We start from the raw sequence: 55952 nt of genomic DNA on the forward strand, positions 1-55952 counted from the left end.
GCGGGGGAGTTGGGCGAACTCGTCGTTTCCGGACCGACGGTGACGCCGGGCTATCTCGAGGCCGCACGGACGAACGGCGCCGTCGGCGAGTACGGCCTCCACACGGGAGACGTCGGCTACGCGGACGAAAATGGTCGACTCTGGGTGCTCAACCGACGGAGCGACCGGATCGTCACCGGCGGCGAGAACGTCGACCCCGGCGAGGTCCTCGAGACGATCCGCGCCCACCCGGCCGTCGAAGACGCCGCCGTCGTCGGACTCGACGATCCCGAATGGGGCGAACGCGTCGGTGCGCTCCTCGTCCCCGAGGACAGCCGCGATCGGATCGACCTCGAGTCAGTTCGCTCGCACTGCGAAACACGACTCGCCGGGTTCAAGCGGCCGAAGACGATCGGCATCGCCGACGCCTTGCCCCGAACCGCGTCGGGAACCGTCGATCGCGAGGCGGCTCGAGACCGGCTTCGTGAAACGGAAACCGACGTCTGAGCCGACAGTATAAGTCGACCGCGCCCTTTTCATCGGCTGTGTGTACACTGACCCTCGCCTGGCAGGTCTTCGATGACGCGCCGGTGGCGGTCGCCGCCAACCGTGACGAAGCCCTCGAGCGCGAGTCGATTTCACCCGGCATCTACCGTGAGGAGCCGCTGGCCGTTGCGCCAAAAGACACCGAAGCCGGCGGCACGTGGATCGGCTACAACGAACACGGCGTCTTCGCCGGTATCACGAACAAGTGGACCGACGCCGAACTCGTGGCCGAACGCTCTCGCGGGCTGCTCGTCGCCGACGTGCTCGCTGCCGACTCCGCGGCGACGGCGGCCGAAACGATCGAGGCGGCAACCGAGACGGACGAGTACGACGGCTTCAATCTGGTCGTCGCCGACGAGTCGGCTGCCTACTGCTACCAGTGGGACGGCGACCTCTCCCGTATCGAGTTCGAACCCGGCGTTCAGGTCATCGTCAACGCCGCGGTCAACGACACCGTCCACCTCCCGTCGGACCGCCTCGTCATCGCTCGCGAACAGGCCGACAACGCGAACGCGGTCCGAGCGGCGCTGACAGTCGACGGCGACGAGTCAGTTTCGCAGTGGCTCGAGCGCGCCGGCGATGTCCTCGGCGACCACGAGTACGGCGTCTGCCTCCATCGCGATGGATTCGGCACGAGGTCGTCGTCGCTGATCGCCCTCGGCCCCGAGACGACACAGTATTCGTTCGCGCCGGGCCCTCCCTGTGAGACGGCGTACGAACCGGTCTCGCTCGAGTCGAACGCACCATCCGAAGTCGAGGCAGAGTGCGACGTCGAAGGGCACATTTAAGCGCCTCGCTCTATCTCATACGTACATGGACGCACTCCTGCCTGTAGCGACGAGTACGGAGAGGTGGTCACCGTGAGCGTTTCTGCGGCTGAAGCCGAACTCTCCGAGGACGAACGGGCCGGACTCGGACTCGTCCGCCAGACTGGCGGCATTCATCAGAGCGATTTCTGGAAGGAACTGGATGTCTCCTCGCGAAAGGGGAGTCGAATCGTTGAGTCACTCGTCGAGAAGGAACTGGTCGACCGAGAGGAGACGGTGTACGACGGCCACAACACCTACTACATCACACCGACCGCTCGTGACCTCGATTTCAGACTGCTGATGGCCGGTGATATGCTCTCGCCGTTTATCGGTGAGGAAGAAGTCGATCCCAACAGCGACGCCTTCTCGCAGTGGATCATGAACCTCGCGTACGAACAGTAGTCGAACCGACGTCCCGACGCGTTTCGACGATTTTCTCGGCGAGTGCCTCGAGAATCGGAACAGCGCAGTGGCTCGGTTGTGGTTCGCGTACCTTACTCGAGGGCGCTTGCAGCCCGGATCAGGCGTGCTTCGCCGAACGCCGGCCCGACGAGTTGGAGACCGACGGGAAGGCCGTCGGTTTCGCCGGCAGGCACCGAGATCGCCGGCAGATCGGCGAGGTTGACGGGGACAGTGTTCGCGTCGGCGAGGTACATCTGGAGCGGATCGTCGAGACTCTCACCGAGTTCGAACGGCGGAACCGGCATCGTCGGCGACGCGAGCACGTCGACTTCGGCAAGCGCCTCGTCGAAATCCTGTTTGACCCACGCGCGAGCGTCCTGAGCCTTCTTGTAGTATTTGTCGTGGTAGCCAGCCGAGAGCGCGTAGGTGCCGAGTAAGATGCGGCGTTTGACCTCGTCGCCGAACCCGTCTTCGCGCGTCTGAGCGAACGCCTCGTTCCAGTTGCCATCAGCGTCGGCGTCGTGGCCGTAGCGAACGCCGTCGAACCGCGCGAGGTTCGAGGAGGCCTCCGACATCGCGATCACGTAGTAGGCTTCGACAGCGTGTTCGACAGCGGGCAGCGAGACGTCTTGCGTCTCAGCGCCCTGTGCCTCGAGGTCGGCGACGGCGTCCCAGAACGTCTCGACGACGCCTTCGTCGGCACCCTCGACCAGTTCCGTGGGGATGCCAATCTTGAGTCCGTCGACGTCACCGGTGGCGGCGTCAGCGTAACTCGAGTCGCCATCGGTCGGCGCCTCGCGGGCATCGCCCGCTCGACTATCCGAGGCGCGTGGCGCCTCGCGGGTCGTCGCATCGCGCTCGTCGCTGCCGGCGATGACGTCGAGCAGTTGGGCGGCGTCTTCGACGGTCTCGCCGAAGGGGCCGATCTGTTCTAAGCTGTTGCCGTAGGCGACGAGTCCGTAGCGCGAGACCAGCCCGTAGGTGGGCTTGATGCCGACGACGCCACAGAATGCGGCGGGACAGCGAATCGAACCACCCGTATCGGAGCCGAGTGCGACGTCAGCTTCACCTGCGGCGACGGCAGCGGCCGAGCCACCCGACGAGCCGCCAGGGACGTGCCCTGGTGCGGCCGGGTTGTCCGTCGAGCCGAAGTACGAGGTCTCGGTGGTCGTCCCCATCCCGAACTCGTCCATGTTCGCTTTCCCGACGATCGTCGCGCCGGCCTCTTTGAGCCGGGAGATGACCGTCGCGTCGTACGGCGGGACGTACTCCTCGAGCATCCGCGAGCCACAGGTCGTCCGGACGCCTTCGGTCGAAATATTGTCCTTGACGGCGACGGTCGTTCCCGCGAGCGGACCGTCGTCTGCGCCATCGATCGTCTCCTCGGTAATAAAAATATCGTCAGCCATGATTAGGATACGTTCGGTCCTTTGAAGTAGCCGTCTTCGGTTTCAGAGGCGTTCTCGAGGGCCGTCTCGCGCTCGATCGAGTCGCGGACCTCGTCGGGTCGCATCACGTTCGTCAGGTCGGCCTCACGGTCGACCTCGGGCACCTCGTCTAGTGTCTCGAAATACTCAAGGATATCCGCGAACTGTCGCGTGAACTGGTCAACCTCGTCGTCAGCGAGGCCGACACGAGCCAGCTCCGCGACGTGGCGGACCTCCTCGGGACTGACAGCGTCGTCGCTCATGCTTGCTCGCACTTGCCAGTAGGGAGTAAGGGTTTCGATAGCGAAATGTTCGACCGGCGGAAGTAGGTTGTTGCCCGTGTTCCTCTCGCGATACTATCGAAGAATTTAAGTGACGACAATCCTACAATCCTGTTCACGATAGAGCGTTTTCCAGCGATCGTTGTGACTATACACAATGACTGATACCACGATTCGAACGCGGAGCAGCGAGCGAAGTCGGCGCGAGTCGGAGGAGTCGCGTGAGCGAACGGCCGAACGAGAGCAATGTCCGGAGTGTGGCGGCCGCCTCGTCTCCGATACCGAACACGCCGAAACCGTCTGTGACGACTGTGGTCTCGTCGTCGAAGAAGGCGAGATCGACCATGGTCCTGAGTGGCGTGCGTTCAACGCCAGCGAGAAAGACGAAAAGTCCCGCGTCGGTGCCCCCACGACGAACATGATGCACGATCAGGGGCTGTCGACGAACATCGGCTGGCAGAACAAAGACGCCTACGGGAAGTCCCTCTCGAATCGCCAGCGCCAGAAGATGCAGCGCCTGCGGACATGGAACGAACGGTTCCGGACTCGAGACTCCAAAGAGCGAAATCTCAAGCAGGCCCTCGGCGAGATCGACCGCATGGCTAGTGCGCTGGGCCTCCCAAAAAGCGTCCGCGAGACTGCCTCCGTCATCTATCGACGCGCCCTCGAGGAAGATTTGCTTCCGGGCCGTTCGATTGAAGGTGTCGCGACGTCCTCGCTGTACGCCGCCGCCCGTCAGGCCGGCACACCACGCAGCCTCGACGAAATCACGGCCGTCAGCCGTGTCGAAAAAGACGAGATCGCCCGCACCTACCGCTATGTTATTCGAGAACTCGGCCTCGAAGTCCAGCCGGCCGATCCCGAAAACTACGTGCCACGCTTTGCCAGCGATCTCGATCTCTCGGATGAGACCGAACGACGCGCTCGAAGTCTCTTGTCGACAGCAAAGGAAAGCGGCATCCACAGCGGCAAGTCACCGGTTGGCCTCGCTGCTGCCGCCGTCTATGCTGCCGCGCTGTTGACCAACGAGAAGGTCACCCAAAACGACGTCAGCGACGTCGCCAGTATCTCCGAAGTCACTATCCGAAACCGGTATCACGAGTTACTCGAGGCCGAAGACAACGCTCCGGCCTGACCAGGACTGAGTTAGCGCCGACACGCGTTGGCAATACGTTCTTGACCCGTGGTATGACGTGATTACCATTCTCCGGACGATGATACTCACAGCATACTGAATATCACTGTTCGTGAACCGTCTCGTATGCGTTGTGACAACTGCGACTCAGCGGAGGTTGCGTACACGCTGACGGCCCACGTCTCGAACGAGCCCGGAGCGCAGGTCGATCTGCATTTCTGCTCGAACGACTGTCTCCGTGTCTGGACCTGACGTCGAGCCAAAACGGTATCACGCTCCTCGTCGCCACACAGTGTATGGAATCGCGCTCGGCCGAGCGCCTCGAGACGGATGCGAGGCTTTTGCCGACGAGCGGCCCAGCATCGACCGTGAGACGAGTCAACGGAGTTCGGCTCCATACTGTTGAAGCCGGTGCCGAAGATGCGCCGCTGGTCGTCTTGCTCCATGGCTTTCCCGAGTTCTGGTACAGTTGGCGACATCAGATCGATCCACTCGTCGAGGCCGGCTACCGTGTGCTCGTCCCCGACCAGCGCGGGTACAATCTAAGCGACAAACCAACGGGGGTGCGATCGTACCGAATCCGAAACTGCTCGCGAGATATCACCGCGCTCATCGCGAGTGCGGGCTATGAACAGGCACACGTTGTCGGCCACGACTGGGGAGGCATGGTCGCCTGGGACCTCGCCCGCCGGCAGCCGTCCGTGGTTGACCGGCTTGGAATCATCAACGCACCACATCCGGACGTGTATCGGCGTCATCTGCTCTCGAGCCCCGCCCAACTGCGCCGAAGCTGGTACGTGTTCTGTTTCCAGCTTCCATGGCTCCCCGAACGTCTCTGCCGGATGCGGGACTTTCGGCTGCTCGAGCGAGCACTCAGCGAGACTGCCGCGCCAGAGACGTTTCTGGACGACGAACTGGCGCGGTATCGCGAGGCGTGGCACAAAGCGGGCGCACTCACGGGAATGCTCAACTGGTATCGCGCGGCGGCTCGCTATCCACCGACACTGTCACGGGAACGAGTCGAGGCACCCACGATGATCGTCTGGGGGGAAGACGACGCTGCACTGACGACCGAACTGGCGGTCGACAGCGACCAGTGCTGTGCAACCAGCCGTCTCGAACTCCTGCCGGAGACGAGTCACTGGGTCCAACACGAACGACCGGAACAGCTGTCCGAACTACTGCTCGAGTGGCTTTCGGCCACCAACTAACAGCGCCTGCTGCAGGTCGTTGGGGCGTGCCCGTCGACGGCTCGCAGCCGTCTCTGTTTCTCAGGATACAACCCGTCTCAGTTACGGTGACCGGGACGTGTTCGACGACCAGCCGTGTGACGAACCTGGTCGACTGTGTCGTGTTGGCAAGCTTCCCAGCCTCTGGGAACCGGGGTTACTATATTCGGCAGCATGGGTATATACTGGCGAACGATAACACGCTCGTATGGCCCAGGCGACACTCACAATCACGATGCCTGAACAGGTCTGGATCCAGCAGCTGTCGACGACGTATCCGACAGCGACGTTTCGGGTTCTCGCGGCTGTCCCCGGCGCTGAAACCGGGTTTGCGCTCGTTCGAATCACCGGCACCGATGTCGACGACGTGATCGAAGCGACGCGTGACCATCCCCAAATCCTCGAACTCACGCTCGTCCATTCGAGTGAAAACGAGGCAACAGTTCATTTCGAGACGACGGCCCCGCTGTTGTTGTTCTCCGCACAGGAGTCCGGGATGCCGATCGAACTCCCGATCGAGGTCGTCGACGGCAAGACGACGATCGAGGTAACCGGCTCTCGAGACCGTCTCGCTGGACTCGCCGAACAGCTCGACCGATTCGGCCTCAGCTACCGGATCGAGCACGTCCGCGAACGACTCCACGAGAGTCAGCTACTCTCGGATCGACAGCTCGAGGTCGTCGCTGCTGCCGTCGAAGAGGGATACTACGATACGCCTCGACGCTGCTCGCTGACGGAACTAGCAGAGTATCTGGGAATTGCGAAATCGACGTGCAGCGAGACACTCCACCGGGCAGAAGAGGGGATTATCAAACGGTTCGTCGAGGATCTTCCCGAACTCGATACTGAGGAGCCACTCGAGGACCAACTCGCGAGCAGCTAACTGGGAACCTCGGTCTCATGTCGGCCCGAGTTGTGGGTGTGTCGAACCGAAGCTCGCTCGTTGCCTGGCCTCGCAGTCACGATACGCGCGTTTTCAAGCGTGTCGGAGACGCTCCGTGAGGTGAGTCCCCTCGAGTCGGTAACAAACGGCCCGGCAGTTGTCGGGGATGGTACCGACCCGGGCTGTCAGTCTTGTGCCGTGATAACAGCTGTTTATGTTGGCCTGAGCTGGGAGAATACCCTGAATAGTATTTATACTGGCGAATATGTTCGTGTCGATTCTCACGCGATGGAAATCGGGTCTATACTTCAACGTCATCTAGTTGTGAGTCCGGGGTAGAGGATCCACATATGACCGTATGCAATTACGTGTCGGCGTGTAACTACTTTGTATCGAACGGATTCTCGTCCGGAGGTGTTCGACCAGAATGAGCACGGACGACGAATCATTCCACCCACTCGGTCACGAGTGGGAAGGTGAACTCGAGGAGATGCTCGACGAGACCGAGTACGACAGCGAACTCGGGATGGAGATGGCCCAGGACGCGATGCGGGTCACCAAAGGCGAGCTCTCTGAAGCCGAATTCCACGAAATGTATCACGACGACGTGATGGAGGAGTTCGGCGTCGACGATCGCCCGACCGAAGCAGCCTACGAGCAGGCCCAGGAAGAGCAGAAGGGGACTGCGACGCGGATGCTCGAGGCTTTCGAGGGCGACGGCGAAGAGAGTCGCCGCGAGGCAATGAAAAAGATGGGGGTCGGCGCAGCGGCTGTCGGACTGGGTGCGTGGGGCACCGTCGACGACGGTCCTGAGGCGGACCTCGCCGCAGCCAACGACGGTGAAGACCACTCTCACGAGGGAACCCAGCTGGGGATGGTCATCGACCTCGAGCGCTGTGACGGCTGTCTTTCTTGTGTTACGGCCTGTCAAGAAGAGAACCAGACCGACCAGGGCGTCAACTGGATGTACGTCCTCGACTACCGGGAGCCAGGACAAGGAGCTGATCCAGACGAACGTGGTGGGAGTCGACAGCGACTCGTCCGACCGTGTCAGCACTGTACTGACGCCCCGTGTGAGAAAGTGTGTCCGACGACGGCTCGACACACCCGTGACAAGGACGGCCTCGTCCTGACTGACTACGACGTCTGTATCGGTTGTCGCTACTGTCAGGTCGCCTGTCCGTACGGTGTCAACTACTTCCAGTGGGACGAGCCTGACGTCTCGACGGACGAGATCGAAGAGATGTACAGCGACATGGACGGCGATCACATGGTCGACGACCGTGACCGCTGGGTCGACAGCCGCGCACCACGTGGCACGATGAGTAAGTGTACCATGTGTCCGACCCGACAGGACGGACACATGGGTGATGAGTACCGTGGAACGACGGCCTGTGAGGAAGCCTGTCCGCCCGAAGCGATCAACTTCGGCGACATGAACGACCCCGACAGCAAACCGCAGCGCTACCTTCAGAACGTCGTTCAGACCCGTGCAGAGCGGATGGTCGACGGTCAGAGTCCCAACCGCGAGAACGTCCAGGAGTCGTATGACTTCCTCGAGGGTGACATCGAGTTGCTCGACATGGAGTATCTCGAGGACGGCGACCACGACGAGATCGAGGCCGCACTGTTCATCCAGGGCGAACTCGACGAGGACGACCTGACACTCGAGGACGAGGAACTCCGCGATGTCATCATCGACATTCTCGAGGACGACGATGAACTCGGCGAACTCGAGGAAGATGAACTCGAATCGCTCGCCGATGCCCTGATCGACGGCGACGACAGCGTGGACAACTACGACACCGCACTGGACGCGATCGACGCTGTCATCACGACCGCCGAAGACGGGATTCAAGACGTTGTCGACCGCTACGAGTCCCGCGAGATTACCCCGGCCGAAGTCGAGGAATCGCTGCTGATTCTCGACGGCGAAGAGGAGCCGTGGGTGTCCGAGCAGGGTATTACCGACGAAGAAACCGCCCAGCAGGCCCTCGAGGCCTACGCTGGCGGCGAAGCGTCGACGTTCAAACTGCTCGAGGACATCGGAACGAGCCCGAACGTCACGTACGTCGGAAACGAGCCCGGTCCAGAAGCCGAACAGGTCGACGGACCAGTTGCGTACGACGACATCGGTCAGACGGACAACCGCAAGGACGTCCTCGACGAGTCCACTGTCGGTGACTTCGGGGTGTCGCTATGAGCACCAAGACACCATCCGAAGCGGACATTCTCCGTCCAGTTAACAACGTCTCGAAGAAGTTCTTCATGCTGTTTGGTGCCGCGGCACTGGCACTCGGCATCTTCCTCGTTGGCTGGATGTATCAGCTAGCCAACGGGATGGCCGTCACTGGCCTCTCCGACTGGGGCTCCGGTGGCGGTGTGACGTGGGGACTGTACATCGGTGCCTTCATCTGGTGGGTCGGGATCGCTCACGGGGGGATCATCCTCTCGGCTGCGGTTCGCCTACTCGGTATGGACCGGTATATGCCGGTCGCCCGACTCGCAGAGATGCTCACGCTCGCCGGCCTCTCCGCGGCTGGCTTCTACATTCTGGTGCACATGGGTCGCCCGGACCGGATGGTCACGAGCGTCCTCGGTCACTACCACATCACGGTCAACAACTCGCCGCTGGTGTGGGACGTGACTGTCATTACGGCCTACTTCGTGCTGACGGCGACGTACCTCGCACTGACGCTTCGGTACGACATCACCCGTCTGCGCGACCAGCTGCCTGACCACTTCGAGCCAGTCTACAAGTTCATGACCCTCGGATACACCGAGAAAGAGGACGAAGTCGTCGAGCGAATGGTCTGGTGGCTCGCACTCGCGATCATCATCATGGCCCCGCTCCTGCTCCACGGCGGTGTGATTCCGTGGCTGTTCGCCGTCTTGCCGACCTACCCCGGCTGGTTCGGCGCAGTCCAGGGACCACAGTTCCTCACGATCGCACTCACCTCTGCGATCAGTGGTGTCATCCTACTTTCGTATGCGTTCCGTCGCGCCTACGACTGGGATCACATCATCACTGACGACATCTTCCGCGGCCTGCTCCTGTGGCTCGGATTCTTCTCCCTGCTGTTCCTGTGGCTCCAGCTCCAGCAGCTCGCTACGGGTAGCTTCGCGGCATCGACCGATCTCGCGACAGCAACCGGTTCGAAGCTCTCGCACCCGATGTACGTCATCCCGATACTGATGGTGCTCGGCGTGCTCGCGTTCATCTTCGCGACGACGATTCGACCGGCACTGTTCAGTAAGTCGCGAGCACTCGCCGCTGCCTTCCTGGTCTTGATCGCGACGCTGGTCGAGAAGACCTACTTTGTCATCGCTGGCTTCTGGTACCCAACGTTCAGCATCTACGAGGCGACGCCGGGCGATTACTTCCCGAGCGTGATCGAACTGTCTTCGCTTCTCGGAACGGTCGGACTGGTTGTGCTGTTCTTCCTCGCCATCTCGAAGGTCGTCCCCGTGGTCGAACTCCACGCGATCGAACACCTGAACGGTGACCATGACCACGGCCACGACGACGCAGATGACGCTGCAACCGAACCGGAGGTGAAAGCATGAGTGTTGCACTTTCGATGGGACTCGAGACAGTCCTCTACCACGGCTACGAAGCCACTGGAGACGTAACCGGATTCCCCAACATCGGGACCTACCTGATCTTCGGCGTCATTCTGGTTCCGATCTACATCATGGTCATCTCCTGGTTCGCTGGCGAGCCACGAGACACCAAGACCGGACTGCTCGGTGTCTCTTATCTCGTCGGCATCGCCGCACAGATGTGGATTGGGATGTTCATCCTGACGGTGATCATCGGTCTCGTCTTCTACGGTGGGATGCCGGAGCCGCTCGGTGCGGCCGGCCCATCCAACGACTCACCGATCTTCGGCTTCCTGTAAGCCACGCGGTGTTCCTGGATCCGGTTTCCAGGATTCGTTTTTTATCGGCGACGCTATCTGCCCCACAGCGTTCGCTGTCGTTCACGGAACTGATACACGGATCGACTCTCAAACCATCACACGTATCCCGTTCGGTCGCCTTACGTTCGAGTAACGCACACCACACCCATGAGTCTCACAGAACACGAACTCAAGATCGAACTCGAAGGGATCGAAGACCCAGACATCGGCGAGGACATCGTCTCGCTTGGGCTGATCAACGACGTCACCATCGAGGACGAGACGGCCAAAATCTCGCTGGCGCTGAACGCCCCCTATGCGCCCTCGGAGATGGAACTGGGCAACCGGATCCGTGAGGTCGTCAGCGAGGCTGGACTCACGGCGGACCTGCGAGCACACGTCGGCTCGGAACACGGGTTCGACGACGAAGTGCTCCCACGGGTACGCAACGTCATCGCCGTTTCTTCCGGGAAAGGCGGTGTCGGGAAGACGACGGTCGCTGCAAACCTTGCGGCGGGTCTCGAGAAGCGTGGTGCCATGGTTGGCCTGCTCGATGCAGACATTCACGGCCCGAACATCCCACGTATCCTGCCGGTCGAGAGCGAGCCTGGTGTCACGCCAAGCGAGGACATCGTCCCGCCGCGCTCGGACGGTGTTCGGATTATCAGCATGGGCTTTATGATGGAAAACGAGGACGATCCTGCGATTCTTCGTGGCCCGATGGTCAACAAGTTCATGCTGAAGTTCTTGGAAGGCGTCGAGTGGGGTCGCCTCGACTACCTCATCGTCGACCTGCCACCGGGAACGGGTGACGCAACACTCAATCTGTTGCAGTCGATGCCCGTGACGGGCGCCGTCGTCGTCACGACACCCCAGGAGATGGCGCTCGACGACACCCGAAAAGGAATCCAGATGTTCAACAAACACGACACGCCAGTGCTGGGCGTCGTCGAGAACATGAGCTCGTTCATTGCGCCCGACACCGGCAAAGAGTACAATCTCTTCGGGACTGACGGAGCCCAACAGATCGTCGACAAGTACGACATCCCGCTGCTTGGTCAGATCCCGATCCACCCCGACTTCGGTGCTGAGGGCAGCGAAGGGGCACTCGTCAAAGACGACTCGAGTCCCGTCCAGGAGACCGTCGAGGAGTTCGTCGCAGAGGTCTCCGATCGTATCGGCGAGATCAACCGCCGCACGGTCGCCGAAAACGTCGGTGGCGGAGAACCTGACGACGCACTGCCGACCGAAACCGAAGACTAGTCACCGTCCACGCGTCGACGGCTGGGTCGAGCCGACAGCGACGATCAGATCGCGGGCTGTCGCTTCCGACTGGCTGAGCGGATCATCGACCGGACACAACGGCGTCGTGTTAGCTTTCTGTCTCGAGTTTCCACTCGAGTGTTACGGTCACTTTCTCTCGAGGGCCACCGAGCATTGGAGAGCGCTCTTTGACTTCGATTCCGTACTCGAGTTCTGGCGGCGGTGAGAGCGTCAACATCTTGTTTCCGACTCGAACCTCGGCACCGCCCTCGCTTCGAAGCTCCTGAGCGAGTTCCTGTACCAGGTCTGCAGCTTCGTCCCGTGACGCCTGCTGGCTGTGGTCGGTTGTCTCTGCCATAGGCATTCAACCACCGAGCGGACATAAATAGATTGGCGGCGAATCGGCAGGCAGAACGCTGATCAGCGCGGTCCAGTAGCGAAGCTATCAACCAGTATAGTAGCCACTGCATATCTGATCGCACGACGGCTGTGCGATCAGGTGTACATCGTTGCAGTTGGTACTATAACAACGGCGGCGAGTGCTCGCCACGAGAGCGACGAGAACGGTCGGCTCCAACGTTGCCGTCACTCTTTCGGCGGAACTGGCTCGGCCTCGAGTAGTGACCGGACGTACTTGGTGACGTGGTCGTCGATCCGGCGTTTGTAGCCGGCCTGTCGGGCGAGGCGATCGAGTTCGCGGGCGACGAGGCTCCCGTACTGGACGGCCTTTTTGTCTCGCGTGGCGACCTCGCCGGGAAGGACGTCGGCGGCAACGAGCCGAAGCGCGCGTTTGCGTTCGCGCTCGTCGGCCAGCAACGAATCGGGGAGTCGAAGCGCGGCGTCGACGACGGCGTCGTGGAGCAGCGGTGCAACTGGCTCGAGTCCCGTCGCCTCGATCGCGTGGACGTCCCGTGGAAGCTGGTTGGGCAGTGTTTCGATACTTTCACGGACGGCTCCGCGGGTCGTTTCGGCTTCGACGCGGTGGTCGAGATGGACGACTTTTTCGTAGCCGCCGAACAGCTCGTCGGCTCCCTGTCCCACTGCCAACGCGTCGAACCCCTCGGCGGCGACGTGTTCGCCGACGAGATACAGCGGCAGGGCAATCTGGACGTCCATCGCGTTCGTTCGGCCGATCGCACGGGCGACCGCGGGAACGGCTCGCTCGAGGGCTTCGGGCTCGAGTTCGACGACGGTCAGCTCCCGTCCCATCGCGTCGGCGGCTGTCCGGGCGGCCTCGACGTCGTGACTGTCCGGGAAGCCGACGACGAAAAGCGGTGCATCCAGTAGTTCGGCGACCAGCGCGGAGTCGACACCGCCGGAGAAGGCGACGGCAACGTCGCGGGCTGGCGTTCGCGCCTCGTCCACTGCCGTCTGAATCGCGTTCGAGAGCGTCTCGAGGGCGATGTCGTGATCCGCCTCGATGGGTGGGTCAGGAAGCGTCCAGCGACGCTCGGGGTCGGCCGCGGCTGTGGTCAGATCCACTGTCGTCCCTGGTGGGACGAGTTCGGGCGTCTCGAGGGCGGTCGGCTCGAACGCCCACTGGGTGGCTGCGGTGTCCGCCGGATTGCGCTCGGCGTCGACGTACAGCGGGACCCGACCGAGGACGTCACGGACGAGTATCCCGTCGAGTTCGCCGGCGAACCCGGCCGTCCCCGGCAACGCATCTCCGCTCTCAAGTGCGTCATAGACGGTGTCGGGATCAGCTCCACGGACTGGCTGGCTCATCGAAAGAGCCCCACGAACCCGTTTCTGACACGTCGCGAGACACCGCCAGCTGCCTGCCGGAAGCTGATCCGCCACGGCGTTCGTTTCCCTTCGACGGTGGTTCGACCCTGGCGAATCGCCTCGAGAATCGCGTCGGCGGAGCGCTCTTCGGCGTCGACGCGGGTGACTGCCTGGCCGACCATCTCGCTGATATGTGCGTCGCTGCCTGCAGTCACGGGGAGACCGCGGGAGGTCGCAAAGCGTTCGGCCTGCCGGTTTGCGCGGCCGGTCAACAGCCGGGAGTTGTAGATCTCGATCGCATCGCCCTTGGCAAGTTCCGCTCGAGAGATGCGAGCCATCACGCCGTGGCGCGACTCCTGGAACGGGTGTGGAATCACCGCGAGTCCACCTTGGTCGTGGATCGCTTCGAGTGTCGACTCGTAGGAAAGCCCCGGTGGAACGGCCTCCTCGAGTCCGAATCCCAGAATGTGGCCGGCCTTGCTCGATATTTCCATCGCTGGGATGCCGACGAGCCCGTACTCGGGGGCGCGTTCGACGGCAGTGAGGCTGGCATCGATTTCGTCGTGGTCGGTCACGGCGATCGCGTCCAGGCCGACGGCTTCGGCCTGTTCTAAGATCAGTTCGACCGGGTCACGACCGTCATAGGACAACGACGAGTGAGCGTGGAGTTCAACCGACAGCACGGGTATGTCTCACGGTTAGAGTGGATCAATCAAAAACACCCCGGTCCGTATCATCCATGCCTGAACGCGGCTTCGAACCACAGAGACGCCTACTCCTGGGTGTCTAGCTCGACTAACTCGAGGGAGCGATCGAGATGACAGACGTCGTGTGGCGGGTCGCCGAGGATGTCGCGAATACGATACTCCTCATCGAACTCGACAGCGTCGGGCTCGCAGTACTCGTGGCTCGGACAGTCGATGTACGGACAGGGGCCGGGGAGACTCGTTTTGCTGCCGGCGAACGCGCCCTTGGAGGTGATATTTGCGCGCACAGAGACGGGTTCGACTTCGACAGCGCGAACGCCGTCGTCGTGCATGGCACATTCGAGCGTCTGGGCGTTCTCCCGGATCGACGTGATGCGGTATTTGGTGTTCGCCTCGAGATTGAGACACTGGCTCCGGTAGGGACAGCCAGCACAGCCGTCGGCCTCGCCGTGGTAGACGAACTCGGTCCCCGGCTCGGCGAGCCGCGTCCCGATGAGTGTAACGGTCGACATAGGAACACGTAGTTTCCGGCCGCGGTTAAGACTCACGTCCGGGCCGGTGGGAACGAACAGCGTGTGGCAGGCGAGTCACGTCGTTCGGTGATCGGATCGATCGTCGCAGTCATCCGAGCCAGTCAGTTCGTCTAGTCGGTCAAAATACGTCTCACGGGGGACCTGATAGAGCTCGCGGTAGTCGATCTCACCGTCGTCGAACGCTTTGGCCAACTCAAGCGCTCGGGCAACGGCGTCACTCTGTGTCGGAAATCGCTCGTTCTCGGCGGAGACGTCGGGCTCGAGATAGAGTGTGACGTACCAGTCGGTATCGTCGGTTCGGCTGGTCGGATTGGTGCCGGGGCGGCGGGTTCGCTTGCCGTGGGTCAGATACAGCGTCGGCAGGCAGGCTGCCGGAAAGTCGTCGGCGTTGAAGACGTCCGGACGGTACGCGAGAACGAGTCGGCCGTCCTCACCGTGGTTCCAGACGGTCCACCCGTCTGCAAGCGATGAGAGTGCGCGTTCGATGTCGTCGTCGGCCGGCGTGTCGGGCATACTCTCGGCTACCGCTGGCATCCCTAAATCTTCGTCGCCAACGCGTGGTTCGGAACTGCTGTCCCGAGTTCCCAGCGCGACCGTCGCAGTCGTGCCGGAGCTGCTGGACAGCAGTCCGTCTGAGGATCGACTTGTTTCTCCGGCTGCCATGGGCCGTGCAGTATGACTTGTGTGGCGACCGCGCGCGAGCATTCCCAGCCATTGCAGGCCGCCGATTTATGTGACACTCGCTCGAAATAGCGGTATGGTACCAAATAACGGTCTACTGTTCTGGTAGTATTTGCCTGGAATAAGGTCCTGATAAATATCTTTTGGGGCTAAGGCTAAGTAGCTGGATTACTCACTCATTAAACACTATCGGTATCCGTCCGACAATCGATCCACTCCGCGTTCGTCCCCGACGCATCGTTGCCCGAGTCCCTGAGATGGGCACCGCGCAACGACGAGTGGCAACCGACCACACATGACACGACAGACTGCCGCCCGCTGCGGTTCGGAACGCACTGTGAGCCTGCCACTCACAGCGCGAACCAAACGTTGTCGTTCCGCGTGTCTGTCGCTGATGCGGTTCGACGGATTCCGACAGTTCGACCACGGTGCCGCGATTGGTCGAACGGCGTCCGCTCTAGAACCGCCCCATCTACTCAGGGGCGATGCAGACGGGGGAAACCGCAACTGGCAATGATACCATGACCGGTGACATCGAGACACTCGAGAAGCTCAGTACCGATTACAAAGAGTCGATGCCCGCAGACCTGCGGGAGACCAAATCGTTCGACTGGTACCTCGAAGCGGTGTACGAGGACCCAAAGATCACCCGCAACGCCCACCAGCGAGTTGCGGATATGTTCGACTACTACGGGACGTCCTACGACGAGACCGAAGGGCGGGTGGAGTACCACCTCGCCTCGGAGGACCCGTTAAACGACGGTGAGAACACCTTCTACGGGAAGGTGATCCATCAGTCGATTCACGAGTTCGTGAACAAAGTCAAGTCGGGTGCCCGCCGACTCGGTCCAGAGCGGCGGATCAAGCTCCTGCTCGGACCGGTTGGCTCCGGGAAGTCCCACTTCGACAAGCAGGTCCGGACCTACTTTGAGGATTACACGCTGCGAGAGGACGGGCGGATGTACACGTTCCGCTGGACCAACCTCTGTGACGTCATCAAAGATCAGGATCCGGCCGACGACACCGTCCGGTCGCCGATGAACCAGGACCCGCTCGTGCTCTTGCCCGTCGAGCAGCGCCAGCGCGTGATCGACGACCTCAACGAGCGACTCGATGCGCCGTACACCATCCAGAACGAGCAGGCGCTCGATCCGGAAAGCGAGTTCTACATGGACAAGTTGCTGGCGTACTACGATGACGACCTCCAGGCCGTCCTCGAGAACCACGTCGAGATCATCCGACTCATCGCCGACGAGAACAAGCGCCAGGGACTCGAGACGTTCGAGCCCAAGGACAAGAAAAATCAGGACGAGACCGAACTGACCGGCGACGTCAACTACTCGAAGATCGCCATCTACGGCGAGAGCGACCCGCGGGCGTTCGACTACTCCGGGGCGTTCTGTAACGCAAACCGCGGGATCTTCTCGGGTGAGGAGTTGCTCAAACTCCAGCGGGAGTTCCTCTATGACTTCCTGCATGCGACCCAGGAGCAGACGATCAAACCGAAGAACAACCCGCGGATCGACATCGACCAGGTGATCGTCGGCCGGACGAACATGCCCGAGTACAAGGACAAAAAGGGCGACGAGAAGATGGAGGCGTTCAACGACCGGACGAAACGCATCGACTTCCCGTACGTCCTCTCCTACGAGGACGAGTCCCAGATCTACAACAAGATGCTGAACAACGCCGACGTGCCCGACATCAACGTCGAGCCCCACACCCTGGAGATGGCGGGGCTGTTCGGCGTCCTCACCCGGATCGAAGAACCCGACACCGAAACGGTCGATCTGCTCTCGAAAGCGAAAGCGTACAACGACGAGATCGACGAGGGCGACGACATTGATGTCAAGAAGCTCCGCGAGGAAGCCGCTGCGAAAGCCGAGATCGGCGAAGGGATGGTCGGCATCTCGCCGCGGTTTATCGGCGACGAGATCGCCGAAGCGATCATGGACTCGAAACACCGCTCGCGGGGCTTCCTCTCGCCGCTGACGGTGTTCAACTTCTTCGAGGAGAATCTCGAGCACCACGGCTCGATCCCCGAAGACAACTTCGAGAAGTACTACCGCTACCTCGAGACGGTCCGCGAGGAGTACAAAGAACGGGCGATCGAGGACGTCCGCCACGCGCTGGCCTACGATATCGACGAGATCCAGCGCCAGGGCGAGAAGTACATGGATCACGTGATGGCCTACATCGACGACGACACGATCGAGGACGAACTCACGGGTCGCGAGCAAGAACCCGACGAGACGTTCCTCCGAAGCGTCGAGGAGAAACTCGACATTCCCGAAGACCGCAAAGAGGACTTCCGGCAGGAAGTGTCGAACTGGGTCTCCCGCCGTGCTCGCGAGGGTGAGGCGTTCAACCCGCAGGACAACGAGCGGCTGCGCCGCGCGCTCGAGCGAAAGCTCTGGGAGGACAAGAAACACAACATCAACTTCTCGGCGCTGGTCAGCGCCAACGAGTTCGATGACGACGAGCGTTCGTCGTGGATCGACGCGCTGATCGAACAGGGCTACTCCGAGGACGGAGCAAAAGAGGTACTCGAGTTCGCTGGCGCGGAGGTCGCCAAAGCAGAGATCGAAGAGTAATATGACTGGAAACGACTACGTCACCGAGGCTGACCGCACGCTAGAAGAGACCTACGAAGAGCCGATGAGCCTCGCGGCGTACGTCGATCGGATCTTCGAGAACCCGACGATTGCCTCCCACGCCTCGAAGTACTTACTCGAGGCGATCGAAGCCGCGGGCACCCGAACCGTAGTCGAAGAGGGCGAGGAGAAAGAGCGCTATCGCTTCTTCGACGATCCACACAACGACGGCGAACACGCGATCTTGGGCAACACCGAGGTGTTGAACGAGTTCGTTGACGATCTTCGGTCGATCGCTTCGGGCCGGGCGAAAGACGAGAAGATTATCTGGTTCGAGGGACCGACAGCGACGGGCAAATCGGAGCTCAAGCGCTGTCTGGTCAACGGACTGCGCGAGTACTCGAAAACGCCCGAAGGACGACGATATACGGTCGAGTGGAATATTACGACGGCCAGTCCGGACAACCGTGGGCTGAGCTACGGCGACGGCGATCCGACCGCGATGGACGACAAACACTGGTACGAAAGCCCGGTGCAGGCCCATCCGCTGTCGGTCTTCCCTGAAGACGTCCGCGAGACGCTCCTCGACGACCTCAACGACTCGCTTGAGGACCACGTTCCTGTCCGGGTCGATGCGGCGCTCGATCCGTTCTCGCGGGAGGCGTATGACTTCCTCGAGGAACAGTACCGTCGAGAGGGCAAAGAGGCGCTGTTCTCGGCGATTGCCGACGACGATCATCTCCGGGTAAAAAACTACGTCGTCGACGTCGGACAGGGTGTTGGCGTCCTCCACTCCGAAGACGATGGGTCGCCGAAGGAGCGACTCGTCGGCTCGTGGATGCACGGCATGTTGCAGGAACTGGACTCGCGGGGACGAAAGAACCCGCAGGCGTTCAGTTACGACGGCGTCCTCTCGCAGGGCAACAGCGTCCTGACGATCGTCGAGGACGCAGCCCAGCACGCCGACCTGCTCCAGAAGCTGTTGAACGTCCCCGACGAGCAGTCGGTCAAGCTGGACAAAGGAATCGGGATGGACGTCGACACGCAGATGCTGATCATCTCGAACCCCGATCTGGAGGCCCAACTGAACCAGCACTCCGACCGGAACGGGATGGACCCGTTGAAAGCGCTCAAGCGCCGGCTGGACAAACACCGGTTTGGCTACCTGACAAATCTGAGCCTCGAGTGTGAGCTCATTCGCCGCGAACTGACCAACGAGACGTCGGTTTGGGAGGCTGAGAGCTACGCCGAACTCGAAGAACGGATCCGCGAGCCGGTGACGGTGACGGTCAAAGATCAGGCCGGTGAGACGCGCGACCAGGAGTTTGCACCCCACGCGATCGAGGCGGCCGCGCTGTATGCGGTCGTCACCAGACTCGACGAGGAGAGCCTGCCAAACGGGCTCGATCTGGTCGACAAAGCGTTGATCTTCGATCAGGGATACCTCCAGGAGGGAGACTCCCGCCGGGAGAAAGACGAGTTCAACTTCGATAGCGAAACCCATGACGGCGAACACGGGATCCCGGTGACCTACACGCGGGATACACTCGCAGAACTCCTCCAGACCGATCGTGACCGCCACCACCCGGAGCTGTCGGTCGAAGACGTCGTGATGCCACGAGACGTGCTGAACACGATGGCAGAGGGGCTTGCGGCTGCACCCGTTTTCTCGATGGGCGAGCGCTCGGAGTTCGAAAACCGAATCGTCCCCGTGAAAAACTACATCTTCGATCGGCAGGAGTCGGACGTCATCGAGGCGATCATGCACGACAAACGCGTCGACGAGGAGACCGTCGCCGAGTACGTCGAAAACGTCTACGCGTGGGAGACCGACGAACCGCTGTACAACGACCGTGGCGAGCGCGTCGAGCCGGATCCGTTGAAGATGAAACTCTTCGAGGTCGAACATCTCGGTCGGTTCTCCGAAGCCGAATACGACGGCAACCGGCCACGAGAGAGCGTCCGGAACTTCCGCCGTGAGAAAGTGATCACGTCACTGAATCGCCACGCCTGGGAGCACCGCGACGAGGACTTCGCCGTCGAAGACGTCGATCTCACCGCGATTCCGGTGATCAAATCCGTCCTCGAGAGCCACGACTGGGACGACGTCGAGCGAACGTTCGAGGACTTCGACCCCCGGCAGTGGGATGACCCACCAAGCGGGACGGAGACGGCGACAGTCAAAGACCAAACGATCGACACGATGGTCGAACACTTCGATTACTCCGAAGCGTCGGCCGAACTGACCAGCAGACACATTATGGGACAGGTGAGCTACAGATGGGACTGAGAGACGACCTCGAGCGATTCCGTGAGGTGGGCGAACAGCGCCGCGAGGATCTGGCTGACTTCATCCAGTACGGCGACCTCGCTGGCGGCCGTGGATCGATCCAGATCCCGGTCAAGATCGTCTCGCTGCCGGAGTTCGAGTACGACCAGCGCGATCAGGGTGGCGTCGGTCAGGGTGACGGCGGCACGCCCGACACCGGCCAGCCGGTCGGCCAGCCCCAGCCACAGCCGGGCGACGACGACGGCGACGACGGCGAGCCCGGCGAGGAGGGCGGCGACCACGAGTACTACGAGATGGATCCCGAGGAGTTCGCCGAAGAACTCGACGAGGAACTCGGGCTGGACTTAGAGCCGAAAGGCAAGCGCGTGATCGAGGAGAAAGAAGGGCCGTTCACCGACCTCACCCGGTCGGGTCCCGACAGCACGCTCGATTTCGAGCGGATGTTCAAGGAGGGGCTCAAGCGCAAACTCGCGATGGACTTCGACGAGGAGTTCCTGCGCGAACTGTGTAAGGTCGAGGGCATCGAGCCACGCGAGGTCTTCGAGTGGGCCCGCGGCGAGAGCCTCCCGGTGTCGATGGCCTGGGTCGAAGAGGCCTACAGCGACATTCCCGACGAGGAGCGGGGCACGTGGGCTTCGATCGAAGACGTCGAGGCGAACGTCGAACGCGAGAGCGTCCAACAGCGGATTCGCCGGGAGGGGATCAAGCACGTCCCCTTCCGCCGTGAAGACGAACGCTACCGCTACCCCGAGATCATCGAGGAAAAAGAGAAGAACGTCGTCGTCGTCAATATCCGCGACGTCTCGGGCTCGATGCGCGAGAAGAAACGCGAACTCGTCGAGCGGACGTTTACGCCACTGGACTGGTATCTCCAGGGGAAATACGACAACGCCGAGTTCATCTACATCGCCCACGACGCCGACGCCTGGCAGGTCGAACGCGACGACTTCTTCGGCATCCGTAGCGGCGGTGGGACGAAGATCTCGAGTGCGTACGAACTCGCCGCCGAACTCTTAGAGGAGTATCCCTGGAGCGACTGGAACCGCTATGTCTTCGCCGCGGGTGACTCCGAGAACTCGAGCAACGACACCGAAGAACGCGTCGTTCCAAAAATGGAGGAGATCCCAGCGAATCTCCACGCCTACGTGGAAACCCAACCGAGCGGCAACGCCATCAACGCGACTCACGCCGAGGAACTCGAGCGACACTTCGGCACCGATTCCGACGACGTCGCGGTGGCGTACGTCAACAGCAAAGACGACGTGACCGATGCGATCTACGAGATCCTCTCGACGGAGGGTGAGACAAATGACTAAACGCAACTCCAACGCGGATCGATTCCGTAAACAGGCGATCGCCAGCGACCTCGAGGAACCGGTCACAGAGGCCAGAAACCTGGCCCAAAAGCTCGGTCTCGAGCCGTACGCGGTCAAGTACTGGATCATCGACTACGACGAGATGAACGAACTCATCGCCTACGGCGGGTTCCAGAGTCGGTACCCACACTGGCGATGGGGGATGCAGTACGACAAACAACAGAAACAGGGCCAGTACGGGGGCGGGAAAGCCTTCGAGATCGTCAACAATGATAATCCGGCTCACGCCTTCCTCCAGGAGTCGAACACGATCGCCGACCAGAAGGCGGTCATCACTCACGTCGAGGCTCACTCCGATTTCTTCGCGAACAACGAGTGGTTCGGCCTCTTTACCGGCGGCCGAGCCGACCAGGCGGCGGTCAACGCCGCGGCCATGTTAGAACGCCACGCCCGGGCGATCGACGAATACATGTCCGATCCGGAGATCGACCGTGCAGAGGTCGAAAAGTGGATCGACCACTGTCTCTCGCTGGAGGACAACATCAACCAGCATCAGGTGTTCGAACGTCGCCTCGATGTCGACGGTCCAGCCGAGGAGATCGACGAAGATCTCGCGGAAAAGCTGGACGAACTCGGCCTCTCCGAGGAGATCAAGGGCGAAGTGTTCGACGACGAGTGGCTCGAAAAACTCGAGGCCGAAGACGAAAGCGTCAGCTTCCCCGAGACGCCCCAGAAAGACGTCCTTGCGTTCGTCCGTGAACACGGCAAACAGTACGACGACGAGACTGGACGCGCAGTCGAGATGGAGGAGTGGCAACGCGACATCCTCGATATGATGCGCGCGGAGGCGTACTACTTCGCCGCCCAGAAGATGACGAAGGTGATGAACGAGGGCTGGGCGGCCTACTGGGAGTCGACGATGATGACCGACGAAACCTTCGCCGGCGACGACGAGTTCATGAACTACGCCGACCACATGGCGAAAGTCCTTGCGTCGGGCGGGCTCAACCCCTACAGCCTCGGGATGGAACTCTGGGAGTACGTCGAGAACCGGACGAACCGTCGGGACGTCTTAGAACACCTGCTGCGCGTCGAGGGCGTCTCCTGGCGGAATCTGATGGATGTCGTCGACTTCGAAGAGGTTCTCGAGACGCTCGAGCCGCCCGAAGCGATCGATGTGATCACGCCCGAGACGCTCGACGACCTCGAGGACGTCCCCGAGGAATGGGTCGACCACGAGGCGCTCGCGGCGGCCCGCGAGGGCGAGATCGATGTTGACCGGTATCCATGGAAGGTCCTGACGTACGAAGGGCTGGCTCGCCGCCATTACTCGCTCGTCAAACGCCAGCATCGTGGCTTCCTGGCTCGAGTGAGTCAACAGGAGATCGAACAGATCGGCCGCTACCTCTTCGACGACGCGCGTTATGAAACCGTCGAGGAAGCACTCGCAGACGTCGAGTTCACTGCGGGCTGGGATCGGATGTTCGACATTCGTGAGAGCCACAACGACGTCACCTTCCTCGATGAGTTCCTGACCCAGGAGTTCATCACGGAGAACAACTACTTCACCTACGAACACTCCCAGGCGACCGGCCAGTTCCATGTTGCCAGCGATGCGGCCGAAGATGTCAAAAAGAAGCTACTCTTGCAGTTTACCAACTTCGGGAAGCCGACGATCGCGGTCTACGACGGCAACTACAACAACGCGAACGAACTCCTGTTGGGCCACCAGTACAATGGTGTCATGCTCGATCTCGGCCAGGCTCGCGAGACACTCAAACGGATCTTCGAACTCTGGGGTCGACCGGTGAACCTGCTCACGATCGTCAAAGAGGTCGACGAACACGATATCGAAGTGGCAAAGCGTCGCAACCGCGAACCAGAACCCGAAGAGCGAGGCAAACTGATCAGATATGACGGTACCGACACAACAGTTCAGGACGTCCCATGGGAGGACGTCGACCATCTCGCGGCCGATGACGTCGATTACGATACGAAGCCGGACGAGTGGCTCGCCTGATCTGTTTTTTCTCCAGTAGCGTTCAGTTCAATTCCCGAAAGCTTTTGCCGTCGATCGCACATGCTGGGGATACTATGGATGGGGAAGGGGGCGACGCGATCCAACAGCGACGAACTGCGGTGTCTGCATTCGATCTTCCGTCAGTTCTCGCACAACTCGATACGCACGAACCGACCGAGCAACGGGCAGCCGTCGAGACGATCCACGACGCCGTAGCCGATCAGCCGAGCGCGTGTATTCCGACCGTCCCGAAGCTCCGAGGCCTCCTCGAGCAGCCTGCACTCGACTGTCACGAGGACGTTGCCTACTGTCTGGCAGAGCTTGCGGATGAGTCACCGACGGACGTCGCACCATCGGTCGACGGAATCGTCTCGTTTGCCACCGAGAACCCAGACCAGCCGGCAACACGTGAGCTCCTTCGCTGTCTCGAGACTATCGCAGCCGAGCAACCAGCCGCGGTCGTCGATCACGTTACGGCGATCGTTGAGGTAGCCGACCACCGACCGACAGACGACCGCTGGGGTGTTCGCGTCTTCACAGCGCTGTCGAGAGAACGGCCGGCGGCGATCGAGCCAGCCGTACCAGTGTTGACCGACGCGATTGCGACGAATCCGGAACGAAACGGCGGGCCTGCACTCTCTGCGCTGGGTCGGCTAGCGACATCCGAGGCGTCGTTGCCGACACTCGAGTTCGTCGAGCACGCGATTTCACTCACGGATCACGACGACGACACACTGCGAAACAACGCCATCGGCTGTCTCGCCGATGTGGCACACACTGTTCCCGGCGCTGTCGAACCGGCCCGGCCCGAGCTGACGTCCGCACTCGAGAACGACGAGCCGACGACACGCGCCAACGCTGCGGTGGCGCTGGCTCGTCTCGCCGTGGAGACACCGACAGCTGTCGACCCTGCACGGGAACAGCTCCTTGCGTTGCTCGAAGATGATCACGAGCGCGTGCGCGCGAACGCATGTGTTGCACTCGCCCACGGCGGCCTCGAGATGGCGACGGATCGGCTTGCAAAGCTCGCAAGCGAGGATCCCGAACCGACTGTCCGTGAGCGGGCCGACTGGGCGCTGGATCGACTTTCGGAGACGCCACAGTAACCGACCTCCGACACCCACACGGGCCGTCGTATGCTGTGATGTGACAGTCGGGAGTGGGTCTCTTCGACCCCAAACTAGTGGTCGCTGGCCCGCGTCAGCGCTCGTATGCCCCAATCGACGTTTCCCGTCGAGACAGACGCCTGGCTGACGACCGTCGACGTAACCGACCGCATCGCCGACGCCGTTCCAGACGACCTCGAGTCGGGGACTGTGACCGCCTTTGTTCGACATACGACCGCTGGACTCCTCGTTCAGGAGAACGAGTCGCGACTGCGTGGCGATCTCGAGTCGTTTTTCCGGGAACTCGTTCCCGACGAAGGGCACGCTCACGACCAGCTGGACGGAAACGCTGATTCCCATCTCCGAGCGGCACTTATTGGGCCGGACGTGACGATTCCGGTCGAAGACGGCGAGCTCGCACTTGGGACGTGGCAGTCGGTGCTGTTCGTCGAGTGTGATGGCCCGCGAACGCGGACCGTCTCAGTGATGACCGTCGGCGAGTAGCCAAGGCTTATCAGACCCGGAGCGGTCGATCCGCCGACACACAGTCGACGCCTCGCAACTCGAGTAGCTTTGCTACCGCACGGCGTTCGAGCGACCACGCGTGGATCTCGAGACCGACGGCCTTCGCACGGGGGACGAGCCACGTCGACAGACATCGCCAGTAGTTCGCGCCAATAACGTCACAGTCGAGTTCGACGGCGGTCGTGACGGGTGTCTCGAGGTGGCGGTTGACGAGGAGACCCGTCGGCTGGCCCGGATCGAGGTCGCGGATCGCCCGCAGTTCGGACAGGAGAAACGACGTCGTGACGACGCGGTTCTCGACATCGGCGATGGCCTTGAGGACGTCCGCTGCGATCTCGGATGCCTTCATTTCGAGATTGACCTCGACCCCCCGTGGGAGGGCATCGAGCACTGCTTCGAGTGTCGGTACTCGTTCCCCGGTGTCGAGGACAGTGTAGGCTTGCAACTCCTCGAGTGTCATATCAGCTACAGTGCCGGCGCCGCTGGTCACGCGGTCGATTGTTTCGTCGTGGATGACGACGAGTTCGCCCGAGCCACACCGGCGAACGTCGAACTCGACGGCGTCTGCGTACTCGGCTGCGGATTGGACTGCTGTGATCGTGTTCTCGGGTGCCGTGGCAGCAAACCCACGGTGGGCGATCAAGCGCATTCGGTGGTACAAGGGTGGCAAGTGGCTTTAGTGACTCGCTGGGTCCGGCGTTCTTGCGCCGATATGAAACCCTGCCAGTCGGCACTCGCACACTGGTCAGTAGTGGATCCACGATTCGGTGGCCGGACTGCTCGCAGCCGCCTGGTTTCCAGCTGGAACGCGGTGTGAGTACCAAAGTACTTAGTACATATCGTTAATGGGGTCCCGTCGCTATGAGCGAGTGATTACAGTTCTTGATCGTTCCGACGCATCCCCAACGTTGTGTCGGTGTCTGGTGACTGATTGATGACCACTCCACTCGAGAACCCAACCGAACTACTGCTGGTCGCGGACGATACTGGCGAGATCCAACTGATTCGGGACGCCTTCGAGCAGCTTTCGATCGAGACGCGGATTCACGTGACGACCGGTGGGGACGATGCACTCGAGTTACTCTCGAGGCGACACGACCGAGAGTCGGCCTCCCTTCCCGACCTCATCCTCCTCTATCTGGATCTGCCTCGAATGGATGGGTTCGAGTTTCTCGAGACGATCCAAGATGATTTGAAACTCAGGCTGGTGCCCGTTCTCGTGGTAACGAGTTCGGACGCCACTACGGATATCCTCGAGAGTTACGAACTCGCGGCGAACGCCTGTCTCACTAGGCCGACGGCTCCCGACGAGTACGCTGCACTGGCCGAAGCCATTGTGGGGTTTTGGTTCGAACAGGCTGCGTTACCGCCGATCACTCCCTGACCGTCGTCGGTGCCATCGGTCGACCGACTCGTCCCGTCCGTAGGTGGTCACCCCGTCATTAATCTGCGAGGGCGTCGAAGAGTGTCGTATGTCACCAAGAACCGAATTCGATGTCGACTTCGATGACACTGTTGCTGTCGTGACCGGCGCAAGCGGCGCGCTTGGGAGTGCTGTCGTCGACCGATTCCGAACGGCCGGCGCGACCGTCTGTGCCGTCGACATCGTCGCTCCCGACGACGAGGACAGCCTGCTCGACCCCGATTCGGGGGTCCAGTTCTACGAGGCCGATCTGACCGACGAGGACGACGTCGAGCGTCTCGTCTCGACCATTGTCGACGACCATGACCGAATCGACCATCTCTGTAACATCGCCGGCACGTGGCGCGGCGGCGACCCGATCGAGGACACCGACCTCGAGGCGTTCGAGTTGCTGATGAACATCAACCTGAAGACGGCGTTTCTGGCCTCGAAACACGCCTTGCCTCATCTTCAGGAGACGTCGGGGTCGATCGTCAGCGTGAGTGCGCGGTCATCACTCGAGGGCGGTGAAGGCGACGGCCCCTACCGGATCACGAAAGCCGGCATTCGCCTGCTGACGGAGACGCTTGCCGCGGAAAATCGCGGGACGGTCAGAGCGAACTGCGTGATGCCAAGCGTGATCGATACGCCGATGAACCGCGAGATGATGCCCGACGCGGATCACGACTCGTGGGTCAAGCCGGCCGAGATCGCGGATATGTTTGCCGTCCTCTGTAGTGACGGGGCAGCGGTGACAAGCGGTGCTTCCGTCCCGGTCTACGGCGAAGCCTAAAAATTGCGAAAACGCGTTGGCGTGAGTTACAGGTTCGCGCTGATCCAGTCGGCGAAGTCGCCAGTGAGGAATCCGACGTAGCCTTCGACACCGAGATACAGCGTGATGACCAGCACGAGGAGGATCGGCACGCGAATCGCCCAGATCCAGGCCTGACCGAGTCCGCCGAGATTACCGATACCTTTCTCGAGTTCTTCGACGGCGACTTTCGGTGCGATCCAGCCAACGAGGATCACCAGCATGAGTGCGCCGAACACCAGCAGGATACCGTCTGCGAAGCCATCGAGCAGGTCGAGGAAAATCAGATCGTAGGTGACTGGCACACCCAGCAGGTAGATGATTCCACCCATGCCGAGTGCCGCTTTCCATCGATCAACGCCTTTCTCGTCGATGACGTAGGCCGTCACGACCTCGAGCAGCGAGATCGCACTCGAGAGCGCGGCAATTGAAACCGTGCCGAAAAAGAGTAGACCGAGAACGTGGCCGCCGCCGATGGTCGCAAACGCCTCGGTCATCGAGACGAAGATCGCACCGGGCCCACCATCGCCAGGTTCGGTCATGCCTGCCGAGAAGAAGACGGGGAAGACGACCAGTCCGGTCAGGAACGCGATTCCGGTGTCGAAGCCGATGATCGCAGTGCCGTCTCTGGTCAGATTGCGGTCTTCACCGAGATAGGACGCGTACGTGATCATCACACCCATCCCGAGCGAGAGCGTAAAAAAGGCCTGTCCGGCGGCCGCTGGCAGCAGCGTCGCCCAGTTGTCGGCGATGACGCCGAACTCCGGCGAGAGATAGTACGAGTAGCCGGCACTGGCCTCGGGCAGCGTCGCCACCCAGATGGCCATTCCGACGAGCAACACGATAATGGCTGGCACCATCACCTTCACCGCGAGTTCGATGCCGCGACGGATGCCGAGTGCGACGACGCCGATCGTCACCGCCATAAACAGCGTATGGAAGACGAACGCATCGAGACCGGTCGACACGTCACCGAACATGACTGCCGCTTCCGGGAGTTCCGCTTCGGCTGCAGCACCCTCGTATCCCGCGAGCAGACTTCCGTAGCTTCCACGAAAGCCCTCGAGGAAGTAGCGGATGAACCAGCCTGCGACGACGCTGTAGAACGAAAGGATGACGAAGCCAGTGAGAACAAAGACGCCACCGACGTATTTCCACGCACTCCCACCCAGTTCCATCAGTGCGCCGACCGGGTTTCGTTCGGTTTTCCGGCCGACGACGAACTCGGCCAGAATCGCTGGGAAGCCGATCAATGCGACAAACAGGAGATAGACCAGCAAGAACGCTGCACCACCTCCCTCACCCGTAACGAACGGAAATCTCCAGATGTTCCCCAATCCGACTGCACTCCCGACTGCAGCCAGGATGAAGCCTGTTCTCGTTGCCCACGTTTCTCGTTGCACCATATCCACCTCATTAAAAAGGCGGTCATATATAACTTTTTGTGACCCCCCTATCAGTTCCCCCTCGTCCGGTTATTAATCGTGAAAGAGTTACGGAATCCTTTTCCTGTTGGTCCTCGCAGAAACCCGTATGAATCCGACAGGGGTGCTTCGAGCATGACGATGGAAGAGCGCATCGACGAACTCGAGGATCTTCGCGAGGAGGCTCGCCTTGGTGGCGGCGAAGAGCGAATCGAGAAACAACACGACAAGGGGAAGATGACCGCCCGCGAGCGGATCGATTACTTCCTCGACGACGGAACCTTCACGGAGTTCGACCAGCTTCGAACCCACCAGACGAGCCAGTTCGGCATGGAAGAGAAGAAAGTGCCGGGCGACGGTGTCGTCACGGGCTACGGTGAGGTCAACGGCCGGACCGTGTTCGTCTTCGCACACGACTTTACCGTCTTTGGCGGCTCGCTCGGTGAGGTGTTCGCCGAGAAAATCTGTAAGGTCATGGATATGGCGATGGAGGTCGGCGCGCCGATTATCGGCCTGAACGACTCCGCTGGCGCCCGTATCCAGGAAGGTGTCAAGAGTCTCGCCGGCTTCACGGAGATTTTCCGCCGGAACCAGGAAGCAAGCGGCGTCGTCCCGCAGATCTCGGGTATTATGGGTCCCTGCGCGGGCGGTGCGGTCTACTCGCCGTCGATCACTGACTTCATCTTCATGGTGAAAGACACGAGCCACATGTACATCACCGGCCCCGGCGTCACCAAGACCGTCACCGGTGAAGAGGTCACCCACGAGGAACTCGGTGGGGCGATGACCCACGCCGGCAAGACCGGTGTGGCCCAGTTCGCCGTCGAGGACGAAGAGCAGGCGCTCGACGACATCAAGCGACTACTCTCGTATCTCCCCCAGAACAACGTCGAGGACCCACCACGTGTCGAGCCGTGGGACGACCCAGATCGGCGTGACGAGGATCTCAAGACCATCGTCCCACCGAGCCCACAGAAGCCCTACGACATGACTGACGTCATCGACTCGGTCGTCGACGAGGGCTCGTTCTTCGAAGTCGCGGACAACTTCGCACAGAACATCGTCGTCGGCTTCGGTCGACTCGATGGCCGCTCGGTCGGTGTCGTTGCCAACCAGCCTCGAGTCAACGCCGGTACGCTCACCGTCGACGCCTCGATGAAGGGCTCGCGGTTCGTCCGCTTCTGTGACTCGTTCAATATCCCGATCGTCACATTCGTCGACGTTCCCGGCTACATGCCCGGCACGGATCAGGAACACCGTGGGATCATCCGCCACGGCGCAAAGCTGCTGTACGCTTTCTCCGAGGCGACCGTGCCGCTGCTGACGGTCATCACTCGGAAAGCCTACGGCGGGGCCTACTGTGTCATGGCCTCGAAGAACCTCGGCGCAGACGTCAACTACGCCTGGCCGACTGCCGAAATCGCCGTCATGGGGCCACAGGGTGCCGTCAACATCCTCTACCGGAACGAACTCAAAGAGTCCGACAACCCGGACGAACTGCGAGACGAACTCATCGAAGAGTACCGCGAGGAGTTCGCCAACCCATACACAGCGACGGACAAAGGCTTCCTCGACGACGTCATCGTCCCAACCGAGACCCGACCACGCCTGATCGCCGACCTCGAGATGCTCGAGACGAAACGCGAGGAGCAACCGGACAAGAAACACGGGAACATCCCGCTCTAAGGATGACATCACAACAGTCGAACGTCGAAGTCGACGACGGACACGCCGCCGAGTCAGGCCCACAGCCATCGGCAGGCGACGCCGCACTCGAGGACGGCGTCCTGTCGAATATCGAACTCGACATTCCCGACGATGCCACCGAGGAAGAGGCGGCGGCAATCGCCGCTGCAGTTGGGGCGCATCTTCATGATCACGCGCTCGCAGTCGCCGCGGCAGCGGCGGCAAGCGGCGAGGAGACGTGGGATGGCAGACGTTGGTCGTTTGCTGGCCGTGTCCGGTCCCACCAGAGTCGGACCGTTCGCGTCCCACGCGATGCGCCGACCGATCCGTGGTCTGCTGCCGGGCGGACAAGTCGGTTCTGAGTCGGGTTTCGAACCCGGCCGTCGTTCCTGCGTGTGGTTTCAGGTGGGTGTGAGTCTGACGCGTAATGGATGCTATTAAGACACATCACTCACAATCCCCGGGTATGGCCACGGAATCCGAATCATCGACGGATATGAATGTTGGACTGGCGCTTGCGCTTGGTGCGGCCGCAACCATTGGTGCGCTGTTGATGTTTGCCGGTGCACCGGATATGACCGCAGCATGGGGCTTTGCAGCAGCGATGATCTTTAGCGCGCTGGCAATCGTCGGCATTCACCTCTATTAGAACCGTCGCCCAATCCCGGTTCTGTCCGGCGATTGGCCACTGCACATCCGCCAACAGTTAAGAGCGACGGCGCCGTATGGGCGGGTACGGACGATGACCGACTACTCCGACGAAGAGCAGCGAATTCTCTCGTATCTCAGAGAGAGTGCCGCCCGAGGTGAACAGTACTTCCGGGCGAAAAACATCGCCGACGCGATCGGACTTTCATCAAAGCAGGTCGGCGTTCGGCTCCCCCACCTTGCGGAAAAATCGGACGATGTCGATATCGAAAAGTGGGGCCGTGCTCGCTCAACCACCTGGAAAGTAACACTTAGCTGAACCTTCAGCTCGAAGCATTGGGTTCGATGTTCGACCTCGGGCCGCGGTCTTTTTATTACAGACGGCCTCAGTTAGTAGCATGACTGTACGGGTCGACCGTTCGTTCGAGCTGTCGGCAGCTCCCGAGCACGTCTGGGAATTTATTGCCGATCCGAAAAACCGTGCGCGGGCAATCAGCGTCGTTCAGGAGTACACCGTCAACGATCCGGACGGTCGACACGTCACCTGGCACGTCGAGTTGCCGATTCCACTCGTTCGCAAAACGGTCTCCGTCGAAACCGAAGACGTCACACGAGAGCCGCCGGCGTACGTCAAGTTCGTCGGCAAATCGAAGGTGATGACCGTCACTGGCGAACACGAGATCGTCGAGACCGACACCGGCACGCGCCTCGAGAACCACTTTGTCGTCGACGGCAAACTCCCCGGCGTCGAGAAGTTCTTCAAACGCAACCTAGACGGCGAACTCGAGAACCTTCGGCGTGCGCTCGAGCGTGACCTGCAGACGACCCGTTCCGAGGATCGATAACGATGGCTGATGAGACACTTCGAGTTGCACTCGCCCAGATTCACGTCGAGGCAACCGAAATCGAGGCGAACGTCGAGCGCGCACTCGAGGCGGTGTCGCGTGCCGCCGACCGGGGTGCGAACCTCGTGGCGTTGCCCGAACTGTTCAATGTGGGTTACTTCGCGTTCGATAGCTACGAGCGCCACGCCGAACCGCTCGAAGGGGAGACGGTTACGCGGTTGCGGGAGGCTGCTGCCGACCACGAGATTGCCGTCCTCGCGGGGAGTATCGTCGAGGATCTAGCGGCGACCGAGGCCGTCGAAACGCCTGCCGACGAGGGGCTTGCAAACACCGCTGTGCTGTTCGATTCGACCGGCGAACGGCAGCTTGTCTACCGGAAACACCACCTCTTTGGCTACCAGTCGGCGGAGTCGGAGCTGCTCGTCCCTGGCGAGCGAATCGAGACGGCGACGATCCGTGGCGTCACCGTCGGCGCGACGACCTGCTATGACCTTCGGTTTCCGGAACTGTACCGGCAACTGATCGACGCCGGCGCAGAGCTCGTCCTCGTCCCGAGTGCGTGGCCCTATCCACGCGTCGAACACTGGCAGACGCTCTCTCGAGCGCGTGCGATCGAAAACCAGGCGTTCGTCGCAACGATAAACGGCTCCGGCCACTTCGAGCGCGCGGACGCGACGCTGCTTGGCCGGTCGACCGCATACGACCCGTGGGGAACCACGCTCGCCTCGAGCGGCGACCAGTCGGCGCTGGTGATGGCCGACCTCGACCTCGGGGCGCTGACTCGCGTCCGGGAGGAGTTCCCGGCGCTTCGCGACCGACGACTGTAGCCGCGGTGGGTGATTCGACCGCTGTCTTTTTATTCTATGCCCCGATAGTACGGATGCCGGTTTACGGCGCTTTTCACGTCACGACCGGCACTGCGCGTCGCTCCGGCCCGTCGCACGCTCGTTTCCCGGGAACGAGCGGACTCCACACCCGCCTCCTCATCTTCGTCTTCACCCTCGCACCGTCTTTCAGACGGTCTGTTGTTCTAGTGTCCCAGCACCGACAGATAGCACCCCGTCTCAGCCGGGAAGACTGTCACAGACGTGCAAATGACGCTACACACTCTGTTCGGGTCTGCCCCGGCTCTCGGTATCGGCTGTGACATCCATCCTCGACAGACCCGTTGCGAAAAAGTAACGTAGGGGCTTCGCGTTGGTTCTCACAGGAATGTTCAGGAAGGTTCTGGTAGCGAACCGTGGGGAAATCGCCGTCCGAGTAATGCGTGCGTGCGAGGAGCTAAACATCGGGACTGTTGCAATCTACTCCGAAGCCGACAAAGATTCGGGCCACGTCCGCTACGCCGACGAGGCGTACAATGTCGGCCCCGCGCGTGCGGCCGACTCGTATCTCGACCACGAGGCCGTCATCGATGCCGCACGCCGAGCGGATGCCGACGCCATCCACCCTGGCTACGGCTTCCTCGCGGAGAACGCCGAGTTCGCCCGTAAAGTCGAAGAAACCGAGGGCATCACCTGGGTTGGCCCATCCGGCGACTCGATGGAAGCCCTCGGCGAGAAGACCAAGGCCCGATCGATCATGGACGAAGCAGACGTCCCGATCGTACCCGGGACGACCGATCCCGTTACCGACCCTGAGGAAGTCAAGGCGTTCGGTGAGAAACACGGCTATCCCATCGCCATCAAGGCCGAAGGCGGCGGTGGCGGCCGCGGGATGAAAGTCGTTCGAGACGAAAGCGACGTCGAAGACCAACTCGAGAGCGCCCAGCGAGAGGGTGAGGCCTACTTCGACAACGACTCGGTCTATCTCGAGCGCTTCCTCGAGAAATCACGCCACATCGAGGTCCAGATCGTCGCCGACCAGCACGGCAACGTCTGCCATCTCGGCGAGCGTGACTGTTCGCTCCAGCGCCGCCACCAGAAGGTCATCGAGGAAGGCCCATCGGCAGCGCTGTCGGATGCACTGCGCGAGAAGATCAGCGAAGCAGCCCGTCGTGGTGTCTCCGCAGCCGACTACACCAACGCCGGCACCGTCGAGTTCCTCGTCGAAGAAGAGCCCGGCCGCGAGGGCCCGCTCGGCCCGGAGACGAACTTCTACTTCCTCGAGGTCAACACCCGGATTCAGGTCGAACACACCGTCTCCGAGGAGATCACGGGAATCGACATCGTCAAACGTCAGCTCAAGATCGCCGCCGGCGAGGAACTCGACTTCGAGCAGGACGATGTCTCGATCGACGGCCACGCGATGGAGTTCCGGATCAACGCCGAGAACGCAGCCAACGACTTCGCGCCCGCAACCGGTGGTACCCTCGAGACGTACGACCCACCGGGCGGCGTCGGCGTCCGCATGGACGACGCGCTGCGCCAGGGTGACGAACTCGTCACCGACTACGACTCGATGATCGCCAAACTCGTTGTCTGGGGCGAGGACCGTGACGAGTGTATCGAGCGCTCGCTGCGTGCCCTGCGGGAGTACGAGATCGAAGGCATTCCGACGATCATCCCGTTCCACCGCTTGATGCTCACCGACGAGCGCTTCGTCGAGAGCACACACACGACGAAGTATCTCGACGATGAACTCGATCCGAGCCGAATCGAAGACGCCCAACAGCAGTGGGGCGGCGACACCGGTGACGGCGCAGGCGACGACGAAGAGAGCGTCGAACGCGAGTTCACCGTCGAAGTCAACGGCAAACGCTTCGAGGTCGAACTCGAGGAACACGGTGCGCCCGCGATCCCAGCCGGCGACATCGACGCTGGTGGTAATGCACAGGCCAGCCGACCGGAGCCTGCCGGTGGCTCGAGCGACGAGGTCGAGATCGAGGGTGACGGCGAGACCGTCGACGCCGAGATGCAGGGGACGATCCTCGACATCGAGGTCGAAGTCGGCGACGAGGTCGCTGCTGGCGACGTGTTGGTCGTCCTCGAAGCGATGAAGATGGAAAATGACATCGTCGCCTCGAACGGCGGCACGGTCACCGAAATCGCCGTCGAAGAAGACCAGAGCGTCGATATGGGCGACGTGCTGGTCGTCCTCGAGTAACCCGTCTCGCTGGCGACACTGCCGCCCACTTCGATTTTTGACGCCGTCTACGGACGCGATCCTTAGCAACAGAACATGAACGGATAGATCAGCGCAACCCGGTCACCGTCCTCGAGTGTCGTCTCAAACCCCTCGTAGTGTTCGTTGAACCGGCCATTGATACAGACGCGAGCGTATGTCCGGGTCTGCTCACCTTCGGGATTTTTGCGCCAGGTACCCGGCAAATCGTCGGGCGCTGGTGCCCAGCCGTGGGCAGTCGCATCAGCCTCCGTTTCGGCGATGAGCAACTCTTCGACGCCGTGAACCTCGAAAAACGCCTCGAGAAAGTCTCGCAACCGGTCGCCCGCAAACGTGAACTCGAGTTCGTGGTTCCCGACGGCATCGCGGATATGCCCGGTACAACGGACGGTGACGGTCGTTTGTGGCTGAGTTTGTGCTCGTCGTTCCTCGTGGGCCGTTTCGGGTGCCATACGAGGAAGACGAGCGCAACTGGTGAAACTCCAGTTGCGAACATGTTCGACATCGCGTCGGTCACCGAACGGTGGCGGACGAATTTGCACGGAGTGAGAACGGGATGTCTGTCTACAATGAGTGCCTGTAAATTGAATATTCCTTCTCAAATATATTCAACGGGGAAGACGATACTAATATCAGTACTATCCAGGAACAAATTATATACATTAACAACCAGGTGTATACATTACAGCTCAGATCGGTCCATAAACAGTGGGTTGACGCCAGAGGGTTTATATTCGATGACCGTAAGAGTCCGCCCAATGCTACTCTCAGTCGATCGTTCAGACACTGCCGATGTGCACTCAGTAAGTTTCGACGTTATTGCTGCCGTTGCCGAGCAAGAGGGTGTGGATCCGATGGATATCGAACCGCCGGAGTACGACGCGTTGTACGATGTAATCAATCCGGAAGCGCTCGATTCACTCTTTACACAGCGAGAAGACGGTTCAAAACGCGCGGACGGCCGCGTTGAGTTCCCGTTCTGTGGCTATCAGATCGTTGTCGACAGTGACGGCGAGGTCAGCGCCGTCAAGCAAGATCGTATCTGATAAGACAGCTGTCAGTGTCTCAGTCTCCAACCGTTACTCACCAGCCGCGTCGATCCGTGTTCGCCAGTCGTCCGGAATCGGCTCCGAGTTGCCCGTCTCCCGGTCGACGAGCACCTGGACCGTTCGTGCTGTCGCAGCCCGCTTCCCATCCGCCCGAATCTCGTACTCTATCGGGAGACTCGAGGTGCCGATCTCAGTCGCGCGAAGTGCAACGGTGACATCCGCGTCGGCCTCGATCGGGCTGCTGTAGTCGATTTCCATGTTTGCGAGGACGGTGCCAACGTCGACCAGTGAGACGCCAACGACGTCGCTGAAGTACGCTTGCCGGGCTTCCTCGAGATACGTCGCGTACGTTGCGTTGTTGACGTGGCCCATGAAGTCGATATCGCGGAGCCGAACGTCGATCTCCACCACATAGTCGTCGCTGTCGTCGCTGTCGCTCATTATCGCCTGCAGACGGTATCAATCGCCGTATAGGTACCTATCGACGCACAGATGGTCCGTTACTCCTCAGCACAGGCGGCTTCGAAGACGGTCTCGTGGAGGCGATCCGTGACGATCTCCATCAGCGGCTCCATGTTCTGCGTGTCCGCGCGATTGTATCTGATGAGTGTCTCGAGTGCGCCGTCGTCGCCGCGTTCGTACTCGTGCCAGAGGCGCACGGCATCGCGGCCGCTGAGGTCGGGTCGGTCGCGGTCGATCCCGAGGTCCCGTTCGATCGCTTTCAGGCCGCCGTCGAGGCCGATTTTCTTGCAGGGATACATGAGGTCGACGTGGGGAGTCTGCACGTCGAGGTCATAACACGTCTCGAGGAAGGGGACGTCGAAGCGCTGGCCGTTGAACGTTACCAGCAGCGATGACGCCTCGAGTTCGGCCTCGAGCCGTCGGGCAGTCAGATCCCGGCCGTTGACGAACGTTTTCGTCTCGCCGCCGCGGTGGACACTGACTGTCGTCACGTCGTTGCTTGCCGCGTCGAGTCCGGTCGTCTCGATGTCCAGAAAGCAGGTCTGCTCGCTGACGTTCTCGTAACACCGCCAGCGGCTGGCTGCCGGCAGTGCCTCAGTGAACGGGGCGACATCGCCGCGCTCGAGGTGGGTCCGGCCTTCCTCGATGAACGTCTCGATCCGGTCTGCAATCGTGTCGCCGACGACGCTGCCGTCGAACTCGTCCCAGTGGGTGATCCCCCGTTGCCAGAGGCGCCGTTCGGTGGTTTCCCCGACGCCGTGGACGGGAATGAAGCTGTTCTCGATTCGCACACCAGTTTCAGGGTGGCGAGTGAACTAAAAGCGATTGAATCGAGCGCCAGATCGGTGGTCGTTCTCACCGTCCGGCTTTTCATACCGGGCGCCGTAGACTGCGTATGGTCGACCACGACGACGAACTCCTCGCGGCCGTCCGTGAACTCACGCGGACGATCGACGACCTCCAGCAGGAACTCGAGTCCACCCAGCGCCGACCGTTTCAGCCGCCACCACTGCGGCCGCCGACGCCGCGAGAGCTCCTCGCCTTTACTGATGAGGTGGCGGTACCCGCGACGATCGCCGTCCTTAAGACGAGTGTGCGGGCGCTCGAGGGATTCCAGCGGGCGCTTGCACTCGCACGGACCGAGCGAGACGTTCGCGATCGAACGACCGAGGCGACGAGCGCCACGAGCAAGCGGGCCAGCGAGCTCCGGCAGACGACCCTCTCACAGCTCGACGGCGTCTTAGCCCGCTTACAGCAGGCCGCAAGCGATGGGACACTGCCTGCTGACGACGGCGCACGCGAGTTGCTTACCGAGGCCCGCGAGTTACGCGACGACGTCGACAGCCGACTGCGAGACGTCGGGGCCGACGTCGAACGGCGACAGACGGAGGCGACGGACGCCGTTCGGATCGATATTCAGGAGGGCCATCCCGACACACTACAGGACGGCGACACCACCGCCAACCGCGACTCTCGAGTCGACGTCGACGCCGAACTCGAGACGTTGAAAGACCAGTATGGGGACGAGAGCGAGGCTGACAGCGCTGAGCCCGATGTAAACGGCGAAAACGAGGTCACCGACGACGAGACGTCCGCATCCGCAGACGACGATGACGACGATCCTGACGGATCCAGCTCTGCTATTTAAACCGGGTCGAACCGGTAGCCGTCCCAGTCTTGACTCTCAGGTTCGCGAATGCCGGCGCCAGGTTCGCGGAGTTCCTCGACGTAGACTGGCTCGACTTCGTCACCAGTCTCAACGTCGTCGGTCGTGAGTTGAACGATCGCCCGCACCGACTCACTATCATCACCGGACTGCGTCCGGCTGCTCGAGGCGTCGTCAGACGCCTCGCTGACGTCGAACTCGACGATGGCGAGCGTGTTCGGCTCGCGGACGCCGGGCGGTGTGGCTGTGCTCTTTGTCCAGGTTATCACTTCGGCGGTGTACTCGCTCAGGTCGATCGTCTCGACCGGTTCCGAGCCGCCGGGACCACGCGGGTGCCCGGGGTAGCTGATCGAACCGTCCTCGTACTTGTAGGCGTCCATCGTCATTGTGCTGCCTCCATAATCGTCGTAATCACGCAGTTTCCAAAGCCGCCGACGTTACAGGCAAGGCCGATGTCGGCGTCGACCTGTCGTGGGCCAGCTTCACCCATGAGCTGCTCGTAGATTTCGACACCCTGTGCGACGCCGCTTGCTCCCAGTGGATGCCCCTTCGATTTGAGCCCACCGGAGGTGTTGATCGGTAACTCGCCGGTGTCGCGTTCGGTGTAGCCCTCCTCGATCAGTTTCCAGGCCTCGCCTTGCTCGGCGAAGCCAAGCCCCTCCATCTGGAGGAACTCGAGGATGGTGAACATGTCGTGGAGTTCGGCGACGTCGATGTCGTCGGGGCCGTAGCCACTCATCTCGTAGGCACCCTTACCGCTCTCGACGACGCCACCCATGATCGTCGGGTCCTCACGTTCGTGGACGACGTGAGTGTCCGTTGCGCCGTCGATGCCCGCAATAACGACGTACTCGTCGGTGTACTCTTTCGCGACCGACTCGGGACAGAGCATGAGTGCGGCCGAACCGTCCGTGATCGGACAGAAGTCATACAGTCGCAGCGGATCGGCGACGGTCGGTGACTCGAGGATCGTCTCTAAGTCGACTTCCTTCTGGAACTGGGCGTGAGGGTTGTCGACGCCGTTTTTGTGGTTCTTGACGGCGACTTTCCCGAGGCTCTCGCGGGGGGCATCGAACCGTTCCAGATAGTGTCGAGCCGTGAGTCCGGCAAACGACGGCAGTGTGACGCCCGTTTTGTACTCGACGGGATGGGTCAGTGATGCGATGACGTCGGTCGCTTCGCCGGTCGTCCGGTGGGTCATCTTCTCGCCGCCGACGAGCAGCGTCATCTCGCTTGCGCCGCTTGCCACCGACTGCCAGGCTGCGTAGATTCCGGCGCCGCCGCTGGAACTCGTCTGGTCGACACGCTGGGTGTACGCTGGCATCGCATCGAGGTCGTGTGCCAGCGCGTTCGGCACACCCGTTTGACCTTCGAACTCGCCGCTGGCCATGTTCGAGACGTACAGATGCTCGACGGCTTCGGCGTCGACACCCGCATCCTCGAGACACTCGATTCCAGCTTCCGAAAGGAGATCCAGAATCCAGCTCTCGCGTTGCCCGAACTGGGTCATTGAGGCTCCGATTACTGCAACACGTTCCATAGCTTACCAAATAATAGTCACCAATTTATATGTAAGGGTCAATGGATGGTGGCACATCTCATGATAGGAGTCCCAACCAAGGGCGACGGCCTACGCGGACTCTGCCGCGGCGGTTCGCAACTCGGTTGCACGCGAACGCGCCTGTGAAATCACTGCAGGGCGTGCTTCGAACTCGACGATGACGTCTTCGTCGCCGTAGGTAACGTCGTCGACGTTTGCGTTGTCATGAATCCACGACACCACGCTCATCGTCTCGTCGGTCATCGGCAAGAGGAGTCGTTCTTCTTGCCACTCAGGAAGCTCTGCGTCGATTCGCTCGAGCAGCACGTCGATGTTCGTTCCCGATTTTGCACTGACCATGACCGGGTTCGGGGCGAGCGCCGACAGCGCCGCTCGTTTCTCCTCGAGGTCTTCCGCATCGACTTTGTCGATCTTGTTCAACACGGTCACGATCGGCGCTTCGTTGCGCTCATAGAGGGTGTCGTGACAGGTGACGAGTTTTTCGTGGATCTCGTCGACGTCTTCGCTGACGTCGACGACGAGCAAGACCAGATCCGCCCGGTAAACCGAATCCAGCGTCGACTTGAACGATTCGACCAGCCAGTGGGGCAGATCGCTGATGAAGCCGACGGTGTCGGTCACCAGCACGTCTCGTGGCTCGATGTCTGCCCGGCGGGTCGTCGTTCCCAGCGTCGTGAACAGCTTGTCCTGTGATTCGGCGGTCGGATCGAGGTCCGGATGGAGCCCCACGTTTTCTTCGACCGCTAAATCGTCGGCGAGTTGGCGCAACAGGGTCGATTTCCCGGCGTTCGTATAGCCCGCAAGTGCGACCAGATCGAATCCCGAATCGCGTCTGCGCTCCCGGCGCTGCTCTTCGGTCTGTTCGATCTGCTCGAGTTCGTCCCTGATCCGGCTGATCTGGTTTTTGATGTCCTGTTCGCGACTCTCGTCGTACTCCCCGAGCCCCATGAAGCCGGGGTGTTCCTCGCGTTTGGCCAGACTGGTCTTGGCCTCGGCACGGGGCAGTTCGTATCGGAGTTCGGCCAGCTCGACCTGGAGCTGTGCTTTCCGTGTCTGAGCGCGCTGGCCGAAGATTTCGAGGATCAGGGTAAACCGATCGATGACCTCGACACCGTCGGGCAGGAGCTGGCCGAGATTGTACGTCTGGTAGGGGCCGAGCCGGTTGTCAAAGATGACGGTCGTTGCGTCGGTCGCGACGACCTCCTCGGCGAGTGCTTCGGCTTTCCCCTCGCCAAGCTGGAGGGCGGCATCGGCTCGCCGTGATTGGGTGATCTCGCCGACGACGGTGTACCCCGCCGCTTCGGCAAGCTCACGGATTTCGCTCGTATCGGGCGTTCCGGAATCGACGCGTTTTGCAATGATTGCTCTCATATGGGTTCCAAGCTGTCTGTGTCACTCGGGCGGGGGTGGTCGTGGCGACTCGAGGCGGAACGCTCATCGATCCGGCGAGCCAGCAGTTGCACGCGTTGCTCGCGCCGGGACTGCAATCGGCGCGGTGGGTGCCCGATAACGCTACGGATGCCGATCACACACCTCTGTTGGACGGTCGTTAATCATGTCCAACCATACGCACCCGACCGTCTTGAATCCCGTGCCCGATGCCGCCTGCTCGTACGGGATATCATAACAGTCATTGTCGCCGGCTCGAATACGCATCCGTGATGATAGACGTCGATCCAGCGACGCTCGTTCTCGAGTTCGTCGGCAGTGCGGTTCTCGGTGGGGTGTTGGGGTTCGCGACGAAACAAGTCGCAAAACTCGTTGCAGTTCTCATCGGTGTCCAGCTGATGGCGTTTCGGTATCTCGAATCACAGGAGATCGTCATCGTCGACTGGAACCGCCTCTCGGCGGGGTTCATCGAGACACAGGCACAGACACAGACACAGGCCACCCATTGGTTCGAATCAGTGCTCTCGATGCTGTCAGTCGGTGCTGGATTCACCAGTGGTTTCCTGATTGGTTTTCACAGAGGATAGCGGCGTGAACCGACCGCTGATCGCGCGTCTTATCGGGTCGCCAGGTCGTCTTTGTCTTTGATGATCTCCGTTTCTGCCTCGCCGCTCGTGTGCTCGTTGACGACGTCGTAGAACTCGTTTTGCATCCCTGCAGGGAACGTCAACACACCCACCCAGGAGCCGTCAGGTTGCCACTCTTCACGCTCGAGTTCGCCAAAGCCGCGGATCTGTGCCTGTGCGCTGCCGGCGTATTCGGCAGGGATCTGCACCGCGATCGTTACCTCTTCGAACCGAATCGGGATCACTGGTCGAAGTGCCTCGAGCGCCTCATCGACCTGTGTCTCGACCGGCTCCATCGGATCGACGGTAAAGCCGGCCTCCTCGAGCGCGTTCTCGATACGCTCCGGCGGATGGGGGGCGTCGTCCATTTGGGGGTTGATCGCGTTACGTGTGATGGTGTCGATCAACTGTTTGCGCTTCTGTTCTTGCATCTCCCGGCGCTGGTCGGCCGTAATCTGGATCTCTCCGCGTTTGATTACCTCCGGGATGATCTCGAGTGGCTCCGTCGTTTCGAAGACCGTCTCCAGATCGTTCTCGGCTGGCCGGTCGCCGCGCGAGGCGTCTTCGAAGACGTCCTCTGCGGCGATGACGTCCTCTAGCTCGCCGTCGAACTCGTCGCGTTTGATCGCCAGCGCCGCGTCCGGATCGACCAAGACTTCAAATCGTGCACCGTGTGACTCGAGTCGCGCCGTCACTGCCTCGTCGAGTGATATCATACCGAAGCATACCCCCGGCCCGTTAAAAGAGCTTTTCCTGCCGGTCGCTTTCACATGAAACGCATGATGGGTTCGAAAAAACCCAAAACGAACGCGCGGTGTCTCGATTACTCGTCCGTCTCGTCGTCCTCACCAGTGTCGAGGAGATCGTTCTCCTCGAGGTGGGACTCGATCTTGTCGTGATCGAACTGCTCGAAGGACTCGGTCTCGACGTCGACCGTTGCGAGGCCGACTTCGCTCGGGAGGAGTGAGCCGTCGTTGACAGATGCGAGTGCGTCGAGTGCAAGCGCGATCCCGCCATCGAGGTCCGATTCCTCGTCGTAGTTATCCTCTAAGTACTCCTGGAGTTCGCCGCGGTCGGCACCGACGGCGAGTGCCTTCCACTCGTAGGGCGTCCCCGAGGGGTCGGTCTCAAACAGCCGTGGTTCGCCGTTCTCGACGCCACCGACGATCAGCGCGACACCGAACGGGCGTGCGCCGCCGACTTGGGTGTACTGCTGAATGTGGTCGGTGACTTCTTTCGTCAGCGTCTCGACACCGATCGGTTCGCCGTATCGCAGCTGGTTGACCTGCGTCTGGCGACGGGCGAAGTCGATCAGCTGGCGAGCGTCAGCCACGTGGCCGGCGCTTGCGATGCCGATGTGGTTGTCGGCTTTGTGAATCTTTTCGACACTCGAGTCCTCGAGCAGCTCGGATGGGACTCGCTTGTCGACGGCCAGCACGACACCGTCTGCCGTTCGAACACCGATACTTGCTGTTCCTCGTTTGACCGCCTCGCGAGCGTACTCGACCTGGTAAAGTCGGCCGTCGGGCGAGAAGATCGTGATGCCTCGGTCGTACGCCTGCTGTTGGGCTTGTCCCTGCATAGTATCACGCTAAATCGCAATCGAGGTCTGTCGCACCCGTGAACGCCTCATCGAGTCGTACGTCTGCAACGCATTCCCGCAGGACGGCGACTCGCTCTTCGTTCCCGAACACGACGTTTCTCTCTTCGGAATCTTGCCCGCGGCGTCCTAAATAGTTTTCTTCAGCGGCACGTATCGTACCACTGATACCGCAGACGAAGATTCCGACGGGAGCGCCGGCTATCTCGTCGATACAGGACAGCGCTGCGCGGGCCGGCTCCGTCTCGCCACGACGGACTCGGACGATCGCTTCGCCGGTCTTGCCGGTAAACTGGAACCTGATAACCGTCATATCGACTCGGGCGCTCCCTGGATCGCCCAGTAAGTTCTGGGCCGCATACCAACACTCGCGCTGGAAGTCCCGGCGGCTGATCGACGTATCGGGCCAGCCCTCGAGTTCGACGGCGAGATACCGCCAGCGCGGCTGGAGGTGTTTCGGGAGGTGTTTCATCTGTCCGCAGGCTCACCTGTGTCTTCGAGTTCAGTCGGCGGCCGCTCTGCGACCAGCACGCCGACCTGATCGTGGACGCGTTCGACGGCGGTCAGGGAAAAGCCCGCGTCGGTAAGGGCGTCGGCGAGGGTACCGACGGTCGCCGGATCGTCGACCTCCGGGGAGTAAAACGGCTCGTCGGGATCTGGCTCGCCGAAGAACATCACGTCCCCGAGGACGAATCGTCGTGGCTCGAGGGCGGCGATCACGTCGATCGCCTCGCGTTTTTCCTCGTCCGAGAGGTGATGCAGCGCGAAGTTCGAGGTCACCACGTCGACTGGGCCGTCGTAGTTGGGTTCGCGGAACGTCCCGTAGTCGAACTCGAGGTTCTCGAGTCCCTCCTCGTCGGCTTTCCGCTTGGCTTCCTCGAGCATTCCCTCGCTGATGTCGCGGCCGACGACGCGCGTTGTGTCGGGTGCGAGTGCGAGGGCGATCGCTCCCGTCCCCGTCGCGAGGTCGAGAACGACGTCCGTGCGAGCGGAGCGAGTGCGGGCTCGAGGCGACCCGGTGTCGTCGGCCTCGGGTGCGGCGTGTTCGACGACCAGACTCGCACAGGCGCGGTACTCGTCGGATTTGTTCTCGTCGTACTCGCCGGCGAGCTCGTCGAACCGGGCGGCGTGTTCGTCAAGACTCTTCTTCATATCTTCCTCGTTCGACGCCTGGCTCAATGAACGACTCGGACTGAACGTAGCGATTGCGCTCGGCGAGTCGTTTCCACTCGGTCATCCCTTCCGTGATAAACTCACTCGAGAAACCGAGTTGCTCGCCCAGCGCACACAGCTCTCGCGGCCCACGCAACTCGAGATGGGAGGTTGGATCCGCGCTGACGACGTATGAGGCGTCGTAGTAGTCGACGATCTCTTCGAGTTTGCGAAGCGACTGGATGACGCGCACTCGCTGGCCACCGCTCTTGCGAAGCACGCCCGAGAGATTAAACTCGAGCCGGACGCCGTTTGTGACGGCAGCTTTCACGAGCACGTGGTTGATGTCGCCGCTGTCGGTCATCGGATGTGCGAGCACGTCGATTTTCTCGTTTTCGACGGCAAAGCGGTTCAACGCGTTCGTCCCGCCGTGAATCGCTAGAATCGTCTGCGAGCCACGATAGTTCCCCACGGAGCCGCCGGCTTCCTGTGGATCGGCTGCTCTGATCTCGAGACCGGGGACGACGTCGATTCCGTACTCCTCGCTGATTCGCTCGGCATCGTACGTCGCTCGCGAATCTGTGTGGTTGCGCACGACCACGCCCTCGAAGCCGTAGTCGGCCGCCGTCTTTGCGTATCTGGCGACCGTGCTCTCTCCGTCGGGGTGGGCGTGGACCGCTTCGTACATACTCGAGCCGTCTCACGGCGGCGACTTGGGGTTTGCGCCATGCGGTAGCCGAAGACGCCCATTCAGAATCAGATCGGAGAACGCGAGCCGAGACGCGATATCCCAACCGAGAAAACGTGACTAGAGCGAGAGATCGTCAGTTGAGAATCGACTGGGCAACCGTCGCGAGCTGGCCGTTGTCGGCCTCGCGGAGTCGGTCGTCGCCGATCTTCAGTCGCAGGCGTGGCCGGCCGACATCGATCGGCACCTTTTCGGTGTCGATCAGACCCATATCCTCGAGTTTGGTCTTCGTTCGACTGAACGTCGCCTTGGAGGCGATCCCGACGTCTTCGCCCCACTTGCTGATATCGTACAGCAGCGCCTCGTTTTTGGCGGCAACCAGCAGTGAAATCGTCACTTCGTCGAGGCCGTTGCCGTCGCCGCGAGCGGTCTCGAGCGAGTTGAGAATCGCCGTGAAGTCGGCTTCGGCATCGGGGCTAATCTCTTCGGAGAGCGTCTCGCGGACGGCCGTGATTGGCGGCGTTCGGAGGTTGAACTGGGAGGCATCCGCCCAGCGAGCCGCGTAGGTGTCGTAGGTATCCTCGACGAAACTCTCGTCGTCGGTGAGGAGCCCGCCAACGCGGTCGCCAGCGTGGACGATCGCGATAACGCGCTTGTCGGTGATGAGCAGCGAATTCTCGGGAGCCTCCTCGAGCGTTCGAAGTTCAAGTGCGTCTTCACTGATAAGATCTGCAGCGTTCGAGGCGACGATGAAGTCATCCATGACATCTTTGAGTGTCCGCTCGTCAGCAAGCATCTTTACCGACGGCCGTTCGCCGTCGAATGCGGCTGCAACGGACACGAACTCTTCGATGGCATCTGCCGATGGATTGACCATGTAGACGTCCCCGGACGCCTCCTCGAGAATGGATTCGAGGATATCGTCAATCTGATGGTTGAGTAAATTCGAGGTCATCTCTGTACAGAAGTAAACGATTGCGAACCACTTAATTTTGTTGGCCGTTTTCGCGCTACAAGTTGAACTCTGGCGATGTTACCGGTAGTTTTTGACAAGTCACCCATCGATTCTTCCATATCGGTTCAGAATCATTTGCTGTTTAGCAGACAATAGTATCGATAGCGATGACTGAATAAAACGTTCACAGTGGTGTGGGCGACAGTAGCCACTGACGGTCAGTGTACATCCGAACACAACTGTCGTGCGATCGGTGTGGGACCCGCTCCGGTTGTTGCTGTTGGAACGGTGTCGCTAAAGTAGCATGTAAGAACGCAGAATCGAGGTTGCCTGTCGATTCAGTTCCCCTGCTCCGTTGGGCGGTCGATCGCCGCGTTAGGCGAGGAACTCTTCGATGTGGTCGGCGACCTCCTCAGGCGTGTCGCCGACGGGGACGCCCGCGTCGTTCAGGGCGTTGATCTTGCTCTCTGCGGTCCCGGTTCCGGAGCCGGAGACGATCGCACCGGCGTGGCCCATTCGTTTGCCTGGCGGTGCGGTACGGCCGGCGATGAAGCCAGCGACCGGCGTGTCGACGTGTTCGTCGATGAACGCGGCGGCTTCCTCTTCGTCCTCGCCACCGATCTCACCGCACATGACGATCGCGTCGGTGTCGTCGTCGTTCTCGAACAGTTCGAGGGCGTCGACGAAGTCGGTGCCGATGATCGGGTCGCCACCGATACCGATGGCGGTGGTCTGGCCGATACCACGGTTGGTCAGGTTGTCGACGACCTGGTAGGTCAGCGTCCCCGAGCGGGAGACGAGACCGACGTTGCCTTCCGAGAAGATGTTCCCGGGGAGAATGCCGAGTTTGGCCTCGCCGGGCGTGATGAGGCCGGGACAGTTCGGACCGATGAGACGGGTGTCGGTCTCAGAGAGTCGCTTGTTGACTCGAGCCATGTCCTGGGTAGGAATGCCCTCCGTAATCGCGACTGCGAGGTCGAGATCCGAGTCGAGCGACTCGAAGACGGCGTCACCAGCGAACGCTGGCGGGACGAAGATCACGGACGTGTCGGCGTTCTCCTCTTCGACGGCCTGGTGGACCGTATCGTACACTGGCACACCGTTGACCTCTTGGCCGCCTTTCCCGGGGACCGCACCGGCAACGACGTTGGTGCCGTACTCCATCATCTGTTCGGCGTGGAACTTGCCTTCCCCGCCGGTGATGCCCTGTACCACGACGCGCGTGTCGTCGTCGACTAGAACGCTCATTATTCGTTCACCTCTCCAGCGTACTCGACGGCACGCTGTACCGCATCCTCGAGGGTCTGTTCGACCGTCACGAGGTCTTCGTTCAGAATCTCCATGCCTTCCTCCCAGTTGGTGCCAGCGAGACGGACGACGACTGGCTTGGGAATCTCGTCGAACTGCTCGAGTGCTTCGTTGATCCCCTTGGCGACCTCGTCACCGCGGGTGATGCCGCCGAAGATGTTGAAGACGACGCTGTCGACGTTGTCGTCCGAGAACACCATATCGAGTGCGTTCGCGATTCGGTCGGCTTTCGCACCGCCACCGACGTCGAGGAAGTTCGCTGGCTCGCCGCCGTAGTAGTCGACGAGGTCGAGCGTCGTCATCACGAGGCCGGCACCGTTGCCGATGATCCCCGTGTTGCCCTCGAGACGGACGTAGTCGAAGCCGTACTCGTCCGCCTTCTGCTCAAGTTCGTCGCCAGTGCTGGCGGCTTCGGCTTCCATCTCGGCGAGTTCGGGCTGTCGGAACAGCGCGTCTTCGTCGATGTTCATCACGGCGTCGGCCGCGATGACCTCGTCGTCTGCCGTGACCATCAGTGGGTTGATCTCGGCGTCAGCGCCGTCTCGGTCGTCCCAGAGCTGATAGAGCGTCGTGAGAACGCTCGAGACGTCACGTGCAACCGACTTGTCGACACCCGCGTCGTAGACGGCCTTGCGAGCCTGGTAGGGGTGCATGCCGAAGGAGGGGTCGATGTGCTCTTTCGCGATGGCATCGGGGTCTTCCTCGGCGACCTCTTCGATGTTGACGCCACCTTTGGTCGAGACCATCGCGACGGGTTTGCCCTCGCCACGGTCCATCGTGATCCCGACGTAGAGCTCGTCGGTGAAGTCGACTGCGCCCTCGACGAGCACGCTGTCGACGTGGTAGCCTTTGAGATCCATCCCCAGAATCTCGTCGGCTGCCTCGCGCGCTTCGTCCTCGTCGTCGACGAGTTTGATCCCGCCGGCCTTGCCGCGGCCACCGACCTGTACCTGTGCTTTGATCGCGACTGGATACCCGATCTCCTCGGCCGCGGCGACGACGCCGTCGACGTCAGAGGCGAGTTGAGAGGCCGGCGTTGGGATGCCGGCGTCGGCGAAGACTTGCTTCGCCTGATACTCGTGTAGTTTCATAACCATTCGAACGGCCGTTCCCGCGTTGCTTAAATCCTGTTAGTTTCACTCGCGGTGATGACTCTCTTGATAGCCGACTCTCACACCCACGGCGGTGCTTGCTGCCGGTTTTTCACACTCGAGGTGCGAATGTTTAACTCATCTTCGGATGAATCCGTAGCGTCCGTTCGGCCTCGAAAACTTCGGCATCGGACACGTTCGATCACGTGTCGGATCCGTTCAGTGTCGGCTGCAGTGTTGAATGGATCGTTCCTCCGTGGGTCGCCATAGAGAGGGTGGAACCACGTGGTGTGAACACTACGCTACCGCAACAGTTGACACCGCTCGGCCGTAATCGAACACCGAGGGCACGGTCACCGCAAGTGCCCGGCGCTAAACACATGTTCGTCACCGCCATCACTGGCAGGAGGCCAAACTGACGTGACCACCCCTGCTGCAACCCACAGCAAACGGCGGTGGATCTCGTCGCTGAAGCGCATACTCCGTCTGTTGGTTCACAGTAACCTGTTTATTTCGCTGGCGACGATGAGCGTCCTCGTCACCACGGTTTTCCTTGCTGACTTACCGCTCGAGTTCCTGCCGGTGTTTATCGTTTTCGCGGCCACGCTGTTCGTCTACACCGTCAACCGATTCACTGACCTCGAGGAAGACGAAACGAACGTGCCAGAACGGGCGGCGTTTACCAGACGGTACGGCTGGGTCCTGTTGGTGCTCGGTGTTGGGCTCTACATCGCTGCGATCGTCGTCGCGATCATGCTCGGCCTCGAGGGCGCGATCTACCTGTTGTTACCGCTCGTCGTTGCCCTGCTGTACTCTGTCGGCGGCGTCAAACAGCTCTTTCTCGTCAAAAATCTCGTCGTGGGGTTCGCCTGGGGAGCGATCCCACTGGGTGCCGGCTACTACTACAGCCAGCACTGGACACTCGAAATCCTCGTGATCACGGCCTACGTGACCGCGATGATCACCATCGCGGCGGTGATCTTCGACATCAAGGACATCAAAGGCGACCGCGAAGAGGGGATCGCCACCGTGCCGAACAAACTCGGGCCGGCAGCAACGCGTTACTACTCACAGGTCGCTAACGTCGTTGTCGCCGTCGCCATGGTTGCACTCGTCGTCGCCACACCGCTGTCGACGTCGTTTTACTCCCTGCTTGCGATGAACGCCTACGTCGCGTGTTATATCCCGTTTGCGACACCTGAGCGCGGGCCGCTGTACTACGGCTTCGTCGTTGACGGCGAACACGTGTTCCTCGCCGCAGTCATCGTCACCCTCGAGTGGCTGGTCTGGTGACTGAAAACGGTCGCGACACCGGTCGCAGCCCGGGTGGATCATACGGATCTTGTCCGTCAGCGCCGGCGCGAGCGCGCCCCATCCTGCGGTCGCGCCGGGACATCGGGACAGCACTCGGTATCAGTCCCGGTCCGTCTCGCTCCAGTCGCAGTCTTGGCACTTCCAGCCAGTGACGAACTCGGTGACGGAGGGCATGTAACCCACCTCGAGCACATTGCCCCCGCAGTCGGGACAGTCCCTATCAGCGTCCTGGATCGCTTCGGTCTCCATGACCGAATCGTCCTCGATAAGCTCCGCGAGTTTTCTGCCCGTGACCATTCGGCCCTGCACAACGCGATTATCACTCATACCCGAGTCGTTGGCTCGGCGTTCCTAAGCGCTTCCGGTCACCGCAGTGGCCTGCCGGCTCGAGTCCACCGATTTCGGCCGTTCTCGTTCGCTCCGGATCGATCTCGAGGCGCTGAACGACGGAATCGAAAATCGGACGATTTAACCTCACGAGGGAGCAAACACAAAGTGCGTGCGAGGGTAGCCAAGCGGCCAACGGCGGCGGACTCAAGATCCGCTCGTGTAGACGTTCGTGGGTTCGATTCCCTCCCCTCGCACTGACCAACAGTGCGGCAAGAGCAGTATCTTGCCCTCGCAAACTTCTAAGACGACCCATAACGCAGAGCGACAGGGTTGCTGGCCCGAGATCGTAACCGTCATATTGCAACTGCGTATCAAACATTTACTCACTAGCCTGTCGAAGGAACACTCGCATGTCTCACGAATCAGATGACGATGAGGAGGAATCGGAACGCGAACTCGAGTACGAACACCATATTGCCCGCGAAGACGTGATCACGCACCTCGAGTCATTGGTAGACGGCTTTCGTGATGGCGGGACCGTCACGATCGCGTTCGGTGATGAGACGGTCGAGTTCGAGCCCCCAGAGCACATGGCGTTCGAAATGGAGTACGAGGAACACGGCGACGAACGCGAACTCGAGTTCGAACTCGAATGGCGTGTCCAAAACGAGGACCTCGAGATCGGGACCACCGAGTGAGCCGGCCGGCTGCAACAGCGGCCTGCTCGATGCACCCTGAGCCGTAACGAAGTCCGATTCCTTTTGACAGCGGCCAGCCGAGGAAGACCAATGAGCGAACGCGAAGGCGAATCTCGGCGGACGAGCGTCGCGCTCCGTGCGGCGACCGCGGGAGCCGACGTCGCGGCGTCGTCGTTTCGAACCGATCTCGAGGTCGAACGAAAGGGCGCAAAGACGGACGTCGTCACACAGATCGACCGGAACGCCCAGACGCGGGTAATCGAGGTCCTCGAGGACGCGTATCCGACAGAGCCAGTCGTCGGCGAGGAAGCCGACGCGTTGAAACGGGTTCCCGAGACGGGGCCGGCCTGGATCGTCGACCCGATCGACGGGACGAACAACTACGTCAGCGGGAATCGCGCATTTGGGACGGCCGTCGCCGCAGTCTGTGACGGCGAACCCGTCGGTGCAGCGACGGTCTGTCCCGCGCTGGGGGATACGTACCGTGTCGGCCCCGACGGCGCGGTTTGCAACGACGAGCCGCTCTCGGTCAGCGACTGTAGCGACCCCGAGGCTGCGACCGTCTGCCCGACGTTCTGGTGGGATTTCGACCATCGCGAGGAGTACGCCGCGGCGACGCGGGCGATCGTCGAACGCTTCGGCGACATGCGACGGTTCGGCTGTGCCCAACTCGAGTTGGCGATGGTCGCATCGGGCGCACTCGAGGGGACGATGACGAACCTGCGGACGAACCCGTGGGACACCGTCGCTGGCGTCCAGTTGGTGCGAGAGGCTGGTGGAACCGTAACCGATCTCGAGGGGAATCGCTGGCGACACGACAGCGAGGGGCTGGTGGCCTCGAACGGGGCGATCCACGACGAGCTGTGTGCTGCTACACGAGAGATTTCCCAGACACTGTAATCGCCGCCCGCTCGCTGTCACGACCTGCAGGAAACCGGAAACGGTAAGCGCCCACCCCAACGGATATCGGTCATGGACGAGTTTATCGAACGGTACGGCCCCGAACGGGTCTGGGCTGCGACCGTTGTCCTCCTCGTTGCCGGTGTCACACTCGCTGCTTGGGTGTTTCCACAGCGTGTGTACGTCGACATCATCTGGCAGTACTTCTGGGGGCCAGTGGTCGCCGACGCACATGGCTGGGGTTGTATCGCGTGGGCGGGCGGTGAACAGATACACTGCAATGAGGCGACTGGTGACTTCGGGCCAACCGCTGCGCCGGGGTACACCGCCATCTCCTATGCCGGCTACATCCCGACGCTCATTCTGATGGCGATCGGGGTCCTGTTCGTGCTTCGCCGCCTCGAGATCGGTAGCTTCCGCGGGGGCTTTTTCGCGCTGTTCCCGTTCATGTTGTTCGGTGGCGCGCTCCGAACGGTCGAGGACGCAAACGTCGCTGCTTACCGCGAAACGGGCGAACTCGCCATTCAGCTACCGTGGTCTGGCTTCCTGATCAGTCCGTTGATCTACTTCACAGTGACGCTCATCGCGCTTGTCGCACTCGTTGGCGCAGTCTTCCTCGAGCGAAACGACTCCGTCTCGAGGTACGAGTATCCGCTCTTTGGCATCGGGGCCGTCGTGCTCGCCGCGACGCTCGGGTGGCTCGGCTATCTCGCCGTAACGACGGAGTACGCCTCGTTTTACCCGTCGATTCCGACGATCGTCCTGACGGCTGCGACCGTCTCGACAGCGATCGTCTGGATGGGCATTCAGCGGTTCGCACCCGAGCTGAACCGCGGCACCGGCTACATGGGGATCGTCGTCATCTGGGCCCACGCAGTCGATGGCTTTGCAAACCAGCTCATGCTGGATTGGTCGCAGGTCTGGGGGCTTAGCTACGCCCCGAAACATCCGGTCAACGACGCGATCGTCACCGTCACCGGTTCGGTGCTTCCAGCCAGCGTCACCGAGATCACCGGCGCTGCCTGGCCGTTTGCACTCCTGAAACTCGCTGCGCCCGTCTTCATCATCTGGATCTTCAACGAGGAGATATTCGACGAGAACCCGCGCTTTGCGATCTTGATGATGATCACGGTCGTCGCCGTCGGACTCGGGCCCGGAACCCGTGACATGCTCCGGGCGACGTTCGGTATCTGAGCCGGAACAGACACGCAGGAGATTCTTTTAATTACGTGTTCGTGACGTGCTTTTATTTCGGCTGCTCGAGTGTCGTTTCGACACTCGTTGTCGCAGACGCCACAGTTCGGTCGCCTCGAGACGATTATGGTCCCCGTGATCGCCGTCTGGGCCGTCGATCGAATACGTACCGTGTCCGTCCAGCGTGAGACACACAGTCCGAGTTGTGAAACGGTGACGGACTGTTCGTTCGTGTGCCACAGATAACAAACGAGCCGGGTAACAGAGCGCCAGATATCGGCAATTATGTATGAAAATCGCGTGACGGTGTTCGACCTGTCTGGTCGAGACTGGCGACATTGGACGAACTGATAATGTCGAATAATCATCGGACTTTTCAGGATCCGCTAACTAGCTGCTCAATCTATTTCGGATACACTACCCATTCCAAGATATAATCCGGGAAGCGAATATATTAAGAGCCAACGATCCATCGGCCACGATATCGAAAGAGCAGCGCACGCGCACCACTTAACTATGTCACTCGTACTGATATTCGGCAATTATTCGAGACGGAGGAACCGACAATGACCAGCGGAGACGAAGAACTCGCCAAGGACCTCGGACTCGTCTCCGCGCTCGCGATCGGTATCGGGACGATGGTCGGTGCGGGGATCTTCGTTCTGCCCGGCATCGCCGCACAGCAAGCAGGTCCGGCGGTCGTCATCTCGTTTATTATTGGTGGGATGATCGCCATGATAAACGCGGTCACGGTGAGCGAACTCGGCACCGCGATGCCGAAAGCCGGCGGCGCGTACTACTACATCAATCGCGCGCTCGGCCCACTGTTCGGCTCGATCTCGGGGATGGGCGACTGGATCGGCCTCGCCTTCGCGAGTGCGTTTTATGCCATCGGCTTCGGTGGGTATCTCGCCGACTTACTCGATGGCATCGTCGTTCCGATCCCCGGACTCGGGGAACTCGCGTTGCTCCCGACGATTGCGCTTGGCCCGATCGTTCTCACTGAAATTCAGATCGGAGCCATACTTGCTGGGCTCGTGTTCGTCGGAGTCAACTACATGGGTGCAAAAGAGACCGGCGGCATCCAGACCGCTATCGTCACGCTCTTGCTTGGCATCCTCACGATCTTCGCCATCGTCGGCTTCTTCTCCTTCGACTGGGGCACCGTCGCCGTCGACGGCAGCTACACACCCGAGGGAACGGCGGCGATCCTCCCCGGTGCAGCGCTCGTGTTCGTCTCCTATCTCGGCTACGCCAAGATTGCGACGATCGGCGAGGAACTCAAAAATCCCGGCCGAAACCTCCCCATTGCGATCATCGGCAGCGTCGGCATCGTGATGGTCATCTACACGATCCTCGTCGGCCTCCTGATGGGGCTGATTCCACACGAGGAGTTCTTCCTCGAGGACGTCGAGAACGCGCCAATGACCTACGCCGCCCAGATCGTCTTCGACTACCAGTTCGCGGTTGCTGGGCTGGAGCTTTCGATTCTTGGCGTTGGGGTAACCTCGATCACGCTTGCCGCATTGCTCGCGACCGCCTCGAGTGCAAACGCCTCGATTCTCGCGTCGGCCCGCATCAATTTCGCGATGGGGCGTGACAAAATCGTCACGCCGAAACTCAACGAGATTCATCCCAGGTTTGCGACACCGTACCGATCGATTGCCCTCACCGGGCTCATGATTATTGTCTTCATCATCGGCTTAGGGGAAACTGTCGCAATCCTCTCGAGTGCAGCGAGTGTGCTCCATCTCGTTGTCTACGCGCTGATCAACGTCTCGCTGATCGTCTTTCGCGAGACGAACCCGCCGGAGTACGACCCGGACTTCGAGGTTCCCCTCTACCCGTTCACGCCGATCGCCGGGTTCGTCCTCTCGCTCGCGTTGATCTACTACATGGACAATCTCGCGACCGCGATTGCCGGTGCGTTCGTCGTCTTCGCGATCGTCTGGTACTTCGCGTACGCACGAACGGAGACCGACCGTGAGGGGATCCTGAGCGACTACATCCTCTCGCGATCCGAGGAGATGCCTGACGCCGCCGTCTCGGCTGCAAACGTCGCCAAACCGACCGAGGAGAGTGAACACACCGTCGTCGTGCCGGTCTCGAACCCACGAACGGAGTCGCAACTGCTGTCGCTGGCGAGCGTGGTCGCAAAGGCCAACGGCGGCAGGGTCAAAGCTGTCCACATCGTCGAGGTTCCCGACCAGACGCCGCTGCGGGAAGGCTCCGAGCACATTCGGCGGATCGACGAAGAGTCGCAGACACTCATGAATCAGGTCCGGTCGAGTACCGAAACGCTCGACGTCCCCGTCGATGTCCAAACCGTCGTCTCACACCGCTCGTTCGAAGAGGTGTTCAACGTGGCCCGCCGCGAGAACGCCGACACCGTCGTCATGGGCTGGGGTCCCGGCCGACCGTGGAGTGCGGGTCGCGCAGAACGACCACTCGACGAGTTGACCCACGACCTGCCGTGTGACTTCCTCGTCCTGAACGACCGAGGTCTCGAGACCGACCGCGTGCTGGTTCCGACCGCCGGCGGTCCGGACTCCGAACTCAGCGCCGAGATGGCCCGCTACATGCGCGACCAACTCGGCTCCGAGATTACTCTCCAGTACGTCGTCGACGAAGGAGAGATAGCCGAGGGCGAGGCGTTCCTGTCCGAGTGGGCGGCCGACAACGGTCTCGAGGACGCCGAAATCCGTGTCGACGCATCGAGCGACGTCGAAGAGGCGAT

At 61.1% G+C, this 55952-nt stretch carries 57 protein-coding genes and 1 tRNA gene (2 of these 58 cut by a window edge); 34 read left to right on the forward strand and 24 right to left on the reverse strand.

Going from position 1 to position 55952, the window contains the following annotated elements:
• From menE to DV706_RS14900, 3 genes are all read left to right on the forward strand, one after another.
• On the forward strand, positions 1 to 486 hold the final stretch of the coding sequence (gene menE, locus DV706_RS14890; protein WP_006067585.1) for an o-succinylbenzoate--CoA ligase. Its footprint begins 1071 nt before the window's first position; 486 of the gene's 1557 nt are visible here — the last part of the coding sequence; the start codon falls outside the window, past its left edge; its stop codon occupies positions 484 to 486.
• A gap of 38 nt (positions 487 to 524) precedes the next feature.
• Positions 525 to 1313, forward strand: a complete 789-nt coding sequence (locus DV706_RS14895) for an NRDE family protein (RefSeq protein ID WP_006067586.1) — start codon at positions 525 to 527, stop codon at positions 1311 to 1313.
• Positions 1314 to 1385: 72 nt separating this feature from the next.
• A complete protein-coding gene (locus DV706_RS14900; protein ID WP_006067587.1) occupies positions 1386 to 1736 on the forward strand; it encodes a helix-turn-helix transcriptional regulator in 351 nt (116 codons plus the stop codon).
• Between the two features lie 92 nt (positions 1737 to 1828).
• Here DV706_RS14900 and gatA read toward each other — a convergent pair whose 3' ends face one another.
• Positions 1829 to 3145: an Asp-tRNA(Asn)/Glu-tRNA(Gln) amidotransferase subunit GatA gene (gene gatA, locus DV706_RS14905; protein WP_006067588.1), complete on the reverse strand. Its 1317-nt coding sequence runs from the start codon at positions 3143 to 3145 to the stop codon at positions 1829 to 1831.
• A 2-nt stretch (positions 3146 to 3147) separates the two neighbouring features.
• A complete protein-coding gene (gene gatC, locus DV706_RS14910; protein WP_006067589.1) occupies positions 3148 to 3426 on the reverse strand; it encodes an Asp-tRNA(Asn)/Glu-tRNA(Gln) amidotransferase subunit GatC in 279 nt (92 codons plus the stop codon).
• A gap of 175 nt (positions 3427 to 3601) precedes the next feature.
• On the opposite strand from gatC, the gene DV706_RS14915 reads away from it, so the two are divergent.
• The 7 genes from DV706_RS14915 (at position 3602) to DV706_RS14945 (ending at position 11856) form a co-directional block, all read left to right on the forward strand.
• Positions 3602 to 4579, forward strand: coding sequence for a transcription initiation factor IIB (locus DV706_RS14915; RefSeq protein WP_006067590.1), 978 nt, complete (start codon positions 3602 to 3604; stop codon positions 4577 to 4579).
• A 296-nt stretch (positions 4580 to 4875) separates the two neighbouring features.
• The gene (locus DV706_RS14920) at positions 4876 to 5790 is read left to right on the forward strand and encodes an alpha/beta fold hydrolase (protein ID WP_006067592.1); all 915 of its coding nucleotides are present in this window, start codon (positions 4876 to 4878) and stop codon (positions 5788 to 5790) included.
• Between the two features lie 226 nt (positions 5791 to 6016).
• Positions 6017 to 6691 (forward strand): helix-turn-helix domain-containing protein, encoded by a 675-nt coding sequence (locus tag DV706_RS14925; protein ID WP_006067593.1) that lies wholly within the window; start codon positions 6017 to 6019, stop codon positions 6689 to 6691.
• 427 nt (positions 6692 to 7118) lie between these two features.
• The gene (locus tag DV706_RS14930; protein ID WP_006067594.1) at positions 7119 to 8894 is read left to right on the forward strand and encodes a 4Fe-4S ferredoxin N-terminal domain-containing protein; all 1776 of its coding nucleotides are present in this window, start codon (positions 7119 to 7121) and stop codon (positions 8892 to 8894) included.
• On the forward strand, positions 8891 to 10258 hold the full coding sequence (nrfD, locus tag DV706_RS14935) for an NrfD/PsrC family molybdoenzyme membrane anchor subunit (RefSeq protein WP_006067595.1): 1368 nt from the start codon (positions 8891 to 8893) through the stop codon (positions 10256 to 10258). Before DV706_RS14930 ends, nrfD begins: the two co-directional genes overlap by 4 nt.
• Positions 10255 to 10593: a hypothetical protein gene (locus tag DV706_RS14940; protein WP_006067596.1), complete on the forward strand. Its 339-nt coding sequence runs from the start codon at positions 10255 to 10257 to the stop codon at positions 10591 to 10593. Before nrfD ends, DV706_RS14940 begins: the two co-directional genes overlap by 4 nt.
• Before the next feature lie 168 nt (positions 10594 to 10761).
• A complete protein-coding gene (locus DV706_RS14945) occupies positions 10762 to 11856 on the forward strand; it encodes an Mrp/NBP35 family ATP-binding protein (protein ID WP_006067597.1) in 1095 nt (364 codons plus the stop codon).
• Between the two features lie 109 nt (positions 11857 to 11965).
• Here DV706_RS14945 and DV706_RS14950 read toward each other — a convergent pair whose 3' ends face one another.
• The 5 genes from DV706_RS14950 to DV706_RS14970 all read right to left on the reverse strand — a co-directional run bounded on the left by DV706_RS14950 (position 11966) and on the right by DV706_RS14970 (position 15334).
• Complete coding sequence (locus tag DV706_RS14950; protein WP_006067598.1) at positions 11966 to 12214, reverse strand: amphi-Trp domain-containing protein; 249 nt, start codon at positions 12212 to 12214, stop codon at positions 11966 to 11968.
• Between the two features lie 227 nt (positions 12215 to 12441).
• Positions 12442 to 13581 (reverse strand): asparagine synthase C-terminal domain-containing protein, encoded by a 1140-nt coding sequence (locus DV706_RS14955; protein WP_006067599.1) that lies wholly within the window; start codon positions 13579 to 13581, stop codon positions 12442 to 12444.
• Positions 13578 to 14264 carry a PHP domain-containing protein gene (locus DV706_RS14960; RefSeq protein WP_006067600.1) on the reverse strand — a complete coding sequence of 229 codons (687 nt, stop codon included), beginning with the start codon at positions 14262 to 14264 and terminating at the stop codon, positions 13578 to 13580. Before DV706_RS14960 ends, DV706_RS14955 begins: the two co-directional genes overlap by 4 nt.
• Before the next feature lie 89 nt (positions 14265 to 14353).
• Positions 14354 to 14800 (reverse strand): UPF0179 family protein, encoded by a 447-nt coding sequence (locus DV706_RS14965; RefSeq protein ID WP_006067601.1) that lies wholly within the window; start codon positions 14798 to 14800, stop codon positions 14354 to 14356.
• Positions 14801 to 14875: 75 nt separating this feature from the next.
• Positions 14876 to 15334 (reverse strand): DUF5820 family protein, encoded by a 459-nt coding sequence (locus tag DV706_RS14970; protein WP_049889972.1) that lies wholly within the window; start codon positions 15332 to 15334, stop codon positions 14876 to 14878.
• 689 nt (positions 15335 to 16023) lie between these two features.
• Between DV706_RS14970 and DV706_RS14975 the strand changes: the two genes are divergently transcribed.
• The 6 genes from DV706_RS14975 to DV706_RS15000 all read left to right on the forward strand — a co-directional run bounded on the left by DV706_RS14975 (position 16024) and on the right by DV706_RS15000 (position 25332).
• Positions 16024 to 18096 (forward strand): PrkA family serine protein kinase, encoded by a 2073-nt coding sequence (locus DV706_RS14975; RefSeq protein ID WP_006067603.1) that lies wholly within the window; start codon positions 16024 to 16026, stop codon positions 18094 to 18096.
• A 1-nt stretch (position 18097) separates the two neighbouring features.
• Positions 18098 to 20386 carry a PrkA family serine protein kinase gene (locus DV706_RS14980; RefSeq protein ID WP_006067604.1) on the forward strand — a complete coding sequence of 763 codons (2289 nt, stop codon included), beginning with the start codon at positions 18098 to 18100 and terminating at the stop codon, positions 20384 to 20386.
• Positions 20377 to 21702 (forward strand): DUF444 family protein, encoded by a 1326-nt coding sequence (locus DV706_RS14985; protein ID WP_136350910.1) that lies wholly within the window; start codon positions 20377 to 20379, stop codon positions 21700 to 21702. The genes DV706_RS14980 and DV706_RS14985 overlap by 10 nt, the downstream gene beginning before the upstream one ends.
• Positions 21695 to 23722: a SpoVR family protein gene (locus tag DV706_RS14990; RefSeq protein ID WP_006067606.1), complete on the forward strand. Its 2028-nt coding sequence runs from the start codon at positions 21695 to 21697 to the stop codon at positions 23720 to 23722. The genes DV706_RS14985 and DV706_RS14990 overlap by 8 nt, the downstream gene beginning before the upstream one ends.
• 74 nt (positions 23723 to 23796) lie before the next feature.
• Positions 23797 to 24828, forward strand: coding sequence for a HEAT repeat domain-containing protein (locus tag DV706_RS14995; protein ID WP_006067607.1), 1032 nt, complete (start codon positions 23797 to 23799; stop codon positions 24826 to 24828).
• 105 nt (positions 24829 to 24933) lie between these two features.
• Positions 24934 to 25332 (forward strand): secondary thiamine-phosphate synthase enzyme YjbQ, encoded by a 399-nt coding sequence (locus DV706_RS15000; RefSeq protein ID WP_006067608.1) that lies wholly within the window; start codon positions 24934 to 24936, stop codon positions 25330 to 25332.
• A gap of 10 nt (positions 25333 to 25342) precedes the next feature.
• On the opposite strand, the gene DV706_RS15005 is transcribed toward DV706_RS15000, so the two are convergent.
• Positions 25343 to 26002 (reverse strand): glycerophosphodiester phosphodiesterase, encoded by a 660-nt coding sequence (locus DV706_RS15005; protein WP_006067609.1) that lies wholly within the window; start codon positions 26000 to 26002, stop codon positions 25343 to 25345.
• Between the two features lie 285 nt (positions 26003 to 26287).
• On the opposite strand from DV706_RS15005, the gene DV706_RS15010 reads away from it, so the two are divergent.
• A complete protein-coding gene (locus DV706_RS15010; RefSeq protein ID WP_006067610.1) occupies positions 26288 to 26737 on the forward strand; it encodes a response regulator in 450 nt (149 codons plus the stop codon).
• Between the two features lie 88 nt (positions 26738 to 26825).
• Complete coding sequence (locus tag DV706_RS15015) at positions 26826 to 27548, forward strand: SDR family oxidoreductase (RefSeq protein WP_006067611.1); 723 nt, start codon at positions 26826 to 26828, stop codon at positions 27546 to 27548.
• Positions 27549 to 27574: 26 nt separating this feature from the next.
• On the opposite strand, the gene DV706_RS15020 is transcribed toward DV706_RS15015, so the two are convergent.
• Positions 27575 to 28972 (reverse strand): sodium-dependent transporter, encoded by a 1398-nt coding sequence (locus DV706_RS15020; RefSeq protein ID WP_136350911.1) that lies wholly within the window; start codon positions 28970 to 28972, stop codon positions 27575 to 27577.
• A 159-nt stretch (positions 28973 to 29131) separates the two neighbouring features.
• On the opposite strand from DV706_RS15020, the gene DV706_RS15025 reads away from it, so the two are divergent.
• The 7 genes from DV706_RS15025 (at position 29132) to DV706_RS15055 (ending at position 35214) form a co-directional block, all read left to right on the forward strand.
• Positions 29132 to 30676 (forward strand): acyl-CoA carboxylase subunit beta, encoded by a 1545-nt coding sequence (locus tag DV706_RS15025; RefSeq protein ID WP_006067612.1) that lies wholly within the window; start codon positions 29132 to 29134, stop codon positions 30674 to 30676.
• A 2-nt stretch (positions 30677 to 30678) separates the two neighbouring features.
• On the forward strand, positions 30679 to 31038 hold the full coding sequence (locus DV706_RS15030; RefSeq protein WP_006067613.1) for a hypothetical protein: 360 nt from the start codon (positions 30679 to 30681) through the stop codon (positions 31036 to 31038).
• 104 nt (positions 31039 to 31142) lie between these two features.
• Entirely contained in the window at positions 31143 to 31325 is a 183-nt protein-coding gene (locus DV706_RS15035) for a DUF7525 family protein (RefSeq protein ID WP_049889965.1), read from the forward strand.
• 93 nt (positions 31326 to 31418) lie between these two features.
• Entirely contained in the window at positions 31419 to 31643 is a 225-nt protein-coding gene (locus tag DV706_RS15040) for a DUF7123 family protein (RefSeq protein ID WP_006067615.1), read from the forward strand.
• Between the two features lie 79 nt (positions 31644 to 31722).
• Positions 31723 to 32169 (forward strand): SRPBCC family protein, encoded by a 447-nt coding sequence (locus DV706_RS15045; RefSeq protein ID WP_006067616.1) that lies wholly within the window; start codon positions 31723 to 31725, stop codon positions 32167 to 32169.
• Positions 32170 to 32171: 2 nt separating this feature from the next.
• Positions 32172 to 32996, forward strand: a complete 825-nt coding sequence (locus DV706_RS15050) for a carbon-nitrogen family hydrolase (protein ID WP_006067617.1) — start codon at positions 32172 to 32174, stop codon at positions 32994 to 32996.
• 385 nt (positions 32997 to 33381) lie between these two features.
• A complete protein-coding gene (locus DV706_RS15055; RefSeq protein ID WP_006067618.1) occupies positions 33382 to 35214 on the forward strand; it encodes an acetyl-CoA carboxylase biotin carboxylase subunit in 1833 nt (610 codons plus the stop codon).
• 62 nt (positions 35215 to 35276) lie between these two features.
• Here the strand turns inward: DV706_RS15055 and DV706_RS15060 are convergent, their stop codons facing one another.
• The gene (locus DV706_RS15060) at positions 35277 to 35684 is read right to left on the reverse strand and encodes a ubiquitin family protein (protein WP_006067619.1); all 408 of its coding nucleotides are present in this window, start codon (positions 35682 to 35684) and stop codon (positions 35277 to 35279) included.
• A gap of 306 nt (positions 35685 to 35990) precedes the next feature.
• Here DV706_RS15060 and DV706_RS15065 point away from each other — a divergent pair, with 306 nt between their 5' ends.
• Positions 35991 to 36278, forward strand: coding sequence for a HalOD1 output domain-containing protein (locus tag DV706_RS15065; protein WP_006067620.1), 288 nt, complete (start codon positions 35991 to 35993; stop codon positions 36276 to 36278).
• A gap of 33 nt (positions 36279 to 36311) precedes the next feature.
• On the opposite strand, the gene DV706_RS15070 is transcribed toward DV706_RS15065, so the two are convergent.
• Both DV706_RS15070 and DV706_RS15075 read right to left on the reverse strand, forming a co-directional pair.
• Complete coding sequence (locus DV706_RS15070; protein ID WP_006067621.1) at positions 36312 to 36722, reverse strand: acyl-CoA thioesterase; 411 nt, start codon at positions 36720 to 36722, stop codon at positions 36312 to 36314.
• A gap of 59 nt (positions 36723 to 36781) precedes the next feature.
• Positions 36782 to 37534, reverse strand: a complete 753-nt coding sequence (locus DV706_RS15075; protein WP_006067622.1) for a ribonuclease H-like domain-containing protein — start codon at positions 37532 to 37534, stop codon at positions 36782 to 36784.
• A 104-nt stretch (positions 37535 to 37638) separates the two neighbouring features.
• Between DV706_RS15075 and DV706_RS15080 the strand changes: the two genes are divergently transcribed.
• Positions 37639 to 38391: a DUF7547 family protein gene (locus DV706_RS15080; RefSeq protein ID WP_006067623.1), complete on the forward strand. Its 753-nt coding sequence runs from the start codon at positions 37639 to 37641 to the stop codon at positions 38389 to 38391.
• On the opposite strand, the gene DV706_RS15085 is transcribed toward DV706_RS15080, so the two are convergent.
• The 3 genes from DV706_RS15085 to hflX all read right to left on the reverse strand — a co-directional run bounded on the left by DV706_RS15085 (position 38388) and on the right by hflX (position 41341).
• A complete protein-coding gene (locus tag DV706_RS15085) occupies positions 38388 to 38795 on the reverse strand; it encodes a PhlB family protein (protein WP_006067624.1) in 408 nt (135 codons plus the stop codon). The two genes, DV706_RS15080 and DV706_RS15085, sit on opposite strands and share 4 nt — an antisense overlap.
• A complete protein-coding gene (locus tag DV706_RS15090; protein WP_006067625.1) occupies positions 38792 to 39949 on the reverse strand; it encodes a thiolase family protein in 1158 nt (385 codons plus the stop codon). Before DV706_RS15090 ends, DV706_RS15085 begins: the two co-directional genes overlap by 4 nt.
• 90 nt (positions 39950 to 40039) lie before the next feature.
• Positions 40040 to 41341, reverse strand: coding sequence for a GTPase HflX (hflX, locus tag DV706_RS15095; RefSeq protein WP_006067626.1), 1302 nt, complete (start codon positions 41339 to 41341; stop codon positions 40040 to 40042).
• Positions 41342 to 41631: 290 nt separating this feature from the next.
• On the opposite strand from hflX, the gene DV706_RS15100 reads away from it, so the two are divergent.
• The gene (locus DV706_RS15100; protein ID WP_006067627.1) at positions 41632 to 41946 is read left to right on the forward strand and encodes an FUN14 domain-containing protein; all 315 of its coding nucleotides are present in this window, start codon (positions 41632 to 41634) and stop codon (positions 41944 to 41946) included.
• A 29-nt stretch (positions 41947 to 41975) separates the two neighbouring features.
• On the opposite strand, the gene DV706_RS15105 is transcribed toward DV706_RS15100, so the two are convergent.
• From DV706_RS15105 to sucC, 8 genes are all read right to left on the reverse strand, one after another.
• Positions 41976 to 42701: a ribosome assembly factor SBDS gene (locus tag DV706_RS15105; protein ID WP_136350912.1), complete on the reverse strand. Its 726-nt coding sequence runs from the start codon at positions 42699 to 42701 to the stop codon at positions 41976 to 41978.
• A gap of 107 nt (positions 42702 to 42808) precedes the next feature.
• Positions 42809 to 43567: an archaeal proteasome endopeptidase complex subunit alpha gene (psmA, locus tag DV706_RS15110; RefSeq protein WP_136350913.1), complete on the reverse strand. Its 759-nt coding sequence runs from the start codon at positions 43565 to 43567 to the stop codon at positions 42809 to 42811.
• Positions 43568 to 43571: 4 nt separating this feature from the next.
• Positions 43572 to 44057: an Rpp14/Pop5 family protein gene (locus tag DV706_RS15115; RefSeq protein WP_006067630.1), complete on the reverse strand. Its 486-nt coding sequence runs from the start codon at positions 44055 to 44057 to the stop codon at positions 43572 to 43574.
• Positions 44054 to 44737, reverse strand: coding sequence for a class I SAM-dependent methyltransferase (locus DV706_RS15120; protein WP_006067631.1), 684 nt, complete (start codon positions 44735 to 44737; stop codon positions 44054 to 44056). Before DV706_RS15120 ends, DV706_RS15115 begins: the two co-directional genes overlap by 4 nt.
• Positions 44721 to 45425 carry an RNase P subunit p30 family protein gene (locus DV706_RS15125; protein ID WP_006067632.1) on the reverse strand — a complete coding sequence of 235 codons (705 nt, stop codon included), beginning with the start codon at positions 45423 to 45425 and terminating at the stop codon, positions 44721 to 44723. The genes DV706_RS15120 and DV706_RS15125 overlap by 17 nt, the downstream gene beginning before the upstream one ends.
• A gap of 136 nt (positions 45426 to 45561) precedes the next feature.
• Complete coding sequence (gene tbsP, locus DV706_RS15130) at positions 45562 to 46380, reverse strand: transcriptional regulator TbsP (RefSeq protein ID WP_006067633.1); 819 nt, start codon at positions 46378 to 46380, stop codon at positions 45562 to 45564.
• Between the two features lie 375 nt (positions 46381 to 46755).
• Complete coding sequence (sucD, locus tag DV706_RS15135) at positions 46756 to 47628, reverse strand: succinate--CoA ligase subunit alpha (RefSeq protein ID WP_006067634.1); 873 nt, start codon at positions 47626 to 47628, stop codon at positions 46756 to 46758.
• Entirely contained in the window at positions 47628 to 48779 is a 1152-nt protein-coding gene (gene sucC / locus DV706_RS15140; RefSeq protein WP_006067635.1) for an ADP-forming succinate--CoA ligase subunit beta, read from the reverse strand. The genes sucD and sucC overlap by 1 nt, the downstream gene beginning before the upstream one ends.
• A 420-nt stretch (positions 48780 to 49199) precedes the next feature.
• Here sucC and DV706_RS15145 point away from each other — a divergent pair, with 420 nt between their 5' ends.
• Positions 49200 to 50072, forward strand: coding sequence for a UbiA family prenyltransferase (locus DV706_RS15145; RefSeq protein WP_049889973.1), 873 nt, complete (start codon positions 49200 to 49202; stop codon positions 50070 to 50072).
• A 120-nt stretch (positions 50073 to 50192) separates the two neighbouring features.
• Here DV706_RS15145 and DV706_RS15150 read toward each other — a convergent pair whose 3' ends face one another.
• Positions 50193 to 50420 carry a DUF5795 family protein gene (locus DV706_RS15150; protein ID WP_006067637.1) on the reverse strand — a complete coding sequence of 76 codons (228 nt, stop codon included), beginning with the start codon at positions 50418 to 50420 and terminating at the stop codon, positions 50193 to 50195.
• A 174-nt stretch (positions 50421 to 50594) separates the two neighbouring features.
• Here DV706_RS15150 and DV706_RS15155 point away from each other — a divergent pair.
• From DV706_RS15155 to DV706_RS15175, 5 genes are all read left to right on the forward strand, one after another.
• Positions 50595 to 50677 (forward strand) — tRNA-Leu (locus DV706_RS15155).
• Between the two features lie 156 nt (positions 50678 to 50833).
• Positions 50834 to 51121 (forward strand): amphi-Trp domain-containing protein, encoded by a 288-nt coding sequence (locus tag DV706_RS15160; RefSeq protein WP_006067638.1) that lies wholly within the window; start codon positions 50834 to 50836, stop codon positions 51119 to 51121.
• A gap of 90 nt (positions 51122 to 51211) precedes the next feature.
• Positions 51212 to 52021: an inositol monophosphatase family protein gene (locus DV706_RS15165; RefSeq protein ID WP_006067639.1), complete on the forward strand. Its 810-nt coding sequence runs from the start codon at positions 51212 to 51214 to the stop codon at positions 52019 to 52021.
• A 72-nt stretch (positions 52022 to 52093) separates the two neighbouring features.
• Positions 52094 to 53215, forward strand: coding sequence for a DUF63 family protein (locus tag DV706_RS15170; protein ID WP_136350914.1), 1122 nt, complete (start codon positions 52094 to 52096; stop codon positions 53213 to 53215).
• A 566-nt stretch (positions 53216 to 53781) separates the two neighbouring features.
• On the forward strand, positions 53782 to 55952 hold the 5' portion of the coding sequence (locus DV706_RS15175) for an amino acid permease (RefSeq protein ID WP_006067641.1). It continues 187 nt past the right edge of the window; only the first 2171 of its 2358 coding nucleotides appear in the window; its start codon is at positions 53782 to 53784; the stop codon falls past the right edge of the window.

Source organism: Natronorubrum bangense, from assembly GCF_004799645.1.
Classification (GTDB): domain Archaea; phylum Halobacteriota; class Halobacteria; order Halobacteriales; family Natrialbaceae; genus Natronorubrum; species Natronorubrum bangense.

What these genes read in the sequence shown, in the direction of transcription:
- DV706_RS15025 (WP_006067612.1), top strand. Translation starts at nt 29,132, where the DNA reads ATGGAAGAGCGCATCGACGAACTCGAGGATCTTCGCGAGGAGGCTCGC.
- tbsP (WP_006067633.1), bottom strand. Translation starts at nt 46,380, where the DNA reads ATGACCTCGAATTTACTCAACCATCAGATTGACGATATCCTCGAATCC.
- DV706_RS15100 (WP_006067627.1), top strand. Translation starts at nt 41,632, where the DNA reads ATGATAGACGTCGATCCAGCGACGCTCGTTCTCGAGTTCGTCGGCAGT.
- gatA (WP_006067588.1), bottom strand. Translation starts at nt 3,145, where the DNA reads ATGGCTGACGATATTTTTATTACCGAGGAGACGATCGATGGCGCAGAC.
- DV706_RS15010 (WP_006067610.1), top strand. Translation starts at nt 26,288, where the DNA reads ATGACCACTCCACTCGAGAACCCAACCGAACTACTGCTGGTCGCGGAC.
- DV706_RS15120 (WP_006067631.1), bottom strand. Translation starts at nt 44,737, where the DNA reads ATGAAGAAGAGTCTTGACGAACACGCCGCCCGGTTCGACGAGCTCGCC.
- DV706_RS15085 (WP_006067624.1), bottom strand. Translation starts at nt 38,795, where the DNA reads ATGACGATGGACGCCTACAAGTACGAGGACGGTTCGATCAGCTACCCC.
- DV706_RS15035 (WP_049889965.1), top strand. Translation starts at nt 31,143, where the DNA reads ATGGCCACGGAATCCGAATCATCGACGGATATGAATGTTGGACTGGCG.
- sucD (WP_006067634.1), bottom strand. Translation starts at nt 47,628, where the DNA reads ATGAGCGTTCTAGTCGACGACGACACGCGCGTCGTGGTACAGGGCATC.
- DV706_RS15070 (WP_006067621.1), bottom strand. Translation starts at nt 36,722, where the DNA reads ATGAGCGACAGCGACGACAGCGACGACTATGTGGTGGAGATCGACGTT.
- DV706_RS15090 (WP_006067625.1), bottom strand. Translation starts at nt 39,949, where the DNA reads ATGGAACGTGTTGCAGTAATCGGAGCCTCAATGACCCAGTTCGGGCAA.
- DV706_RS15165 (WP_006067639.1), top strand. Translation starts at nt 51,212, where the DNA reads ATGAGCGAACGCGAAGGCGAATCTCGGCGGACGAGCGTCGCGCTCCGT.
- DV706_RS15105 (WP_136350912.1), bottom strand. Translation starts at nt 42,701, where the DNA reads ATGATATCACTCGACGAGGCAGTGACGGCGCGACTCGAGTCACACGGT.
- DV706_RS15000 (WP_006067608.1), top strand. Translation starts at nt 24,934, where the DNA reads ATGCCCCAATCGACGTTTCCCGTCGAGACAGACGCCTGGCTGACGACC.
- DV706_RS15045 (WP_006067616.1), top strand. Translation starts at nt 31,723, where the DNA reads ATGACTGTACGGGTCGACCGTTCGTTCGAGCTGTCGGCAGCTCCCGAG.
- DV706_RS14945 (WP_006067597.1), top strand. Translation starts at nt 10,762, where the DNA reads ATGAGTCTCACAGAACACGAACTCAAGATCGAACTCGAAGGGATCGAA.
- DV706_RS15050 (WP_006067617.1), top strand. Translation starts at nt 32,172, where the DNA reads ATGGCTGATGAGACACTTCGAGTTGCACTCGCCCAGATTCACGTCGAG.
- DV706_RS14955 (WP_006067599.1), bottom strand. Translation starts at nt 13,581, where the DNA reads ATGAGCCAGCCAGTCCGTGGAGCTGATCCCGACACCGTCTATGACGCA.
- DV706_RS14915 (WP_006067590.1), top strand. Translation starts at nt 3,602, where the DNA reads ATGACTGATACCACGATTCGAACGCGGAGCAGCGAGCGAAGTCGGCGC.
- DV706_RS14975 (WP_006067603.1), top strand. Translation starts at nt 16,024, where the DNA reads ATGACCGGTGACATCGAGACACTCGAGAAGCTCAGTACCGATTACAAA.
- DV706_RS14920 (WP_006067592.1), top strand. Translation starts at nt 4,876, where the DNA reads ATGGAATCGCGCTCGGCCGAGCGCCTCGAGACGGATGCGAGGCTTTTG.
- DV706_RS15125 (WP_006067632.1), bottom strand. Translation starts at nt 45,425, where the DNA reads ATGTACGAAGCGGTCCACGCCCACCCCGACGGAGAGAGCACGGTCGCC.
- DV706_RS15040 (WP_006067615.1), top strand. Translation starts at nt 31,419, where the DNA reads ATGACCGACTACTCCGACGAAGAGCAGCGAATTCTCTCGTATCTCAGA.
- DV706_RS15055 (WP_006067618.1), top strand. Translation starts at nt 33,382, where the DNA reads ATGTTCAGGAAGGTTCTGGTAGCGAACCGTGGGGAAATCGCCGTCCGA.
- DV706_RS15015 (WP_006067611.1), top strand. Translation starts at nt 26,826, where the DNA reads ATGTCACCAAGAACCGAATTCGATGTCGACTTCGATGACACTGTTGCT.
- DV706_RS15080 (WP_006067623.1), top strand. Translation starts at nt 37,639, where the DNA reads ATGGTCGACCACGACGACGAACTCCTCGCGGCCGTCCGTGAACTCACG.
- DV706_RS15020 (WP_136350911.1), bottom strand. Translation starts at nt 28,972, where the DNA reads ATGGTGCAACGAGAAACGTGGGCAACGAGAACAGGCTTCATCCTGGCT.
- DV706_RS14930 (WP_006067594.1), top strand. Translation starts at nt 7,119, where the DNA reads ATGAGCACGGACGACGAATCATTCCACCCACTCGGTCACGAGTGGGAA.
- nrfD (WP_006067595.1), top strand. Translation starts at nt 8,891, where the DNA reads ATGAGCACCAAGACACCATCCGAAGCGGACATTCTCCGTCCAGTTAAC.
- DV706_RS14940 (WP_006067596.1), top strand. Translation starts at nt 10,255, where the DNA reads ATGAGTGTTGCACTTTCGATGGGACTCGAGACAGTCCTCTACCACGGC.
- DV706_RS15005 (WP_006067609.1), bottom strand. Translation starts at nt 26,002, where the DNA reads ATGCGCTTGATCGCCCACCGTGGGTTTGCTGCCACGGCACCCGAGAAC.
- DV706_RS15170 (WP_136350914.1), top strand. Translation starts at nt 52,094, where the DNA reads ATGGACGAGTTTATCGAACGGTACGGCCCCGAACGGGTCTGGGCTGCG.
- hflX (WP_006067626.1), bottom strand. Translation starts at nt 41,341, where the DNA reads ATGAGAGCAATCATTGCAAAACGCGTCGATTCCGGAACGCCCGATACG.
- DV706_RS15060 (WP_006067619.1), bottom strand. Translation starts at nt 35,684, where the DNA reads ATGGCACCCGAAACGGCCCACGAGGAACGACGAGCACAAACTCAGCCA.
- DV706_RS15030 (WP_006067613.1), top strand. Translation starts at nt 30,679, where the DNA reads ATGACATCACAACAGTCGAACGTCGAAGTCGACGACGGACACGCCGCC.
- DV706_RS14950 (WP_006067598.1), bottom strand. Translation starts at nt 12,214, where the DNA reads ATGGCAGAGACAACCGACCACAGCCAGCAGGCGTCACGGGACGAAGCT.
- DV706_RS14985 (WP_136350910.1), top strand. Translation starts at nt 20,377, where the DNA reads ATGGGACTGAGAGACGACCTCGAGCGATTCCGTGAGGTGGGCGAACAG.
- DV706_RS14990 (WP_006067606.1), top strand. Translation starts at nt 21,695, where the DNA reads ATGACTAAACGCAACTCCAACGCGGATCGATTCCGTAAACAGGCGATC.
- DV706_RS14995 (WP_006067607.1), top strand. Translation starts at nt 23,797, where the DNA reads ATGGATGGGGAAGGGGGCGACGCGATCCAACAGCGACGAACTGCGGTG.
- psmA (WP_136350913.1), bottom strand. Translation starts at nt 43,567, where the DNA reads ATGCAGGGACAAGCCCAACAGCAGGCGTACGACCGAGGCATCACGATC.
- sucC (WP_006067635.1), bottom strand. Translation starts at nt 48,779, where the DNA reads ATGAAACTACACGAGTATCAGGCGAAGCAAGTCTTCGCCGACGCCGGC.
- DV706_RS14925 (WP_006067593.1), top strand. Translation starts at nt 6,017, where the DNA reads ATGGCCCAGGCGACACTCACAATCACGATGCCTGAACAGGTCTGGATC.
- DV706_RS15150 (WP_006067637.1), bottom strand. Translation starts at nt 50,420, where the DNA reads ATGAGTGATAATCGCGTTGTGCAGGGCCGAATGGTCACGGGCAGAAAA.
- DV706_RS14980 (WP_006067604.1), top strand. Translation starts at nt 18,098, where the DNA reads ATGACTGGAAACGACTACGTCACCGAGGCTGACCGCACGCTAGAAGAG.
- DV706_RS14965 (WP_006067601.1), bottom strand. Translation starts at nt 14,800, where the DNA reads ATGTCGACCGTTACACTCATCGGGACGCGGCTCGCCGAGCCGGGGACC.
- gatC (WP_006067589.1), bottom strand. Translation starts at nt 3,426, where the DNA reads ATGAGCGACGACGCTGTCAGTCCCGAGGAGGTCCGCCACGTCGCGGAG.
- DV706_RS15065 (WP_006067620.1), top strand. Translation starts at nt 35,991, where the DNA reads ATGCTACTCTCAGTCGATCGTTCAGACACTGCCGATGTGCACTCAGTA.
- DV706_RS14970 (WP_049889972.1), bottom strand. Translation starts at nt 15,334, where the DNA reads ATGCCCGACACGCCGGCCGACGACGACATCGAACGCGCACTCTCATCG.
- DV706_RS15160 (WP_006067638.1), top strand. Translation starts at nt 50,834, where the DNA reads ATGTCTCACGAATCAGATGACGATGAGGAGGAATCGGAACGCGAACTC.
- DV706_RS15115 (WP_006067630.1), bottom strand. Translation starts at nt 44,057, where the DNA reads ATGAAACACCTCCCGAAACACCTCCAGCCGCGCTGGCGGTATCTCGCC.